This window comes from Prevotella heparinolytica (assembly GCF_004342845.1).
Lineage (GTDB): Bacteria > Bacteroidota > Bacteroidia > Bacteroidales > Bacteroidaceae > Bacteroides > Bacteroides heparinolyticus.
In genome coordinates, this window is the sequence record NZ_SLXB01000026.1 from 1 (window position 1) to 57,671 (window position 57,671).

47 protein-coding genes (1 of these 47 running past the window's edge) are annotated in these 57,671 nt (G+C 44.6%); 22 read left to right on the forward strand and 25 right to left on the reverse strand.

Annotated features, from left to right (window positions below):
* Positions 1-263: 263 nt before the first annotated feature.
* The 11 genes from EV202_RS12020 to lysS all read right to left on the reverse strand — a co-directional run bounded on the left by EV202_RS12020 (position 264) and on the right by lysS (position 12,671).
* Positions 264-1,001, reverse strand: a complete 738-nt coding sequence (locus tag EV202_RS12020) for an HAD-IA family hydrolase (protein ID WP_131927226.1) — start codon at positions 999-1,001, stop codon at positions 264-266.
* A 191-nt stretch (positions 1,002-1,192) separates the two neighbouring features.
* The gene (locus tag EV202_RS15090) at positions 1,193-1,360 is read right to left on the reverse strand and encodes a hypothetical protein (protein ID WP_164996195.1); all 168 of its coding nucleotides are present in this window, start codon (positions 1,358-1,360) and stop codon (positions 1,193-1,195) included.
* A gap of 323 nt (positions 1,361-1,683) precedes the next feature.
* Entirely contained in the window at positions 1,684-3,048 is a 1,365-nt protein-coding gene (locus EV202_RS12025) for a hypothetical protein (protein WP_131927227.1), read from the reverse strand.
* A 144-nt stretch (positions 3,049-3,192) separates the two neighbouring features.
* A complete protein-coding gene (locus EV202_RS12030; RefSeq protein WP_129588714.1) occupies positions 3,193-3,885 on the reverse strand; it encodes a porin family protein in 693 nt (230 codons plus the stop codon).
* Between the two features lie 28 nt (positions 3,886-3,913).
* A complete protein-coding gene (locus tag EV202_RS12035; RefSeq protein ID WP_131927228.1) occupies positions 3,914-4,759 on the reverse strand; it encodes a Cbp1 family collagen-binding glycoprotein adhesin in 846 nt (281 codons plus the stop codon).
* Positions 4,760-4,807: 48 nt separating this feature from the next.
* On the reverse strand, positions 4,808-5,335 hold the full coding sequence (locus EV202_RS12040) for a hypothetical protein (protein WP_106068070.1): 528 nt from the start codon (positions 5,333-5,335) through the stop codon (positions 4,808-4,810).
* A gap of 56 nt (positions 5,336-5,391) precedes the next feature.
* The gene (locus tag EV202_RS12045; RefSeq protein ID WP_129588715.1) at positions 5,392-6,663 is read right to left on the reverse strand and encodes a hypothetical protein; all 1,272 of its coding nucleotides are present in this window, start codon (positions 6,661-6,663) and stop codon (positions 5,392-5,394) included.
* A 472-nt stretch (positions 6,664-7,135) separates the two neighbouring features.
* Positions 7,136-8,341 carry a helix-turn-helix domain-containing protein gene (locus tag EV202_RS12050; RefSeq protein WP_131927229.1) on the reverse strand — a complete coding sequence of 402 codons (1,206 nt, stop codon included), beginning with the start codon at positions 8,339-8,341 and terminating at the stop codon, positions 7,136-7,138.
* A 122-nt stretch (positions 8,342-8,463) separates the two neighbouring features.
* Positions 8,464-9,801, reverse strand: a complete 1,338-nt coding sequence (locus tag EV202_RS12055) for a glucose-6-phosphate isomerase (RefSeq protein WP_131927230.1) — start codon at positions 9,799-9,801, stop codon at positions 8,464-8,466.
* 60 nt (positions 9,802-9,861) lie between these two features.
* The gene (locus EV202_RS12060; protein WP_131752448.1) at positions 9,862-10,857 is read right to left on the reverse strand and encodes an NAD(P)H-dependent glycerol-3-phosphate dehydrogenase; all 996 of its coding nucleotides are present in this window, start codon (positions 10,855-10,857) and stop codon (positions 9,862-9,864) included.
* Positions 10,858-10,940: 83 nt separating this feature from the next.
* Positions 10,941-12,671, reverse strand: a complete 1,731-nt coding sequence (gene lysS / locus EV202_RS12065) for a lysine--tRNA ligase (RefSeq protein WP_131927231.1) — start codon at positions 12,669-12,671, stop codon at positions 10,941-10,943.
* A 588-nt stretch (positions 12,672-13,259) separates the two neighbouring features.
* On the opposite strand from lysS, the gene EV202_RS12070 reads away from it, so the two are divergent.
* The 3 genes from EV202_RS12070 to dnaA all read left to right on the forward strand — a co-directional run bounded on the left by EV202_RS12070 (position 13,260) and on the right by dnaA (position 17,158).
* Complete coding sequence (locus tag EV202_RS12070; RefSeq protein WP_131927232.1) at positions 13,260-14,510, forward strand: N-acetylmuramoyl-L-alanine amidase family protein; 1,251 nt, start codon at positions 13,260-13,262, stop codon at positions 14,508-14,510.
* 13 nt (positions 14,511-14,523) lie between these two features.
* Positions 14,524-15,417 (forward strand): MlaD family protein, encoded by an 894-nt coding sequence (locus tag EV202_RS12075; protein WP_131927233.1) that lies wholly within the window; start codon positions 14,524-14,526, stop codon positions 15,415-15,417.
* Positions 15,418-15,769: 352 nt separating this feature from the next.
* Positions 15,770-17,158, forward strand: coding sequence for a chromosomal replication initiator protein DnaA (dnaA, locus tag EV202_RS12080; RefSeq protein ID WP_131927234.1), 1,389 nt, complete (start codon positions 15,770-15,772; stop codon positions 17,156-17,158).
* A 48-nt stretch (positions 17,159-17,206) separates the two neighbouring features.
* Here the strand turns inward: dnaA and EV202_RS12085 are convergent, their stop codons facing one another.
* Positions 17,207-17,941 (reverse strand): NADPH-dependent oxidoreductase, encoded by a 735-nt coding sequence (locus EV202_RS12085; protein WP_131927235.1) that lies wholly within the window; start codon positions 17,939-17,941, stop codon positions 17,207-17,209.
* Positions 17,942-18,287: 346 nt separating this feature from the next.
* On the opposite strand from EV202_RS12085, the gene EV202_RS12090 reads away from it, so the two are divergent.
* The 7 genes from EV202_RS12090 (at position 18,288) to EV202_RS12115 (ending at position 28,478) form a co-directional block, all read left to right on the forward strand.
* Complete coding sequence (locus EV202_RS12090; protein WP_131927236.1) at positions 18,288-20,825, forward strand: adenosylcobalamin-dependent ribonucleoside-diphosphate reductase; 2,538 nt, start codon at positions 18,288-18,290, stop codon at positions 20,823-20,825.
* A 184-nt stretch (positions 20,826-21,009) separates the two neighbouring features.
* Positions 21,010-23,706 carry a 4-alpha-glucanotransferase gene (locus EV202_RS12095; RefSeq protein ID WP_131927237.1) on the forward strand — a complete coding sequence of 899 codons (2,697 nt, stop codon included), beginning with the start codon at positions 21,010-21,012 and terminating at the stop codon, positions 23,704-23,706.
* 136 nt (positions 23,707-23,842) lie between these two features.
* Positions 23,843-24,208 carry a dihydroneopterin aldolase gene (gene folB, locus EV202_RS12100; protein WP_106070371.1) on the forward strand — a complete coding sequence of 122 codons (366 nt, stop codon included), beginning with the start codon at positions 23,843-23,845 and terminating at the stop codon, positions 24,206-24,208.
* Positions 24,209-24,241: 33 nt separating this feature from the next.
* Positions 24,242-25,930: a tetratricopeptide repeat protein gene (locus EV202_RS12105; protein WP_131927238.1), complete on the forward strand. Its 1,689-nt coding sequence runs from the start codon at positions 24,242-24,244 to the stop codon at positions 25,928-25,930.
* Positions 25,931-26,069: 139 nt separating this feature from the next.
* Positions 26,070-26,234 carry a hypothetical protein gene (locus tag EV202_RS15095; RefSeq protein ID WP_165899426.1) on the forward strand — a complete coding sequence of 55 codons (165 nt, stop codon included), beginning with the start codon at positions 26,070-26,072 and terminating at the stop codon, positions 26,232-26,234.
* Complete coding sequence (locus tag EV202_RS12110; protein WP_106068089.1) at positions 26,231-27,841, forward strand: hypothetical protein; 1,611 nt, start codon at positions 26,231-26,233, stop codon at positions 27,839-27,841. The genes EV202_RS15095 and EV202_RS12110 overlap by 4 nt, the downstream gene beginning before the upstream one ends.
* Positions 27,842-27,914: 73 nt before the next feature.
* The gene (locus tag EV202_RS12115) at positions 27,915-28,478 is read left to right on the forward strand and encodes a DUF5025 domain-containing protein (RefSeq protein WP_164996196.1); all 564 of its coding nucleotides are present in this window, start codon (positions 27,915-27,917) and stop codon (positions 28,476-28,478) included.
* Positions 28,479-28,864: 386 nt separating this feature from the next.
* Here EV202_RS12115 and EV202_RS12120 read toward each other — a convergent pair whose 3' ends face one another.
* From EV202_RS12120 to mtaB, 4 genes are read right to left on the reverse strand one after another with little or no spacing between them, the layout of a single operon-like run.
* A complete protein-coding gene (locus EV202_RS12120; RefSeq protein WP_106068091.1) occupies positions 28,865-29,383 on the reverse strand; it encodes a methylglyoxal synthase in 519 nt (172 codons plus the stop codon).
* Between the two features lie 32 nt (positions 29,384-29,415).
* Positions 29,416-30,432 carry a glycosyltransferase family 2 protein gene (locus EV202_RS12125; protein ID WP_106070372.1) on the reverse strand — a complete coding sequence of 339 codons (1,017 nt, stop codon included), beginning with the start codon at positions 30,430-30,432 and terminating at the stop codon, positions 29,416-29,418.
* Positions 30,425-31,324: a lysophospholipid acyltransferase family protein gene (locus tag EV202_RS12130; RefSeq protein ID WP_131927239.1), complete on the reverse strand. Its 900-nt coding sequence runs from the start codon at positions 31,322-31,324 to the stop codon at positions 30,425-30,427. Before EV202_RS12130 ends, EV202_RS12125 begins: the two co-directional genes overlap by 8 nt.
* Positions 31,321-32,652, reverse strand: coding sequence for a tRNA (N(6)-L-threonylcarbamoyladenosine(37)-C(2))-methylthiotransferase MtaB (mtaB, locus tag EV202_RS12135; protein ID WP_131927240.1), 1,332 nt, complete (start codon positions 32,650-32,652; stop codon positions 31,321-31,323). The genes EV202_RS12130 and mtaB overlap by 4 nt, the downstream gene beginning before the upstream one ends.
* 84 nt (positions 32,653-32,736) lie before the next feature.
* Between mtaB and EV202_RS12140 the strand changes: the two genes are divergently transcribed.
* Both EV202_RS12140 and EV202_RS12145 read left to right on the forward strand, forming a co-directional pair.
* Positions 32,737-34,410 (forward strand): long-chain fatty acid--CoA ligase, encoded by a 1,674-nt coding sequence (locus EV202_RS12140; RefSeq protein WP_131927241.1) that lies wholly within the window; start codon positions 32,737-32,739, stop codon positions 34,408-34,410.
* Positions 34,411-34,570: 160 nt separating this feature from the next.
* The gene (locus tag EV202_RS12145; RefSeq protein ID WP_106042196.1) at positions 34,571-34,777 is read left to right on the forward strand and encodes a hypothetical protein; all 207 of its coding nucleotides are present in this window, start codon (positions 34,571-34,573) and stop codon (positions 34,775-34,777) included.
* Between the two features lie 721 nt (positions 34,778-35,498).
* Here EV202_RS12145 and rplI read toward each other — a convergent pair.
* From rplI to rpsF, 3 genes are read right to left on the reverse strand one after another with little or no spacing between them, the layout of a single operon-like run.
* Entirely contained in the window at positions 35,499-35,948 is a 450-nt protein-coding gene (rplI, locus tag EV202_RS12150; RefSeq protein WP_106068096.1) for a 50S ribosomal protein L9, read from the reverse strand.
* 16 nt (positions 35,949-35,964) lie between these two features.
* The gene (gene rpsR / locus EV202_RS12155) at positions 35,965-36,237 is read right to left on the reverse strand and encodes a 30S ribosomal protein S18 (RefSeq protein WP_004288442.1); all 273 of its coding nucleotides are present in this window, start codon (positions 36,235-36,237) and stop codon (positions 35,965-35,967) included.
* A 2-nt stretch (positions 36,238-36,239) separates the two neighbouring features.
* On the reverse strand, positions 36,240-36,584 hold the full coding sequence (rpsF, locus tag EV202_RS12160) for a 30S ribosomal protein S6 (RefSeq protein ID WP_106068097.1): 345 nt from the start codon (positions 36,582-36,584) through the stop codon (positions 36,240-36,242).
* A 145-nt stretch (positions 36,585-36,729) separates the two neighbouring features.
* Between rpsF and EV202_RS12165 the strand changes: the two genes are divergently transcribed.
* Together EV202_RS12165 and EV202_RS15100 are read left to right on the forward strand one after the other, a co-directional pair.
* The gene (locus EV202_RS12165; RefSeq protein ID WP_106068098.1) at positions 36,730-37,176 is read left to right on the forward strand and encodes a MarR family winged helix-turn-helix transcriptional regulator; all 447 of its coding nucleotides are present in this window, start codon (positions 36,730-36,732) and stop codon (positions 37,174-37,176) included.
* 202 nt (positions 37,177-37,378) lie between these two features.
* Positions 37,379-37,555 carry a hypothetical protein gene (locus EV202_RS15100; RefSeq protein WP_164996197.1) on the forward strand — a complete coding sequence of 59 codons (177 nt, stop codon included), beginning with the start codon at positions 37,379-37,381 and terminating at the stop codon, positions 37,553-37,555.
* A gap of 78 nt (positions 37,556-37,633) precedes the next feature.
* Here the strand turns inward: EV202_RS15100 and rprY are convergent, their stop codons facing one another.
* From rprY to EV202_RS12190, 5 genes are all read right to left on the reverse strand, one after another.
* Entirely contained in the window at positions 37,634-38,335 is a 702-nt protein-coding gene (rprY, locus tag EV202_RS12170; protein WP_106068100.1) for a response regulator transcription factor RprY, read from the reverse strand.
* Positions 38,336-38,340: 5 nt separating this feature from the next.
* Entirely contained in the window at positions 38,341-39,882 is a 1,542-nt protein-coding gene (locus tag EV202_RS12175) for a sensor histidine kinase (protein WP_106068101.1), read from the reverse strand.
* A gap of 389 nt (positions 39,883-40,271) precedes the next feature.
* Complete coding sequence (locus tag EV202_RS12180; RefSeq protein ID WP_131927242.1) at positions 40,272-42,428, reverse strand: elongation factor G; 2,157 nt, start codon at positions 42,426-42,428, stop codon at positions 40,272-40,274.
* Between the two features lie 523 nt (positions 42,429-42,951).
* Positions 42,952-44,166 (reverse strand): mannonate dehydratase, encoded by a 1,215-nt coding sequence (uxuA, locus tag EV202_RS12185; protein ID WP_106068103.1) that lies wholly within the window; start codon positions 44,164-44,166, stop codon positions 42,952-42,954.
* A gap of 187 nt (positions 44,167-44,353) precedes the next feature.
* Positions 44,354-45,259 (reverse strand): IS982 family transposase, encoded by a 906-nt coding sequence (locus EV202_RS12190; protein WP_131927243.1) that lies wholly within the window; start codon positions 45,257-45,259, stop codon positions 44,354-44,356.
* 135 nt (positions 45,260-45,394) lie between these two features.
* Between EV202_RS12190 and EV202_RS12195 the strand changes: the two genes are divergently transcribed.
* The 8 genes from EV202_RS12195 (at position 45,395) to EV202_RS12230 (ending at position 57,247) form a co-directional block, all read left to right on the forward strand.
* Positions 45,395-45,931 (forward strand): RNA polymerase sigma factor, encoded by a 537-nt coding sequence (locus EV202_RS12195; RefSeq protein ID WP_131927244.1) that lies wholly within the window; start codon positions 45,395-45,397, stop codon positions 45,929-45,931.
* Between the two features lie 67 nt (positions 45,932-45,998).
* Positions 45,999-47,138 carry a FecR family protein gene (locus EV202_RS12200; protein WP_106068105.1) on the forward strand — a complete coding sequence of 380 codons (1,140 nt, stop codon included), beginning with the start codon at positions 45,999-46,001 and terminating at the stop codon, positions 47,136-47,138.
* Positions 47,139-47,382: 244 nt separating this feature from the next.
* Positions 47,383-50,658, forward strand: a complete 3,276-nt coding sequence (locus tag EV202_RS12205; RefSeq protein ID WP_234878294.1) for a SusC/RagA family TonB-linked outer membrane protein — start codon at positions 47,383-47,385, stop codon at positions 50,656-50,658.
* Positions 50,659-50,669: 11 nt separating this feature from the next.
* Entirely contained in the window at positions 50,670-52,103 is a 1,434-nt protein-coding gene (locus EV202_RS12210; protein ID WP_131927246.1) for a RagB/SusD family nutrient uptake outer membrane protein, read from the forward strand.
* Positions 52,104-52,121: 18 nt separating this feature from the next.
* Positions 52,122-52,799, forward strand: coding sequence for a DUF4843 domain-containing protein (locus EV202_RS12215; RefSeq protein ID WP_131927247.1), 678 nt, complete (start codon positions 52,122-52,124; stop codon positions 52,797-52,799).
* A 24-nt stretch (positions 52,800-52,823) separates the two neighbouring features.
* A complete protein-coding gene (locus EV202_RS12220) occupies positions 52,824-54,371 on the forward strand; it encodes a PKD-like family lipoprotein (RefSeq protein WP_165899427.1) in 1,548 nt (515 codons plus the stop codon).
* Positions 54,372-54,384: 13 nt separating this feature from the next.
* Positions 54,385-55,713, forward strand: coding sequence for a TlpA family protein disulfide reductase (locus EV202_RS12225; protein WP_165899428.1), 1,329 nt, complete (start codon positions 54,385-54,387; stop codon positions 55,711-55,713).
* Between the two features lie 172 nt (positions 55,714-55,885).
* Positions 55,886-57,247, forward strand: a complete 1,362-nt coding sequence (locus EV202_RS12230) for an MATE family efflux transporter (RefSeq protein ID WP_131927250.1) — start codon at positions 55,886-55,888, stop codon at positions 57,245-57,247.
* A 49-nt stretch (positions 57,248-57,296) separates the two neighbouring features.
* Here EV202_RS12230 and EV202_RS12235 read toward each other — a convergent pair.
* On the reverse strand, positions 57,297-57,671 hold part of the coding region annotated (locus tag EV202_RS12235) for a heparin lyase I family protein (RefSeq protein ID WP_207903446.1) (this coding region is incomplete at its 5' end). 372 nt of the annotated region lie beyond the right edge of the window; 375 of 747 annotated nt are visible.

Consider the following 57,671-nt stretch of genomic DNA (forward strand, 5'->3'; position numbering starts at 1 on the left):
TCACGCCGATGGTACTGCGTAACAGTGGGAGAGTAGGTAGCCGCCGTCTTTTTTTGAAGTGGCCCCTCCATCCGGGAACGGATGGAGGGGCTTTCCGCTTTTATTCCTTTTGGATAGTCCGGTGACAGGGAGAGCCTGGGAATTCAGGTTCCTTATAGCTTCCTTTACTGGTGCATGGGTGCTGAATTGGGGATAAAAACAATATATGGAAGAAGATTTTATTCTAAACACTACATAATCAGGAAAGCATTTAGCTATCTTAGTTACGATTGCTTTTTTAATGCAATGTTCAGTTTTTCCCAATTGTCGTAAAGTGCCTGCATGGAGGGAAACAATACGTTGGCTCCGGCATCCAGCAGTACTTGTGCGTCTAACGGGCCGGTATTGACTGCTATTGTAAATATGCCTGCCGCCACTCCTGCCTCTACTCCGATGGGAGCATTTTCTATAACAATGGCTTCATCGGCTTTTATGCCTGCTTTCTGCAATCCCATCAAGTAAGGTTCCGGATGAGGTTTACCATATTTTACGTCATAGGCAGTCACCATATGTTCACGCCGGAATATGCCGGGGAAACTCTGATTGAGCCGATTCAGCAGGGAGTGTTGTCCGGAGCCGGTGACAAGTACCGGAATAAGGCCTGCTGCTTTTACTTTTTGCAGTATTTCCCATGCACCGGGCATAGGCAACGGTTCGGGATGAGTGCCGAACTCAACGCTTTTCTCCGCATAGATGCGCTTAATCAGTTCAGCCGGTGCGTCTGTGCCGTGTTGCCGACGGTAGACGATGTTAATTGTTCCGGCGCCTGTGCGTCCTTCGTGCATATATGCCTCTTCGCGGCTTAGATGCAAGCCGTGGCGTTCCATCACTTTATGCCAAGCATCTGTATGGTAGGGCATGGAGTTGAATAATACGCCGTCCATGTCGAAAAGAACGGCCTTGAGTTGGATATGAGGAAGTCCGGAAGTTTCCGTAAAGCGGAAAGTGGCGTTTTCAATCATTTTCTATACCTGTTGTTTAGCGGAGGCAAAGATAGGTATAATTCTCTTGATTGATGATAACAAATACAGAATCTACGGATATATGCGGTCTTTATGGTTCGAGACAGCAAATTCCCACATGATTCTGTACTCTGAAAGTCGCCATGGAGGTGTTTCGCAACACCCCCTGACGAGAAAAAAGAACAACCAAACTATTCCATTGTACGGATGGGCAAGTCCGCCACTCCGTTGTATGTGGCGTGTGTGCTTGCCAATCTTATTTTCGGCCCCGGAATCAAGGAACAGTAATTCAGTACATGACGTATTCTTGCTCTTTGTTGGGGGGTGAATTCTTGTATGTAACCAATCTCATAGTCCATGATGTTTAGTGACGTAAAGACTTTATCCCTTTCGCAGTCGTATCGTTGTGCCAACTCCTCGACGGCGCACCACTGCGGAGCTTAGGTCACAGAGCACATTCCACATTACTGCTGACGCTTATTTCTAACGTCGCCCCTTCGCAACTGATGCCGGAGAAAGAGGTGTCGGACAATTCCAACAACTCTTTCTCACCTTGTTTGCAATCAAAGAGAACAAGACATGCAATGACGGCTGAAACTAAGAACAGGGGTTTCGTGATTCTGCTCCTTTAATGATTTATATTTTCTATTTGAATCATATTTTCAAATGGAACAGGCTTTTATCAGGAAAACCCTTGCCCATTTTTATAGGGATATAACACTACAGTCTCTCCATCGCTGTTGGTCAGATGAAATGCTCCTTCTTTAATAGAAAATTTAAGGACTACGGTCTCAGTTTTCCCATCTTCATCGGTGCCAGTGATACTTAGCGTATCTCCTGATAGTTTCCATTTTATCTGAATCTCTCTTTCTTTCTTAAACCCTCCTTCATAAGAATCATCAAGGATGTATTCTGTGATCGTTCCGGTATGGTTCGCTTTAAATACCAGAATGGCAACTCCGCCCTCGTCATAGCTTATCCATTTACCTATCTGTATAAGATACTGTTCCGGCCCATTGCCGGAGGAAGCTATCTCCTTGATGCGTTCTGCAAAATCTTCCAGATCTGAATCCAACAGTTCATATTTAGAGCCTAAGCGATCCTGAATGAGTTCATTGACCGATTTGTTGAGTTCCGCAACCTGTTCTTGTGTCCAGTCGCCGAGGATGTCGAGAAAGTCTTTCTCGGCATCAAGCAGATCTGAATTGTAAGTCTCTGCAAGAGTCGATTTTAGAACTGTGGTCAACAGCTTGAAGTTTGTATTACATGCTTTTGACAGTTTTGCGCCGTCAAGATTGCCGTCGGCAAAGGAAATCAGCAGTTCTCCATTGTCATTGACGAAGTTATAGGCACTTTCTCCCCATTGAATGAGGTCGTCGGATGTGGCGATGACGAGCCCTACTCCGGCCTGAATAAGCTTCGGCGCAGCCGTAATCGCCAAGTCAATGGGGCGTATGTGGCATTGGTCGCAATAGTTTTGAAAGGCTTCGCAATAGGGCTTATGTTCACTCCCATGTCCGGAAAGTCCACCGGTGTAGTATATGTCCTTGAAGATGGCCGGCGCATAGCGGTCCAGCTTTCCGGTAGAGAAATCCGCCCAAAAATCTTTGACGTTGTAATTCTTGGGCAGATGGTCAGGGTCTATGGCGCCAAACAGTTCGCGCCTCACCTTGCTGTCTTTTATATTGATGCCCGCTTTTTTGATGACTCCCAAAGCTGCGTATCTCGGCAGGGCGGTGGACGACTCCATTGCTTTGTAGAAGTCGTAGCCTGCTTTTACTTGGGCGATTGTTCCGCGCGTCTTTGTCTGACTCTTGCCAAGTGCCGTCAGTAGTTCGTATATCTTATCCGGGTCGTTGTATGAGGCATCCGGATTGGCAAGGCCAAAAATCATGCGCATGCGCAACTCCTCGTACACCGAATAGAACGACTTGCCGTTTACAGACGTATCCGTAAACTCATAATCGGCCTCAGTGTCGTTTTTCTCGCAAGAGGTGAAGACACACGCCGAGCATATCAGGATGAAAAATAATAAATACCTTTTCATAAGTGTACAGATGATAATGATTCTACGTTTCTTAATATAGCTTCTTCTAAGCAACAATCTTTTCTTCGGAAAGCCGGTTGAGGGTTCATGGCTGTTTCCTGATTCTTTGCCTTGAACCCTCTCTTGCTCTATATCCGGCAGATGTCAGAAGATGATTCCGAAAGTCAAGTCGAACGAGTTCACTTTTGTATGTGCGGTGATTTCATTCAAATCCATCGAATAACTGATACCACCTATGAACTTGTCGTTGAAACGGGCGCGTAGTCCGAAATGGAGGCCGAACTGCACACGCTTCCACGGCTCCTGTCCCGCCTTTTTCATCTCTTCCTTTGAGAAAACATCTACTTTGTCAAATTTTCCTATGATATTTCCCCGCAAATAGACTCCCGCATAGGGGTCGAGGTTGATATTGTCGGCAATCGGAAAAGTATAGATGGCGCTGACGGGTATCTTGGCGGATAACATGCTGAACTTGTCTTGAAAGAAATATTGGGCTATGACTCCCGGTTCGATGTAGAAGGGTGTATTGCCCATGTTGATGGCTTTGAGATAGCCGGCGGAGAGTCCTGTGAATCCGCTGCTGGCACTCATTCCTTCGGCACTGATTTTCCAACTGGATGCGTTGTACTGCACGATGAAGCTGCTGAATCCCTCGTAATCGGACGAGCTGTAACTTTTCTGCTGCTTCTGCGGCTGTGCTTTCTGTTGGCTTTGCGATTGCGTCTGCTTGTTCTGCTTTTTCGCTTTCAGTTGGTCGAGTGTAATCACTTGTTGTGCCGACATTGATGCGCAAACTACTGCGAATGCTGCCATCATTAAGAATCTGAATCGTTTCATAATAAATAGGATTTAAAAGTTATTGATACTAATTGGTTTGAATAATCAGGTACTTCGTGTTGCTCCAGAAAGCCTCCGGGTCTAAGATGTGGATTTCTGAAGCATCCTTGCTTGTGCGTACAATCTCGTAGGAAGACGAGGGCATGGTGGAGAGTACTTTCGGCTTGCCTGCCGGAATCTCCATTCCGCCAAAGGTACGTGTGTCTACTTCCGTGAAGAGTTCGTGCGGCAGGTCGTCATAGTTTATTTTCGATCCCTTCAGGATACCGTTTTCTTTCAGAATCTTCTTCGATCCCATCACGACAAAGCCTTTGCCTATCTTCGCACTGCTCAGTAGCTTCTCCTGCTCTTGCAACTTTTTGTTGAGCGTTTGGTTGTCCTGATTCAGCGAGCTTACCTTTCCACGCAGTTGGGCGATGTTCACGTTCTTCTGGTTCAAGTCGTTCTTCAGCTGGGTTATCATTTGGTCTTTCTCTTCAATCTGTCGGTTCAGATAGTCTATAAGCGTTTCCAGCTTCTTCATGTCCACACCTTTCGCTTCCAGCATTTCGGCCATCTTCTTTATCTTCTCGCGCTGCTCCATGAGCGTGTTGGCAAAGGATTCGAGGTTCTTCTTCAACTGTTCTTTGTCTACCAATGTCCCTTCCGGCCCTTTGTTTGAAAAGAAGAGCCTGCCCTCTTGTTTTGCAATGGTGTCGAGCCCTTCGGAGAGGGTAGACACAAACGAGGTCATCTGCTCCATGATGCTTTGGTTTTGGGCGTTCATGGCTTCCAAAGAGTCCACTTGCTTTCTCAATTTGTCGGTTGCTCCGCCACAAGCCGCCATGCCCGTCAGGGCGATGAGGGCTGTGGCTAAATACAGTAATTTTCTCATTGTATAATTTTTGGGTTGTTTTCTTGACGTTATTACGTGCTTCCTCTTTTACAGTGGATTGGCCGTGATCTCCATTTTAATGGTACACCGCACAGTGAAACTGGCAGTTACGGCACCGGATTTGGTTTCGGCTCTGCCACGTACAACAATCTTCTTGTTTTTCAGCAGGTTATTGCCTATCCTATCGAGTGTGCTTTGATCGGCCACATTGATGGTTGTTCCTTTCTGTTTCATTTCGGGCACGTCCACATCATTTCCTTTATACACGGTGCTGCCGTCTACTTTCAGTTCCAAGTCATACACGGCATTGTTGCCGTTGTAGGCGGGCACGCTCACAACGAGGCTCGTAACCTTGATTTTCTCCAAGTAGTCCATGTACTCTTTCAGCTCCTCGGCGTCGCTGAGTTTTACCTCCAACTGGTCTTCGCCCGACGTGTCGTTGTTTAACCTGACGGGAATGTTAATAGCCACTTCGGATTGAAATTCCACATCGGCCAATCCTTTTACCTTGTCGCATCCGCTGAATATGGCTAATGCTGCAAGCATGGCGAATAGTTTGATTGTTGCTGTTTTCATACTGAATCTTATTTATGATTGTTTGTAAAGCAGTAATTCTTCTATCTGTTAATTTATCAGAAGGTATAAGTCACGATGTATTGCTTTCCGTTGGAACTGGTGATTGTTACTTTGTCGAATACCTCCTCTGCCCCACCCGGTATGTAGAATGTGGCTTGGCCGTTGGAATTGCTGGCTTTGGTTTCCTCCTTCGAATAGCCATCGGTGCCGATGATATGGAAGTGTATGTTGCATCCGGCTATGGCAGGCATCAGTGTGGCGGTTACAGTTACGCTTTGTCCGGGCGACGGATTGGTCGGAGAGGCTGCTCCGTTTACGAACTTGATGTCGTCGCAACTGTTGGCTGCAAACGGTTTGTCCATTCTGCAAATCTCCGGTTTGGTATCGCTGTTGTTCACCTCCGAAGTCTTTACCAATTGTATGTCGAGCGTACGCTCGTTGCCGGCTTGGGGATATTTGAAGTTTTTAATTACTACGGGAGCGTATCCGCCATCTACGTGAAGCGATACTGTTGCACCTTCGGGAATCATGTGGGTAGGCAGATGTCCTCCTACGGTGGTTTTTCCCGTTGTCATATAATATGTACCTTCGCTGCTTTTGGTCTTGCTTTTTCCCCACCAACTACACATCCACGCTACTCCGGCTCCTACCACTGCCCCTACGGCGGTAGTGGCGGCTACTGTGACGACAACGGGGGCTGCGGCCACCGATAGAGCAGCACCGGTGATTAAGGCAGCACCGGTTCCGATAACTGCTCCTGTTCCTATATTTGCAGCCTTTTTAAGTTGCTCTTTTTGGAGCTTGTTCATGCCTGTGTGATATTCTTCAAGTGCATCTACTTCATCTACTTTTTTCTTTTCCTCATATTTTTTCTCTATCTTCTTGACCTCTTCCTTTGTTTCTTTAATCACATCTCCCACAGACTTCGCCAATCCCACGCTGAGACCGTTGTCTGTGCCCGGAATGAAGTCGTATACGCTGCAACTGAATTCGGCTCTTGTCTCCACTGTATGCGATTTGGTGAATGCTTCCCAATGGCTTTGCAGTTCGTTCTGTCTTTCCAGAGCCGCTACAAGCTGTTCGCCTGCTTTAATATATTCTTCCACTATTTTGCTTGCCTCTGCTACGGCAAGCTTTTGGAAGTTGGCCGATTCAAAGGCTTGAGTCTTGACGATATAGTCTTCAAGACTTCTGTTCATATCCACAATTTGAGTGTCGAATGCTTTCACATTTCCTTCGTATGTACTCAAATCTTCAGAGTCGCTCTTTTCGCAGGCCATAAAATGAAGCAGAGTAAAAGAGAGTATTCCCAATAAGGAGGTTAGCATGTATCTCCTTTTGACCGAATGCAAAAGAGACCGGTACTTCTGCACACCTTTTCTTCTTTTTTTGTACAATTTGCAGTTCTCTGTTTTCATAATTAATAAGTCTTAAGTTGTCCTACTCTGTCTTAGCTTTTCGGCTTCGCTACTCATGTTCTTGTGATTTTTACACAAAAAAAATTAAAATAGGCTTTGAGGGAACTAACAAAACGTACAAATCGACTAACAAAACGTACAAAGGTTCGTTTTAAGGGCATATTTTGAGGCTGTCGGAGGGAGGAGGGACAAAATTGTTAAATAATTCCCATATCAGAGTATGTCTGAGTCCACACATTAGTAAATCCAAGCTCACACTTTAGTAGGTCTGAACCCGCACTTTAGTTGGGTTAAGCCCGCACTTTAGGCTTGCTACCCTCACACTTTAGGGAAGGTAAGCCCACGCTTTAGGAGAGCTAAGCCCGCACGTCAGGAAACCGCATCATTTGCAATGCTGTTTGTTCCATTGCTTGGGTGTGACACCCGTGTGTTTTTTAAAGATTCGGTAGAAAGATACTTCGTTTGTAAAACCTGACATCTCAAAGATTTCGAGTATGGAATATTCCGGGTCTTTCGAGGTGAGCAGCGATTTGGCATACTCCACCCGGTAGCTGTTGATGAAATCGGAGAAAGAGGTGTTAAGCTCCTTGTTGAGGTAATTGGAGATGTATGTCCGGTTGCTGCCTGTCAGTTTGGCAACGTCGGTGATGAGCAATCCTTTTTGACGGAAGAGCTGTCGGCTTTCTACGACCCGGCACATTGTTTCTCCGAGAAGAAGATATTCCGGATTGGTGTCTTTGGCAGTGAGGCCGTTCCTGCCATTGTTGATGACATTTTCGGCAACAGTTGTTGATTCGTCTTTTTCCGCCGTCGTTTGTTCGTCGCGGCAGAGGTCGATGGCGGTGAACTTCTGTTTGAAACCCACGTATGCCACAGAGAAAATCATGGTGCTGAAAATCACAGAAGGGATGATGACCATCCATGACTCCTGAATGAAGAAATCGCGTCCTATGTAGTTGGCTATGGCCGACAGAATGGTGAAGATTATGAATATGATCAGCAGTGAGCGTATCGGAGTCAGCGTTTTCTCCTCGGTATTGGCATAGAAGTTATTGACCTGCTTGTTGAATGCGGTGAGTCTTTTGGAACCGAAGTAGCATACCGGAATCAGTTGGATGGCATAAACTGTCTTCATGACGAGTAGCCTGAGGTATTGAGCTTGGGCGATGGCGGAATGCGTGACCTCTGATGCATCATGTTTGTAAAAATAGCTTTCTACGAAAGGAATCCGCTCATTGCCCATCATGATGTAGAGCACGGCGGCCGCCAGGCTGATAAGCAGGGCGGGGAGCAATACCCAATAATCCCGGATGCGCAGGGGTGTAGCGTCCGTAAGTTTGCGGATGTATAAGTAGTATAGCGGATAGCCTGCCAGTGTACAGAAAGTGTAGATGCTTTCGACGATGGAAAAAAGTTGGACATTTTTGTTGAAGTAAGCTGCATGCGAGAAGTAGAGCATGGCACAGACCAACATGAAACGGGTCAATAATCTCTTGGCGGGGTCTGCCGCACGATATTCCTTCAAGAAGATTACCGACCAAAAAAGGCACACTCCGAAAGGGAGGGTGGAGAATATGGCGTTTATCATTGTCTCTATTTTTTGATGAAACAAAGATAAATGTTTATGTATTAAATAAAAAATAAAACGTAAAAAAAGTTACATCACGAAAGCCATGATGTAACTTTTTTGTGTGATTCCGGATTCCCGGATTACAGTCTTGCCTGAATGGCTTTGGATTCCTCTTCGTACCCCGGTTTGTTGAGCAGGGCGAACATATTCTTCTTGTAGGCCTCTACGCCCGGTTGGTCGAACGGGTTGACTCCCAGAATGTAGCCGCTGATGCCGCATGCCTTCTCGAAGAAGTAGAGCAAACCGCCGATGCTCTCTTCGTTCAAAGCGGGAATGACGATGCGTATGTTGGGCACACCGCCATCGACGTGGGCAAGCTGTGTTCCCAGTTCCGCCATTTTGTTCACTTCGTCCACACGTTTGCCGGCGAGGAAGTTCAGACCATCGAGGTTCTGTGCATCGGTGGGAACTTCTAATTTATGGTTTGTTTTTTCTACCGAAATCACCGTCTCGTAGATGGTGCGTTCGCCCTCCTGAATCCATTGTCCCATGGAATGCAGGTCGGTAGAGAAGTCTACGGCGGCAGGGAAGATGCCTTTGTTTTCTTTACCTTCGGACTCTCCGTAAAGTTGTTTCCACCATTCGCTCACGTAGTGCAGCTTGGGGTTGAAGTTTACGAGAATTTCAATTTTTTTACCGTTCCGGTAGAGTTCGTTGCGGGTAGCGGCATAGATGGCGGTAGGGTTTTGGGCAAACGGAACATCTTTGCCGCAAGCCTTTTCCATGGCTGTTGCACCGGCCACCAGCTTGTCGATGTCGAAACCTGCCACTGCGATGGGCAGCAGACCTACCGGAGTCAAAACAGAGAAGCGTCCGCCTACGTTGTCGGGGATGATGAAAGATTTATAACCCTCGTTGTCGGCCGTCACACGGGCTGCTCCTTTCTTGGCGTCTGTGATGGCTACGATTACTTTCTTTGCCATGTCCTTGCCTCGCCGGTCTTCGCATAACTTCTTCAGGAGGCGGAAAGCCAGAGCTGTTTCGGTGGTGGTTCCTGATTTGGAGATGTTGATAATGCCGAATTTCTTGTCTGCCAAGTATCGGGTAAGTTCGTACAGATAATCTTCACCGATGTTGTGTCCTGCATACAGGATGACCGGCGCCGTTTTCTTGTCGTGCAACCAAGTGAAGCTGTCCGACAGGGCTTCTATTACCGCACGTGCACCGAGGTAGCTTCCGCCGATGCCGGCAACGACCACTACCTCGCAGTTATCGCGCAAGGTTTTTGCGGTGGCTTTCAGGTCGGCCAGATGCTCTTTGGTGATGGAAGAGGGGAGATGCAACCAGCCCAAGAAGTCGTTGCCTTTGCCCGTACCTTTCTCTAAAGCTTCCTGTGCAGCTTTTGCTTGAGTTTCATAGGCGAAGACTTTTTCTTTGGAAATGAATCCGAGAGTCTTTTCGATGTTTAAATTGATCATAATATTCCAAGTTTTAAGTTCTGTATTCTGTAACGATTATTGTGGTTATTCTTGGTTGTCTTACCGGAAGGAGTCGGTGAGCAGCTTGATTTCAATCATCGGCGAGATGCGTTCGTACAGAATGTTGTACACGGCATCGACGATGGGCATGTTGACATGATAATGCTTGTTGATTTCCTTGATGCATTTTGTGCCATAGTATCCTTCGGCAATCATTTCCATCTCTATCTGTGCGCTTTTCACGGAGTATCCTTTGCCAATCATCGTGCCGAACGTGCGGTTGCGGCTGAAGTTGGAGTAGCCCGTCACTAACAGGTCGCCCAGATAGGCGGAGTCGTTCACGTTCCGGTTCAACGGATGCGCGGTTTGCAGAAACCTGTTCATCTCCTGTACGGCGTTGGACATGAGCACCGCCTGAAAATTGTCGCCATACTTCAGGCCACTGCATATTCCGGCAGCAATGGCATATACGTTTTTCAGCACCGAACTGTATTCGATGCCGGCAACGTCGTTGCTGACGGAGGTCTTGATGAACGAGCTGGCCAGTTTGCGGGCAATGACACACGCCTTGTCGGTGTCGGGGCAGGCAATGGTGAGATACGACAGGCGTTCCAGAGCCACTTCCTCGGCATGGCAAGGACCTGCCAGCACGGCGATGTTCTCGGCCGGTACGCCGTATTCTTTGGTAAAATATTCGGATACAATCATGTTGTCATCGGGCACAATGCCTTTGATGGCCGTCATGATGAACTTATCCTTGATTTTGGTTTTCAGTTTTTTCAGGTGGACTTTCAGATAAGGAGAGGGGGTGACGAAGATGAGCGTATCGGATTCTCTCACAATGTCGTTGATGTTGGAGCTGAAATTGATGCGCTTGATGTCGAATTTGACGCCCGTCAGGTAGGCCGGATTGTGTCCGAGCCGTTTGAAGTCGGCAATACGGTCGTCGCGCCGCATGTACCAGTTTATCGACTCTGCTTGCGACAGAACCATTTTGGCAATGGCTGTTGCCCAACTTCCTCCGCCCATGATGGCTATCTTACCGGGTAGTTTCATGATAATTAATAATGAAAAAAGAAAAATGAAAAGCGGAAAGGAGGTCGGATGCCTTCCCTTTCTCACTTTTCATTATTAATTTTTTAATCTTTAATCGCATTTATCCAGTCGGTAACGTCGTTTACCGTCGGGTTTGCCAGTTCCAGTTTATACTTCTTGTTGATGCCGCAAATGTCCATGTGGAGTTTTTGCGGGTTCACGTCTTTCATGTCGCTTACCAAGTTGTATCCGGCTTTTTGGATGAGGGCCACCCACGCTTCGGGAATGCCCAGAGCCGTGAATTTGGCGGCAGCGTCTTTCGGCGTTGTCTTTTCGGGACGCATCTGCGGGAAGAAGAGCACTTCCTGAATGAATGCCTTTCCGGTCATCAGCATGGTCAGACGGTCGATGCCGATGCCGATGCCCGATGTGGGAGGCATGCCGTATTGCAGGGCTTTGAGGAAGTCCTGATCGATGAACATGGCTTCGTCGTCTCCCTTTTCGCTCAGTTGCAACTGGTCTTTGAAGCGTTCTTCCTGATCGATGGGGTCGTTCAGCTCGCTGTATGCGTTGGCCAACTCCTTGCCGTTTACCATCAGCTCGAAACGCTCGGTCAGCCCCGGCTTGCTGCGGTGCATCTTGGTGAGCGGACTCATCTCTACGGGATAGTCGGTGATGAAGGTAGGTTGTATGAAGCTGCCTTCGCAGAATTCGCCGAAGATTTCGTCGATCAGCTTGCCCTTGCCCATGGTGTCGTCAATCTCCATTTTCAGTTCCTTGCACACCGCCCGGATTTCGTCTTCGCTCTTTCCTTCGAGGTCGTGGCCCGTCTTTTCCTTGATGGCTTCCAGAATGGGCAGACGGCGGTAAGGAGCTTTGAAGCTGATGGTCTTGCCGTCTATCTCGGTCTCCGTACTTCCGTTTACGGCGATGCAGATGCGTTCCAACAGTTTCTCGGTGAAGCTCATCATCCAGTTGTAGTCTTTATATTGTACGTACAGCTCCATGCAGGTGAACTCCGGATTATGGTTTTTGTCCATGCCTTCGTTGCGGAAATTCTTTCCTATCTCATATACGCCCTCGAAGCCGCCTACAATGAGGCGTTTCAGGTACAGTTCGGTGGCGATGCGCAGATAAAGGTCGATGTCCAGCGAGTTGTGGTGCGTGATGAAAGGGCGTGCGCTGGCTCCGCCGGGGATGGATTGCAGAATCGGCGTTTCCACTTCGGTGTATCCGGCTTCGTCCAAGGCGGCACGCATGGTCTTGATGATGGCGGCGCGCTTCAGGAAAGTCTCTTTTACGCCGTCGTTCACGATGAGGTCTACATACCGTTGGCGGTAGCGCAGTTCGGGGTCGTCGAAAGAGTCGTATGCCACGCCGTCCTTGTATTTGACGATGGGCAACGGCTTGATGCTTTTGGAGAGTACGGTCAGCTTCCGGGCATGGATGCTGATTTCGCCCATCTGGGTGCGGAATACAAAACCCTCGATGCCGATGAAGTCGCCCAAATCGAGCAAGCGTTTGAACACGGTGTTGTACATCTCCTTGTCTTCGTCCGGGCAGATGTCATCGCGGGTGATGTACACCTGTATACGTCCTTTCGAGTCCTGCAATTCGATGAACGAGGCCTTGCCCATCACGCGGCGGCTCATCATACGTCCGGCCACGGATACCTGCCGGGGTTCGGCGTCGTCTTTGAATTCGTCTTTAATATCGGTGGAGAAAGCATTGGTTACATACTCTGCCGCGGGATAAGGCTCGATACCCATTGCGCGAAGTTCATTCATGCTGTTGCGACGAATGATTTCCTGTTCACTTAGTTCTAATACGTTCATTTCGCTATATTTCACTCAATTCGGGTACAAAAGTAAGAAACATTTTTCAGATATGCGAACCTTTTTCCAAATAATACTTATAAGCAGAGAAGATGCCCGAGGGCCGGAAAACTGTGCGTGCGGCATGAGCTTCGCAAGAATCATGGGGCAGGGGATTCGGTGGCCGGAACAAATTCGACAAGGTTTCTGAAAACAGGAATTGCCGGGATTGCTTATGATGAGTGCGGCAAATGTGCGTTTTTTTCTTTTTATGTTACAAATAGGATGAAAAAAAGTTTATCTCCCGAAGCCATTTCATTTCAGTCCTTGAGTGAATGGGAATCAGTCGGCGACTGAAACGGTTTCACTCAGGGACTGAAATGGTTTCAGTCGCCGACTGATTGTACCCCCTCTCAGAATGCCTTCCGGGTGGGGTGAGAGGGGGAAATGAAAAGTCAGGAAATCTTGTTGTTCTGTGGTAAAAAAAAGAGACTAATCATTCGATTGAAAATAACTCCGGATTATTGAAAAAATATTCAGATAGGCAGAACTTAGGGGTAAATGATGAGTTTTCTATAAAATTCCACTACATTTGCAAAGTTTTTTAATATGGCATTATATAGACGTTACATATTATATATAGGTATATGCTTGGGCTTGCTTGTCTTTCCCTGCTGTATAGTAGGCGTTGAAGCCAAAGATTTTGTTGTCGTTATCGACGCTGGCCACGGCGGACACGATCCGGGAGCCGTGGGCAAGATATCCAATGAGAAAACCATCAACCTGAATGTGGCATTGAGGTTGGGAAGGCTGATTAAAAAGAACTGTCCCGACGTGAAAGTGATTTATACGCGCGAAAAAGACGTGTTTATTCCGCTCGACCGCCGGGCGGAGATAGCCAACAATGCCAAAGCAGACTTGTTCATCTCCATACATACCAATGCGTTGTCCAATAACCGGACCATTCAAGGGGCTTCCACTTGGACGTTGGGTCTGGCAAAATCGGATGCCAATCTGGAGGTAGCCAAACGCGAAAACTCCGTTATTCTATACGAGAACGATTACAAGACACGCTATGCGGGGTTCAATCCCAACTCCGCCGAATCGTACATCATTTTCGAGTTCATGCAAGACAAATATATGTCGCAAAGCGTACACTTGGCGGCTCTTGTGCAAAAACAGCTCCGCAACACCTGTAAACGCGTGGACCGTGGGGTGCATCAAGCCGGCTTCCTCGTATTGAAAGCCAGTGCCATGCCCGGCATTCTGGTAGAACTCGGCTTTATCTCCACTCCGGCGGAAGAGCGTTACCTGAATACGGAGGAAGGCATCACATCCCTTGCCAACGGCATCTTTCGCGCATTCCTTACCTACAAGCGCGAACAGGAAATCCGGCTGAAGGGAAGCAGTAATACGGTTTTGCCGGAAGAGACGGAGGCGGTGGTTGATTCCGCACAAGATACTGCCGCCGACATTGTTCAAGCAGAACCGGAAAAAACGGTTGCTGCCTCCGCCGGCGTCGCCCGCTCCACCGGTGAATCTACAAAAAAAGCGGAAAAAAACACTTCTGCTGAAACAGAACAGAGTGGTATTGTGTTTAAAATACAGATACTTACCTCTTCACGACCTCTGGCAGGAAACGACAAAAGATTCAAGGGGCTGAAAGGTGTGGAGTCTTACCGCGAAGGCGGAATCTATAAATATACCTATGGAGCGTCGTCCGACTATAATCAAGTACTGCGTAATAAGCGCGGCATTGCCGATAAATTTAAGGATGCGTTTATCATAGCTTTCAAGGATGGAGAGAAAATGAACATCAATACAGCCATCAGCGAGTTCAAGAAAAGCAGAAATAAATAAAACAAGATACATAATGAAGTATATTACAAAAGAAGTCAGAATAGGAATAGCCGGTATAGCTGCGCTCTGCATATTGGTATATGGCATTAATTATCTGAAAGGCATCAACATGTTCAAGCCTTCCAGCTATTTCTATGTGGAATTTCAGAATGTGAACGGACTGACGAAATCCAGTCCGGTTTTTGCAGATGGTTTCCGTGTAGGTATTGTACGCGATTTGTATTATGATTATACACGGCCCGGAAAAGTGGTTGCTGAGATAGACGTCAATCCGGAACTGCGCATACCCAAAGGCAGTACGGCGGAATTGGCAGCCGAGATGCTCGGTGGCGTGAAGATGACACTGCTGCTTGCCAATAATCCGCGCGAAAAATATCAAATAGGAGATACGATTCCCGGCCTGTTGAACAACGGCGTGATGGAAAAAGTAGCCTCCATGATGCCGCAAGTAGAAAAGATGTTGCCTAAATTGGATTCTATCCTTGCCTCTTTGAATGTGATATTGGCCGACCCCTCCATACCTGCAACTCTGCACAATATGCAGCATCTGACGGCCGATATGGCTGTTACAAGCCGGCAGCTGAGGACGCTTATGCATAATGACATCCCGCAACTGACCGGTAAACTGAATAGCATAGGGGATAACTTTGTTCTCATATCAAACAACCTGAAAGAAATAGACTATGCTGCTGCCATGCAAAAAGTAGATGCTACTTTGCAGGATGTAAAAAAGATTACAGATAAGATGACAAGAAAGGATAATACCGTCGGGCTTCTGCTGAACGATTCTTCTCTATACAATAATTTAAATGTCACTACCGCCAATGCGGCAAGCTTGCTCGAAGATTTAAAAACGCATCCGAAACGCTATGTCCATTTCTCTTTGTTCGGAAGAAAAAATAAGTAAGAGAATGGCTTTATATAGATTTTGTCTAAATAATGCCCGCTAAGCAAAACATAAGAAAAAACTCATCTACTCTATACGAAAAGCAGGAAAACGGCTTTCTGCTTATATCGGCCGACTAAAATGAATACCCGGGATTTATTCGATTAATTTCCTGTATACCAGGATGTTGCATTTATGCAATACGCCGGTTTTGAGGGCGTGCTTATAAGAAAAAGATAAGTTGCTGAAAGTAAACAGCTTATTATTATCTGTGGAAAACGCAAGAAAAAACAGATTTGTTTTTTTCAAATAAGATTGCCAATTTTGCAATTGTAGAAGTTATGCTTAATCAATAAATGTAGTTATAGCCGTTATGAGTGAAATAAATCATGTCGGGCTGTGGAATCGTTGTCTTGAAATTATAAGAGACAATGTGCCGGAGCAGGCATATAAAACATGGTTTCTTCCCATCATCCCATTGAAATATGAGGACAAGACACTGGTAGTGCAGGTGCCCAGCCAGTTCTTTTATGAGTATCTGGAGGATAAGTATGTGGACTTATTGCGAAAGACGCTCTATAAGATTATTGGTGAAGGGACGAGGCTGATGTATAATATAATGGTTGACAAGAGTTCGCGGAAAACCGTGGATTATGAATCGACCCGGCGCACCATTATTCCTCAAAAAACAGTGGTGGATAAGGTGATTCCGCAAGTCCCTGTTCCGGAACTGGATCCGCACTTAAACCCGGAGTATAACTTTGAAACATTTATTGAGGGTTACAGCAACAAACTGTCACGCAGTGTGGCAGAAGCGGTTGCGCTCAATCCTGCTAAAACGATCTTTAATCCGTTGTTCTTGTATGGAGCTTCAGGGGTGGGAAAGACTCACCTGGCTAATGCCATCGGTACCAAGATAAAAGAACTGTATCCGGAAAAGCGCGTATTGTATGTATCTGCCCATCTGTTTCAGGTGCAGTATACTGACTCTGTGCGCAACAACACGACCAATGATTTCATTAACTTCTACCAGACCATTGACGTTTTGATCATTGACGATATACAGGAATTTGCTGGCGTGACCAAAACGCAGAATACTTTCTTCCATATCTTCAACCACCTGCATCAGAACGGCAAGCAGCTTATTCTGACTTCCGACCGTGCGCCTGTGCTGCTGCAAGGCATGGAGGAACGCTTGATTACGCGTTTTAAATGGGGCATGGTGGCGGAACTTGAAAAACCTACCGTAGAGCTTCGAAAGAATATTCTGAAAAATAAGATACACCGCGACGGCCTGCTGTTTCCGCAGGAGGTTATTGACTATATTGCTGAGAACGTAGGCGACAGTGTGCGCGATTTGGAAGGTATTGTCATATCTATCATGGCTCATTCCACCATCTATAATAAAGAGATTGATCTGGAACTGGCGCAGCGCATTGTTCGCAAGGTGGTGAACAGCGAAAATAAATCCGTAACGGTAGATGATATTATCAATGTCGTATGCAAGCATTTCGGCATAGATACGGCAGTTATTCATACGAAATCCAGAAAACGTGAAGTGGTGCAGGCAAGGCAGGTAGCCATGTATCTGGCTAAAAACCATACGGATTTTTCTACTGCTAAAATCGGGTCGCTCATCGGGCAGAAGGATCATGCGACCGTATTGCATGCTTGTAAGACCATCAAGGAACTGAAAGAGGTGGATAAAACGTTCCGGGCGGAAATAGACGATATTCAGTCGGCGTTGAAGAAGCGGAATTGAAAGTGAAAGAGATTTCGGATAAAATAAAGAAAAAAAGTAAGCAGGGCTTCAAAAACCCTGCTTTTTCATTGTCTCCCATAAAATTTTCGACATGGCTTCGTTGTCTCTCTTTGTATAACGCACATCGGTAAAGACCTGAGCCAGCGTTTCCTTGTTGTTCTCCTGCACAAACTGCCGATTTTCGGGAAGCGATTCTTTATGAGCATACAACCGGTTGATGTCTTCGGCAGTATAGTCATGATAGACCTCTTCGTGCACGATTGCTTCCAAAGGCAGGCGGTCTGCTTGTGCCGGCAATTCGGCAGGCCATCCCACTGTGACGGTGGTAATCGGAAAGACCAGTTCGGGTAATTCCAATGCTTCGACAATCATCTGAGGATTATACGTTGTAGTGCCCAAATAGCAGATGCCCAGCCCTTTCTCTTCGGCAGCCACACAAAATGTTTGTGCCACTAACAGTGCGTCGATAGCTCCTGTCACAAACCATTCGAAGTTGTCATATCCCGGTTCGGCATTGCGCTGCCGGCACCACTTGCTGAAACGGCGTAAATCAATGCAGAATGTAAGTACCACCGGTGCCGTTTGTACCATGGGTTGATTAAAATGGGCGGGAGCCAGCTTTGCTTTACGCTCTGCATCGTGCGTTACAATCACACTGTAAACCTGCATGTTTCCGACCGTAGAAGCCCGGAAAGAGGTTTCGAGCAAATCATTTAACAAATCAGCAGAAATATCTTTCTGTTGGTATTTTCGGATTGTTCTCCGTTGTTTCATGTTTTCCATTCTCTTCTCTCTTTTTCTGCAAAGATAATGTAAACGGAGGATAAAATGTATTGGTGCTTCTAAAATATTTGCCCTCTCTTATATGAAATTGATGAGCTTTGTGTTTTGAGAGGTGCTCTGGGTTTTCCTTTTGGGAAAACTTTTTCCCTGTTTTGTTTTTGCTAATATGTTGTTGATAAGTATTTTATCTGTTTGTTTTGGAAAACTTGCATTCTTGATATAAAAAGTGATATTTTTATTTTGTAAGATGGAAAAACATTCATAGATTTGCAAACACATTTGTTAACGATAAGTACGACTTCTACAAATTTACTTATTTACAACTAAATCTTAGAGAAACAGCATCGTGGAAAAGAAAATTTATTCTTATGACGAGGCCTACAAAGAATCGTTACGATACTTTCAAGGCGACGAGTTGGCTGCCAGAGTTTGGGTAAACAAATACGCAGTCAAAGATTCTTTCGGTAATATTTACGAAAAGTCTCCGGAAGACATGCATTGGAGAATAGCCAATGAAGTGGCTCGCATAGAAGCGAAGTATCCCAATCCACTGAGTTCGGAGGAACTTTTTAATTTGCTCGACCGTTTTAAATACATTGTCCCTCAAGGAAGTCCGATGACAGGAATCGGCAACAACTATCAGGTTGCCTCCCTTTCCAACTGTTTTGTTATCGGTGTGGACGGTGAGGCCGACTCCTATGGAGCCATCTTCAAAATCGACGAAGAGCAGGTTCAGTTGATGAAACGTCGCGGCGGTGTAGGGCACGATTTGTCGCACATCCGTCCGAAAGGCTCTCCGGTGAAGAACTCGGCATTGACGTCTACCGGTCTGGTTCCTTTTATGGAACGCTATTCCAACTCAACGCGCGAAGTGGCACAGGACGGCCGGCGCGGTGCTTTGATGCTGAGTGTATCCATCAAGCACCCCGACTCGGAAGCATTTATCGATGCCAAAATGACCGAAGGCAAGGTGACCGGCGCCAATGTGTCGGTGAAGCTGACCGACGACTTCATGCAAGCTGCTGTTGACAACCAACCGTATATCCAGCAATATCCGATCGATGCTACCGAACCGATAGTGAAGAAAAATATCGATGCGTCTGCCTTGTGGAAGAAGATCGTGCATAACGCATGGAAATCCGCAGAGCCGGGCGTGCTCTTTTGGGATACTATTCTGAGAGAGTCGGTTCCTGATTGTTATGCCGATTTGGGCTATCGTACGGTGTCTACCAATCCTTGCGGTGAAATCCCGTTATGTCCGTATGACTCGTGCCGGCTGCTTGCCATCAACCTTTATTCTTATGTGGTCAATCCGTTCAAGCCCAATGCTTATTTTGACTTTGAGCTCTTCAAGAAACATGTAGAGCTGGCTCAGCGCATTATGGATGACATTATCGACCTTGAGCTGGAAAAGATTGAGCGCATCATGCAGAAGATAGATGGCGATCCCGAAGGAAATGACGTGAAGCAAACCGAACGTACGCTTTGGCAGAAAATATACAAGAAGAGTGGTCAAGGACGTCGTACGGGTGTAGGCATCACTGCCGAGGGTGACATGCTTGCAGCCTTGGGCTTGCGCTATGGCACAGAGGAGGCTACTGAGTTCTCTGAGAAAGTGCACAAGACCGTGGCGCTTAGCGCTTACCGTTCGTCTGTCCGGATGGCAAAGGAAAGAGGTGCCTTTGATATTTATGATACGGAGCGTGAGAAAAACAACCCGTTCATCAACCGTCTGCGTGAGGCCGATCCTGAGATGTACGAGGAGATGAAGAAATACGGGCGTCGTAACATCGCTTGCCTTACCATTGCTCCGACCGGGACGACCAGTTTGATGACACAGACTACTTCGGGCATTGAACCCGTGTTCTTGCCTGTATATAAACGCCGTCGCAAGGTGAACCCGAACGACACGAATGTACATGTGGATTTTATCGATGAAACCGGTGACGCTTTTGAAGAGTATATCGTTTTCCACCCGAAATTCGTAACTTGGATGGAGGCACAAGGTTACAACCCGGCCCGGCGTTATACGCAGGAGGAGGTTGACGCTTTGGTGGAGAAATCTCCTTACTATAAAGCAACTTCCAACGATGTGGACTGGCTGATGAAGGTAAAGATGCAGGGACGTATCCAGAAATGGGTGGATCACTCCATCAGTGTGACCATCAATTTGCCTAACGATGTGGATGAGGAATTAGTGAACAGATTGTATGTAGAAGCATGGAAATCCGGTTGCAAGGGCTGTACGGTTTATCGTGACGGCTCGCGTTCGGGTGTGCTCATCTCTACCAAGAAGGATAAGAAAGCCGATCTGCCTCCATGCAAGCCGCCTACGGTTGTTGAAACGCGTCCCAGAATATTGGATGCTGATGTTGTACGTTTTCAGAACAATAAAGAAAAGTGGGTGGCGTTCGTCGGATTACTGGACAATCATCCTTACGAAATATTTACCGGTGTGCTGGATGACGATGAAGGCATCATTCTGCCGAAGAATGTAGTCTCCGGGCATATCATCAAGAATGTGGATGAGAACGGAAACAAGCGCTACGACTTCCAGTTTGAAAACAAGCGCGGATATAAAGTGACCATCGAAGGATTGTCCGAGAAGTTCAACAAAGAATATTGGAACTATGCCAAGCTGATTTCCGGAGTGTTGCGTTATCGCATGCCCATCGAGCAGGTTATCAAACTGGTAGGTTCGTTGCAACTGGACAGCGAAAACATCAATACATGGAAGAATGGTGTGGAGCGTGCCTTGAAGAAATACATTCAGGATGGAACGGAAGCCAAGGGCAAGAAGTGTCCGAACTGTGGCAACGAAACATTGGTTTATCAGGAAGGTTGTCTCATCTGTAAGACGTGCGGTGCTTCCCGTTGCGGATGATGGTTTGAATGTGTTGAGGTGTTTTTGTGCCGGTTTTTCTTACCGACCGTTCATCGGTACCGGAACACAAACGTTTGCATAGGATTTTGAGAGGCTTAGGTCGCAGTAGCTGCATGATTATGAGTAATATTCCCTATACTTGCATAATCATTGCAGCTACTGCTATTTCTAAATCTAATATAATATGACACTATCATTTAATATTGAGTATCGTACCAACTGGGGCGAAGAAGTCAGAGTTCTGGGTTCTATTCCGGAATTAGGTGGCAATCGGTTTGATGAGGCATTCTCTCTGCATACAGTAGACGGTATCCATTGGACGGCGGAACTCGACATCCGGGTTCCGGAAGATAAAACAATCAGGTACAGCTACCATATCTGCAAGGATGGTAAGCCGGTACGTTCCGAATGGAATAGTCTGCCACGTATCCTGCATGTGGCAGACAATCCGAAGAAGACGTACCGTATAGAAGAGAGTTGGAAGAACTTGCCGGAGCAACAGTATTTTTACACCTCCGCATTCACCGAATCTTTATTGGCGCACCATGACCGCAGTGCTGCTCCTCGTTCTTATAAGAAAGGCTTGTTGATAAAGGCCTATGCTCCTTGCATAGATAGTGACCACTGTCTGGCACTTTGTGGAAACCAAAAAACATTGGGTGATTGGAATCCTGACAAGGCGGTTTTTATGAGTGACATTGACTTTCCCGAATGGCAAATCGAGTTGGATGCCGGCAAGATAAGTTTCCCTCTGGAATATAAGTTCGTTTTATACAATAAGAAAGAAGGTCGTGTAGTGGCTTGGGAGGATAATCCTAATCGCTATGTGGCTAATCCGCAGATGGAAGCCAATGAAACATTGGTTATCGGCGATCGTTACGTGTATTTCAATCTTCCTGCCTGGAAAGGTTCGGGGGTGGCCGTGCCCGTATTCTCCCTTCGTTCGGAAAAGAGCTTTGGTGTAGGCGACTTCGGTGATTTGAAGCGTATGATTGATTGGGCGGTAGCCACTCACCAGAAGGCTGTACAGATTTTGCCCATCAACGACACCACCATGACGCATACTTGGACAGACTCTTATCCTTATAACAGCATCTCTATCTATGCTTTCCATCCCATGTACGCCGACTTGAAACAACTGGGAAAGTTGAAAGATAAAGAGCAGATGGCCGAATTCGAAAAACGCCGGAAAGAGTTGAATGCCCTGCCCACTGTAGACTACGAGGCGGTCAATAAAACGAAATGGGACTATTTCCGTCTCATATTCAAGCAGGAGGGAGAAAAAGTATTGGCTTCGGATACCTTCCGCAACTTTTATGAGGCTAATAAGGAATGGCTTCGTCCGTATGCTGTTTTCAGTTATCTGCGCGATGCTTACAAGACTCCTAACTTCCGTGAGTGGCCTCGTTATAGCACTTATGATGCTGCAGAGATAGAGACATTGTGCCGGCCTGAAGCTGCCGACTATCCGCACATCGCTATCTATTATTATATACAGTTTAATTTGCACCTGCAATTGCTTGCTGCCACCGAACATGCGCGTGCCAATGGGGTGGTGCTGAAAGGCGATATTCCCATCGGCATCAGCCGCAACAGTGTGGAGGCATGGAAAGAGCCTCATTACTTCAACCTGAACGGTCAAGCCGGTGCGCCGCCCGATGATTTCTCGGTGAACGGACAGAACTGGGGATTCCCTACCTATAATTGGGATGTAATGGAGAAAGACGGTTATGCATGGTGGATGAAACGCTTCAGTAAAATGGCGGAATACTTCGATGCTTATCGCATAGACCATATCCTTGGTTTCTTCCGTATCTGGGAGATACCGATGCATGCCGTGCACGGCTTGTTGGGGCAGTTTGTTCCTGCCTTGGGCATGACGCGCGAGGAGATAGAAAGTTACGGATTGGCCTTCCGCGAAGACCTCTTCTTGAAACCCTATATCCACGAGTACTTTCTTGAACAAATGTTCGGCCCCCATGCCGATTATGTGAAACAGACATTTATTGAACCGACGGATGTTTGGGAAATCTATCGGATGCGTCCTGAGTTCGATACCCAGCGTAAAGTAGAAGCTTACTTTGTCGGGAAAACGGATGTTGACAGTATTTGGATTCGCGATGGACTATACGCCCTTATCAGCAATGTATTGTTTGTGCCCGACCGTACAGACCCGTATAAATACCATCCCCGTATCGCTGTGCAGCACGATTACGTCTATCGTGCACTGAACGACTGGGAGAAAGAAGCCTTCAATCGTTTGTACGACCAATATTACTACCATCGTCACAATGACTTCTGGGGACAACAGGCCATGAAGAAACTGCCGCAGCTGACACAATCTACCCGCATGCTGGTATGCGGTGAAGATTTGGGCATGATTCCCGACTGTGTGGCATGGGTAATGAATGAATTGCGTATTCTCTCTTTAGAGATACAGCGCATGCCGAAAGACCCGACGCAGGAATTCGGACACCCCGATTGGTATCCTTACCGTTCGGTGTGCACAGTCTCCACACACGACATGTCAACCCTGCGCGGTTGGTGGGAGGAAGATTTCCAGCAGACGCAGCGATACTACAACTCCATGCTCGGACATTATGGCAGTGCGCCCTCTGTGGCTACGCCGGAGCTTTGCGAGGAAGTGATACGCAAGCACCTCGAAAGCAACTCCATTCTCTGCATTCTCTCCCTGCAAGACTGGATGTCGATGGACGGAAAGTGGCGCAATCCCAATGCGGGCGAAGAGCGAATCAACGTGCCTGCCAATCCGCGGCACTACTGGCGCTGGCGTATGCATCTGACGTTGGAACAACTGATGAAAGCCGAAAGCCTCAATGAAAAGATCAGAGGGCTGATTGGGCAGACGGGCAGATTTTGAATGTGAAGAGATACGAAGGCACGGAAACGCAGAGGGGGAGAAGCCCTGTGTTTCCGTGCCTCGCTATATTCAAACAGTAAATATTTGTCTATCCCGTGAAATATCCGTAAGTTTGTGGCAAAGCAACTATCTTCGTATGTCCGGTTATATTTTTCTCGACAATCTCCTTTTCTTTGCCCATCACGGAGTAGGCGAACAAGAAACACTTTCGGGCAATGAGTTCATCGTAAACTTACGGCTGAAAGTAGACATTACGCAGGCCATGCACACGGACGATGTGGCCGATACCGTCAGCTACGCCGATGTGTACGAAGCCGTGAAAGCGGAAATGGCAGTACCTTCCCGGCTGTTAGAGCACGTCTGCGGACGAATTACCGACCGCTTGTTTCGCAACTTCCCGTTGATAGAAGAAATCCACTTGAAACTTGCCAAGCGCAATCCTCCCATGGGGGCGGATATTGAAGCGGCAGGTATAGAACTGACCCTTCAACGCTCTCTATAACTTTTATACCTTACATCCTATACGCATACACAGATGATGATAAACAGAATATACTCGGTGCTGCTTTTGTGCTTGTTTGTTTGCTGCGCCTGCTCGTCCGATAGGCAACAAGTGGAAAAACTCTTCGCACAGGCCGACTCACTATTGAATATACAACCCGACAGTGCGCTGCGACTGCTGCAAGTACTGCCTGCATCGCAAGAACTATCCCGGAGCGAGAGTGCGCGTTATGCGTTGTTGTTGGCGCAAGCCACAGACAAATGCGAGAAGCCGCTTTTTCCTTGTGACTCGCTGCTGGACATTGCTTTGGACTATTATGACAACGATGAAAAGGAATGCGCACTTGCTTTGCTCTACAAAGGAAGGTTGGAAGTAGAGATGGATCAAAGTGAAAGAGCCGTCGACTTCTTCCTGAAAGGGCTGAAAGTCATTGCCAAATTTCCCGAAGAAGCAGAAACCCATAGGCATCTGCTTAGTTCGTTGGGCAATGAATACTATAATGCGAATCTCTATGAAAGAGCCGGTCGTGCCTATCGGGATCTATATAAATATTGTACGGCATACAAAGATAAAGCGATAGCGCTGAACAGCCTTGCTTCTTACTATTCTGCCATAGAGAAAGACGATTCTTCACTTGTGCTTAAGCATAAAGCCTTGAAATATGCCCGAATGGCGAAAGATTCCACCATCATTGCCATGTCGGCACACAACCTAAGCGTAGATTATTATTGGAGAGATTTACCGGATACTGCATTGCATTATGCACAGATAGCTTTACAGTGGTATTTTGGCGGTAAAATGCAGAGTCATTATTACGCTCATATAGGAAGAGTCTTTTGGGATAAAGAAAGAACGGATTCTGCCATATACTACATCAATAAGAGTTTGGAAGAAAGTACAAATATCAGAAGAAGAGCCGCTGCATTATTAGACTTATCCAACATCGAAGAAGGGCAGGGAGACTATAAGACTGCCATAGCCTATCTGCAAGAGCATGTCTCGTTGATAGACTCTTTATATGCCTCAGACCGTTCCACTGAAATACAAAAGCTTATTCATAAATATGACATACAAACCAAGATACATGCCGAAAAAGAAAGAAGCGGGAATCTATTGAGGAATATGATCACAGGCTTTGTTCTTGTTTGCTTGCTTATCATACTCTTTTTTCGCGCACGCATCAATAAAAGGAAAAGGATGCAGCGTGTTTATGGGGAAAGGTTGGCACAAACCCGGAAGGAACTTTCCATTCTGCAAAACTCTATCGAAGAGAGTCAGCACATCATTACGCTGTTGCAGCGTGAACAAAGTGGCTTGATGCAGGAAAAGGAACAGAACCAAAAAGAGATAGAAGAGCGCGAAGCGCGCATCACAAAGCTACAAGGCGAGAAAATAAACTTGCGCAACTGGCTGTTCAAGCAAAGCGCTATATATAAGAAGATAATGAAGCTCTCTGAACAAAAAGTCTCGGATAAGAAAGAACTGAGCGTTTTATCGGGCGATGAGCTGGAAAAACTGACGGAAACCATCTTCGATATTTATGCCGACTATATAGCGGAGCAAAAGAGCCGGTATGGCAAGTTGACCAAAGAAGACTTGTTGTATCTGTGCTTGGATAAAATGGGATTTTCCTCCCAAGCCATATCCCTCTGCTTTGGGAATATAGATACACATGCGCTGGCTCAAAGAAAATATCGCATAAAAGAGAAAATGCAGAACTGAAAACACGATATTGTGATTATTGAGAAAGTGATTCTTTTGTAAATCAGCATGTTGCGATTTTGAAGTGTGATTTTATTTTGGCTGTTATCCCAATTCCTTCTTTTAATTTTGCCTCCGAAACCAATTAATAAAAACAGAAATGAAGGCAAAGATATTCATCTTTCTTTTAGCGCTACTGATTGTGGCACCGATGAATGCGGTAGTAAACCTGCAAAAACGAAAGCCACATGTTAAAAAACATTTGGAGGAAGTACGTGCTGTCACTCGTTCTCCCATCAATTATACCATAGATGTAAAAAGATGAAAAAGATGATTTTTATTTTTGCAAGCATGTTCTTTATGCTTGCATGTACGCAGGAGGAAAGTCTTCGTCCTGCCGATGAGAATGTGGCGTCTCAAACGTCGGAGTTGACTACAGCCGAAGCGCAAGTCAGGTTTGCGAAACTATTGTCGCAGGCGGCTTCAGGAAGTGTAGAAGTGCGTCGGTTTCTGAAGGCAGAAGCCACGAAGCAGTTCGACAACGATTACGATGTGTTTTATCCGCTTGTGAAGAACAAGATTGTTGCCGATGGTAAAAGCTTCAGGAACATTCTGCTTTCTTACACCACAGACCCGAAAGAACTAATAGAAATTGAGCGGTCGCAATTATTGCTGAATATCTTGATTCCGGATTTGACGCTTTTCTGGGACTTCAATGCAGAGAAGTGGGATGTGAACGATGCCGAAATAGTGGTGATGTGCCGGGATGACGAGAGCGACACCATGTATGAGAATGGAGAGAACATAGGCCGAATGGAGAAAGGGGAAATTCCCGGATTTCCTTGCTTGGTGGTGAAGAATAATGAGCGTATGAGGGTGAAAAGTGTAAATACCCGCTCGGGAGAAGCAACCTACGAGTTTGCAAGCGATGCGTTCGATGGCAGCAAGCGGACGGAAAGGCCGGTGACACGTCATTGGGAGAAAGATATGCCATTGGAAAAAACGGAAGATTTGTCTAAGGGAGTCAGCCCAAGCATCTTTAAAGCGGATATTGTACAAGCATGGAAAGAATTCAGAGGTATGACTCAAGCCTATCAAAGGGATTATATTTATTATGGTATTACCAGAGAAAACAAACCCGGCAATTTGAACAGAGCCATCAGAGAAGAACTGTTTCGGTTCAGGGTTCAGCCGGAGGCGTTCAGCAGAATTGCAGACCAAGAAAATAAAGACCCTAAATTAGAGACTACTTCGGAGAGAAAAAGATTTCTGACCAACCAAGAAATAATAAAGAGGGTATGGAATGACGGGAAATTTGAATTCCATTTCAAGTCATGTGTTGGTTCTGAGATTGAAGGTCAAGGAATGGGACATGTACTTACATTCTCCGTAGCTCCAAAAGATTTGTTTTCCATAGAGAAAGTACATGTTCATCACCGGAACAGCACTGCTTTCAGGCGTTCTAAGAACACTTACTCCGTGGATCCGGATAATTTGAGGTCTAAATGGTATTACCCCAAAAGCCATCATGCTGAAGATAACTATGTTTTTACACTACCTTGGGATTTATATACCAAGTCATTGGCAATACATATATTCGTAGAAGAACGTGATGATGCCCAAATAATAAAAGAAAAAACGACTGTTTTGAATGAGTTTTCCAGTAAGATGGACTTCTCTTTGGATGCAGGGACAGAGATTTCCGGGGTGAAGCTTGCTGCTAAATTAGGCTATGGCATTTCAACAACAAGGACTAACACTTCGGAAGCGGAGACCACCACAACATTAAATTCCGATGATCTGGGTACGCTTTCTTTCTTCTATTATGACCCTGTCATCAGGGGTGAACGTAATGGATTATACGATCTATATAGCGTATTTAACGGTACGGTAGCAGCAACTTTATTGCCAAGAGATATTCATAGATATTGATAAATGTGTATTTTTGCATATCAGTTGGAACGATAGCTATAAGTTATCTTACTTACAATAAATAATAATGGATATGAAGAATATTTCAATCATTCTCGCATGCTTGTCCTTTGGTATTCTCGTGTTTTCCTCCTGCCATGAGGACGAAGAAATCAACCCAAAAGATCTTGCCACATGGGGATATTTCGAAGGAACTATCAATGGGAAAGCCGTCTCCTTTGAAAATGAGGGTTGGGAAGATCGTATAGAGAAAAAGAATTGCAAAGAATATATTGAGGGAAGATACCCGAGAGTCAAAGGGAGTTGCATCGGTATCAATAAACTTGGAGAGTTAGGGAAAGAAGACGAGTTAGGAGTAGCCATCATGCTTATGAATCCGAAAGTAGGGGCACGTCATATTATAAATCACCCGTCAGCCTATTTTTACGATTATGACTATGACGGTGTGTTGGGGCGTAATTCCGATCAAATGTACTGTCTCACTCCTCGTCCCGACAAACCCGTGAAAGTGGATATCACGTCGGTGGAATATGATGGAGAGGGCTGGCCCCGTATCATTGAAGGCGAAATAGACGGTGTGCTCTACTTCAGGGATCAAGACTCGCTTACCATCAAAGGTAAGTTCGGGGTGAAATGATAGAGGCATACAAAAGTATTGCTGTCTGCTGAAACTTAAGGGCAAGCGATTTTATCATCTGCAATGTTCATAAACGAGCGTTGCAGATGTTTTTTTTGCAAAGTCTCTATATTCAAGGTGCAGAACTCAAGGGATAAACTTCTTGAATACATGGAATAAAGTTGTTTGTAGCGAACGGTAAACTTGTTCGCAGTTAAGATGAATCTCTGTTCGCACCGTGCGAACATAAAAACGCAAGTTGCGGACAAACGTTCGCAGCGTGCGAACAAATATCCGCACACTGCAAACAGAGATTAAAGTTTAAGGATGAAGCAAGTTCGGTAAGTAAAAGTGCATAGAAAAATCAGGTGGAAGAGGAGGGGGAAGTGCGCATCCTCTCCGTGCAACTACTTTTTCCGTTTTCGCTTCTTTGCCTGCTCCACCGCTTCGGCAACCACGGGCTTGTTCTCGAACCGCTTGGTATAGCCGGTGTAGTCGGGAACGGTACGCTCGTAGGTAGGATCGAGAAACAGAGGACTGGAAATGATATGGTCGGCCGTGCTGCGGTTACAGCAGAAAACGATGTTTTCCACACCTGCCAGACGGGTCAAAGCCTTTACATCCGTGTCGTGCGGTTGAAGCGTCATCGGGTCGGTGAAAAAGAAAAGATAGTCAATCTCGCCCTCTACAATACGCGAACCCATCTGCTGGTCGCCACCCAAAGGCCCGGATTTGAGAATGGTGAAATCCCACTCCACATCGGGGTGCTTCTCTTTAAGTGCGGCAAGGATGAGGCTGCCGGTGGTTCCCGTACAATAGAACTTGTGCCCCATCAGTAGCTCGGAGTTCCAGAGCGCCCACTCTATGAGGTCTTTCTTCATGGCGTCGTGCGCCACCAATCCAATCTTTCTTACTAATTTCTCCATAAATCAATGCCTTTGATAATTATTTTTCTTCTTTATAATTGAGAGAAGCGTTTCTTTCCATATACATAAAACTGTGCCAAGATACTGATTTTTGTCCGTTCGGGTATGACCGGAAGGATGGTTTTTGCCATGTTCTCTTCGCGGGAGGCTGTGAACGACCGACGCAGGGAGGCATAGGAACGACGTGCGCGGAGCACAGCCAAAGCGTTGGGTATCTGGCCTTTCATGAGAAAACTTAATGCCGCTATATAATCGAGCACTGCGCGTGTGCGCATCACGGGCTTTAATTCCTCGTGGGGCAGATTCTTATATAACATGACAAGATTGTTACGAAAATTGAGAAACGTCTTGCGAGGATTCTCTTTCTTCAAGGTGGCGCCGCCCACGTGGTAAACCACACTCCGGGGTACGCACACCAGCTGTCGCCCCCGTGAGCGAAGGCGCCAACATAAATCTATCTCTTCCATGTGAGCAAAGAAACGACCATCCAAACCGCCCGCCTGCCAATAATCTTCCAACCGGATGAACAAGGCGGCACCCGTGGCCCAAAAGATGGGCAGAACCGTATCGTATTGAGCATTGTCGGTCTCAACCACTCCCATGATGCGCCCCCGGCAATAAGGATAACCGTAGCGGTCGATAAATCCTCCGGCTGCGCCGGCATACTCGAATTTATCTTTCTGCCGCCAACTGCGTATCTTGGGTTGGCAAGCCGCCACCTCCGGATGGGCATCCATGTATGCGACAAGCGGAGCAAGCCAATGCTCGGTTACTTCTATATCTGAATTGAGTAAAACGACGTATTCTGCCGCAACCTGTTTTAAGGCGAGGTTATATCCGTCGGCAAAGCCATGATTCTCTTCCAGCAGAATCAGGCGGACAGAGGGGAACTCATGCCGAAGCATCTCTATCGAGTTGTCCGTAGACCTGTTGTCGGCCACATATACTGCGGTGTCGTACGCTTGAGAGAAGCGCACGACGGAGGGAAGAAAGGAACGGAGCATCTCGCACCCGTTCCAGTTTAATATGACAATTGCTGTTTTATCCATGTCGTATCACATCTTCACGTTTCAGTTTCCAGCGCTTGTGCGACCAGAACCAATAAGCCGGCTCACGGCAGATGGTCTGCTCCAGGCGGCGGGCAAAGCATTCGGTGATTTCGCCGTCGGCCATTTCTTTCGGGGTCTCGGTGATCAGGTCGAAGGAAACCTTGCAGTGTCCTCGTCCGGTCTTTTGCAACTCGGCATAGAAGACCGGGAAATCCATCATTTTGGCTATCCGCTCGGCACCGTCCATGAATACGGTGTCCTGATGAAGAAACGTGGTCCAGTAGTGGGCCTCGCTGCGGTTGGGCGATTGGTCTGTTATCAGCCCCAATGCCATGCGCTTGTTTTCGCGGCGGAGCTTGATGATTTCTCTTGCGGTGGAATGTTTGGGGATGTTGTGTCCTCCGAAGCGTGAGCGAATCGGCTTGAACATCCCGTCCATGTACTTGTTGCGCAAAGGCTTATACACCTGTCCGGCAATGTCGTTTGGGTGCATGATGGCGGCCATGCCTATCAGCCACTCGAAATTGGCATAATGGGGAATCATGACGACGATGCCGCCGTGTTTTTCTATCATCTCAAGAAAGATGTCTGTTTTTTCGTAAACCATCCTCCGTTTTAAGTCGTCGAAGGACATGCGCAATGTCTTTATTTCTTCCAGCATGTAGTCGCAGATGTAATGATAAAAGCGGCGTTCTATCTCACGCAACTCCTGTTGTGACTTCTCCGGAAAAGAACGGCTGAGGTTGCGACGGACCACCTTCTTGCGGTAGCGCACGATGTGGCGCATCAGAAAGTACATCCCGTCGGACAGCACATAAAGCATTCGGAAAGGCAGTAGCGCCACAAGCCACATGCCGGCGTAGGTCAGCCAATAGAGTATTCTCGATTTCATATTTTTCTGTCGATTAGAACAGTTCCTTGCAGGGCAGTGCCATCTTCATTGAAATCTCCCAAAAGCACCGGCACTACTTGATTGTCGAGCGAAGCATCGTAAGGCACCTCTACACGGATGTAGTTCGGCGTGAAGCCATGCATCGGCAATCCCGGTTTGGGACGTTCCGGCAATACGGGCATTTTCTGTCCGATGAAGCGCGCATAGAAAGCTCGTGTCTTCTCGTCCGAAAGCGTCAATAGCCGTTGGCTCCGGGCATGCTTTTCTTCGGGCGTCACAATGTGGTCGATATGTAAAGCCTGCGTTCCCGGTCTTTCCGAATAGCTGAACACATGGAGTTGGGTCATATCCATTTCTTCGATGAATCGGTAGGCTTGTTCGAAAAACTCTTCTGTTTCTCCACGGGTACCGACAATCACGTCTACTCCGATGAAAGCATCGGGCATTATCTCTTTTATCTTCTTTATCTTCGAGGCGAACAAAGCGGTGTCGTAACGGCGGCGCATCATTTTCAGCACTTCGTCACTGCCCGATTGCAGGGGGATATGGAAATGAGGCATGAACCGTTGCGAGCGGGATACGTATTCTATGATCTCATCCGTCAGGAGGTTCGGTTCGATGGACGAAATGCGGTAACGCTCGATGCTTTTCACTTGGTCTAAAGCTTTCACAAGGTCAAAGAAGTTCTCTCCGGTGCTCCTGCCGAAATCTCCGATGTTGACACCTGTCAGTACGATTTCCTTTCCGCCTTCGGCTGCTGCTTGTCGAGCTTGTTCCACCATAGAGGCTATGGAACCGTTGCGGCTCCTGCCTCGGGCAAAGGGGATGGTACAGTAGGAACAGTAATAGTCGCACCCATCCTGCACTTTCAGGAAGAAACGGGTACGGTCGCCGCGCGAGCACGATGGGGCAAAGGAACGGATATCTTTCAAGGCAGAAGTGTATGCCTCGCCGGTTTCATGCTTTTGCAGGTTGCCCAAATAGTGGAGCAGGTCTTTCTTTTGTTCGGCACCGAGCACAACGTCCACTCCTTCTATTTTTGCCACCGTCTCGGGTTTCAACTGGGCGTAGCAACCGGTCACTACGACAAAGGCTTCCGGATGTTGTTTCACCAATTTGTGAATGGCCTGACGGCATTTTTTGTCTGCCACTTCCGTCACCGAACAGGTGTTTACCACACAAATATCCGCTTTCTCTCCTTTGCGTGCCGTGCGCACGCCTGCTTCTCGCAGCACCTTGCCGATGGTGGAGGTTTCCGAGAAGTTCAGTTTGCATCCCAGCGTATAGTAAACGGCTGTCTTATTTTGGAATATATTGGTATCTATCATGAACTTAAAACACTTTTACGTGACAAAGATATGTATAATTAATCTATTTTTCCTATTTTTGCGCACTCAACAATAGAATGTGCAATGATACAGGAAAATTTTATCAAACTATATGAGCATAGTTTTCGTGAGAATTGGGAGCTTCCCTGCTATACCGATTATGGAGAGAACGAAAGCTATACTTATGGCGAAGTGGCCCAAGAGATAGCAAAGCTGCATTTGATCTTCAAACATTGCCAATTGCGCCGTGGCGACAAAATTGCCGTCATAGGCAAGAACAATGCCCGCTGGTGCATTGCCTATATGGCTGCCGTCACTTATGGAGGCATCGTGGTTCCTATCTTGCAGGATTTCAACCCAAACGACGTACACCATATCGTGAATCATTCGGAGTCTGTGTTCCTTTTCACCAGCGACAGCATTTGGGAGCATCTCGAAGAAGATTCGCTCACGGGATTGCGCGGTGTGTTCTCATTGAGTGATTTTCGTTGTCTGTATCAACGTGACGGGGAAACCATCCAGCGTTTCCTCAAGCATCTGGCCGATGAAATGTCGGCTGCTTATCCGGAGGGTTTCCGAAAAGAGAATGTGGTGTATACGGAGCTTTCCAACGACAAGGTCATGTTGCTGAACTATACGTCGGGCACCACCGGATTCAGCAAGGGAGTAATGCTCACCGGCAATAATCTGGCAGGTAATGTCACTTTCGGCATACGCACCGGATTGCTGAAAAAAGGGGATAAGGTGCTTTCTTTCCTGCCTTTGGCGCATGCTTACGGCTGCGCTTTCGATTTCCTCACCGCCACGGCTGTCGGCACACACGTCACCCTGTTGGGAAAAGTGCCTTCTCCCAAAATCTTGATGAAGGCATTTGAGGAGGTAAAACCAAACTTGATTATCACCGTTCCTCTTGTCATTGAAAAAATCTATAAGAACGTCATTCAGCCCATCATCAGCAAAAAGGTCATGAAGTGGGCGCTCAATATTCCTTTGCTCGACGGACAGATATACGGGCAAATACGTAAAAAACTGATTGACGCGCTGGGCGGGCGGTTCAAGGAGGTGATTATAGGAGGTGCGGCCATGAATCCGGAAGTGGAGGAGTTTTTTCACCGTATCAAGTTCCCATTCACCATAGGTTATGGTATGACCGAATGCGCTCCTCTTATCAGTTATGCCCCGTGGAATGAGTTTGTGTTGACTTCTTCCGGGCGAGTGCTTGATATCATGGAAGCTCGTATCCATAAAGAGAACCCGGATGATAAGCTGGGTGAAATTCAGGTGCGCGGTGAAAATGTCATGGTGGGCTATTATAAGAATCCGGAGGCTACCAAGGAAGTCTTTACTGAGGACGGATGGTTGCGTACCGGCGACTTGGGTACATTGGACGAGAACAACAATTTGTATATTCGCGGACGCAGCAAGACGATGATTCTCTCTTCCTGCGGACAGAATATCTTTCCCGAAGAAATAGAGGCTCGTCTTAATAACCTGCCTTTTGTACTTGAAAGTCTTGTCATTGAACGAAATAAGAAACTGGTGGCATTGGTTTATGCCGACTATGAAGCGTTGGATTCGTTGGGACTGAATCAGCCTGAACATCTTAAGACCATCATGGATGAGAATCTCAAGAACCTGAATAATAGTGTGGCTTCTTATGAAAAAGTCAGCCAGATCCAGCTCTATCCGACGGAATTCGAGAAAACGCCTAAAAGAAGCATCAAGAGGTATTTATACAACACTATTGCAGAAGAATAATGTGTTGTATAACATGTTGGTAATCTACTTTTTAGGCTTGCCTCGAAAAAAAATATAAAAAAAGTTGAGGTTTCGAGAACAACGTATTCAAAAAGTACATAACTTTGCACCGTTTTAATAAAGCAAATGATTGTATTACGTTTTTAAAAAGCAAAGAAAAATGAAAAAATTAGTTTTGATGGCAGCAGCTATCGTAGCAGTATCTTTCGCATCTTGTGGTAACAAAGCAGCTAACGCAGAACAAGCAGCAGCTGATTCAATCCGTATCGCTGACTCAATCGCAGCTGTAGAAGCAGCCGCAGCTGAAGCAGCAGCCGCAGCCGCTGATACTGTAGCCGTAGATAGCGCAGCAGTTGTAGCTGAATAATTAGCACAACCCTATCTTAGAGAGAATTGAAAGTCTGACGTGCGAAAGCACTCAGACTTTTTTTATGCCCTTTTGGCTGCATTTATTCCTTTCTCCTCCAAAAGTTTATCCGGCTCAATCCGAAAAGCCATTGTTTGGTTATTCCCTTTTAATTTATTCTTCCATATGCGTAAGTTCAGGCCTGTGCAAGTCTTGGGCTTACGATAGTACAAAACGATGGCTTATGCATGTGCAAGTGTGAGGCGATACCTGTGTCAAGAGTACAACGTTGAATCCCTTTGGGTTATGGAAAGGAAAGTTTGCTCGCTAAATCTTCAGGTTGTTTGCAGTCTTTGTGTAACTAAAGGGGCTGAAAACAAAACTCTACATCTGAGTAATCTTATGCCCTCACTTTAAGAGGTCTGCCCTCACACTTTAGCAGATGTAAGCCCGCACTTTAGAGACGGTTTTCCCACACTTTAGGGGATATAAGCCCACACTTCGGAGGACATAAGCCCACACTTTGAGGAAGGTATGTTCAAGAGGAAGCCTCGATAGCCTTCCTTGATAGCCCTTGTGTCATTGAGGTTTTGTTCCTACTTGTGTTATGACATATCTATACAAGCATTGTTCCTTATTCCTGCTGGTATACATCGCTCATTGTCTATCGTGATTGATTGGATAAAATAAAGCCCGATTTCTCAGGGAAACCGGGCCTTATTATATTTATATAGATTATTGTTTATGCCTCTTCAGCAAGCACTTCGAAAGGAATCTCTACAGAAACTTCCTTGTGCAACTTGACAACAGCCTTATAGTTGCCAATTTCTTTCACAGCATCTTTGATGATGATGATCTTGCGGTCGATGTTGTGACCCAATTTTGCCAACTCTTCAGCAATCTGGATGTTGCCTACAGAACCAAAAATAGTGCCTGTGGAGCTTACCTTGGTAGCAATCTTCAAAGAAACGCCTTCCAGCTTAGCAGCCAATTCTTCAGCATCCTTTTTGATTTTTTCCAACTTGTGGGCACGTTGCTTCAACTCTTCTGCCAACATTTTCTTTGCAGCCGGAGAAGCGATGATGGCCTTTCCGGTAGGGATGAGGTAGTTACGACCATAACCGGACTTTACGGTTACGATATCGTTCTTATAACCCAAGTTTACGATGTCTTCTTTCAATATAATTTCCATACTTTCCTCCTCCTAATTATTTCATCATGTCAGTTACATAAGGTAGCAATGCCAAGTGGCGTGCTCTTTTCACGGCTTGAGCCACACGACGCTGGAACTTCAGTGAAGTACCGGTGATGCGACGCGGAAGAATCTTACCTTGTTCATTCAAGAATTTCTTCAAGAATTCAGGATCTTTGTAGTCAATGTACTTAATACCGCTCTTTTTGAAACGGCAATACTTCTTCTTCTTAACGTCTACTGAGGGCGGAGTTAAATATCTGATTTCTGATTGAACTTGTTGTGCCATGATTAATCCTCCTTTTTAGTTGATTTAACACTTCTTCTCTTCGCAGCATATTCAGCAGCATATTTATCTTGCTTGAAAGTCAAGAAACGAATTACGCGCTCGTCACGACGGAAGTTGATTTCCAGTTTCTCAATGACAGTAGGAGCTGCCTTGAATTCAATCAGCTGGTAGAAACCGGTTGACTTCTTCTGGATGGGATATGCCAGCTTTTTCAGTCCCCAGTTTTCTTCATTTACAATCTCAGCACCTTCATCTGTAAGAATGCCTTTGAATTTCTCTACCGCTTCCTTCATCTGAACATCAGACAAAACGGGAGTTAAAATGAAAACGGTTTCGTATTGATTCATACTCGTTTTTAATTAAATAAATAAATTATTTGTTTATGCGGGTGCAAAGGTAGACATTTTATTTTGAACTGCAAAAATAAGCCGACTTATTTTGTTTTATCTGTTGCTTACATTATCTTTGCAAAGTTGTTTAAGCAATAATTTCATGATAGAGCAATTTAATTTCGACATCCGGCTTATCTTTGCCATTTTGAACGGCAAGGTGTCGGCCGCCATCAATCGTAAGCTGTCTCGCAATTTTCGGCAGAATGGTCTGGAAATCACACCGGAACAATGGACCGTACTCCTCTTTTTGTGGGAAAAGGATGGGGTCACTCAGCAGGAATTGTGCAATGCGACTTTTAAGGACAAACCCAGTATGACCCGTCTCATTGACAACATGGAACGTCAACATCTCGTTGTGCGCATATCGGATAAAAAAGACCGGCGTACTAATCTTATTCATTTGACCAAAGGGGGCAGGGAGCTTGAGGAACGTGCTCGTGTCATTGCCAATCAGACTCTAAAAGAAGCTTTGCAAGGTATTGGGGTGGAGGACCTTAGAGTGAGCCAGGAAGTGTTGAGGACAATTTTCTTCAATACAAAAGACTGAGAATAAACGGTTGGCGATTAGTACTTGGTGTCAAGCCGATGTAATGGATAGAAGGTTGCGGAGGGGTATTTTTCAACCATCATTCTTCATTCTTTATTAAAATATGGTTTTTTTGCAGAAATAATTTCGCTTGTTAAAGAATTATGCTTTTCTTTGTGACAAGAATACGAAAGAATATAATAATCTATTAAAATACACACGCATGAAAGGCTTATTAAAAAATCTGGGATTGATATTGGTCTTGATAGGAGCACTTATCTTAGTGGCATGTTCCTTTACGGGCAATGTAAACAACAACGCCATCTTGGGCGGTTCTGTTGTTTTAGTTGTTGTAGGGTTGATTTCCTACATTGCCATCAACAAGAGGCTGGCTGATTGATATCAAAAAAGAAAAAGAATAAAAAGGCGGTTTGCATATGCACAACCGCCTTTTTTATTCAGAGAAGTGTGATCTTTATCAGCCTTCCACTTCCGGAGTGATCAGTTTATATCCTTTTCCATGAATGTTGATGATTTCGATGGATTCGTCTTCTTTCAGATGTTTACGCAGTTTGGTGATGTATACGTCCATGCTGCGTGCGTTGAAATAGTTGTCGTCAATCCAGATTGTCTTCAGTGCAAAGTCGCGCTGCAAAATTTCATTGGCATGTGCGCAAAGCAGTCCCAGCAGTTCCGATTCTTTGGTCGTCAGTTTGGTCTGTTTTTCAGGAGTAGCCAGAATCTGTTTCTGAGTGTCAAACGTAAACTTACCGATCTTATAGATATTGCTTTCTTTGTTTTTCTTTCCACGAACACGTCTCAGGATCGCTTCAATTCTGAATGTCAACTCTTCCATGCTGAAAGGTTTGGTGATATAATCGTCCGCACCAATCTTGAAGCCTTCCAAAATATCTTCTTTCAAAGTCTTTGCCGTAAGGAAGATGATAGGGATTTCGGCATTGGCGGCACGAACTTCCTGTGCCAGCGTGAAACCGTCTTTCTTAGGCATCATCACATCGAATACGCACAAGTCGTATTTATTTTTCAGGAAAGCTTTATATCCTGCTTCCCCGTCCGGATATAACTCGGCGGCATAACCTTTCGCCTGTAAATATTCTCTCAAAAGCATGCCAAGATTTTCATCATCTTCGCACAGCAAAATGCGCAGTTTCTCGTCCATATCAATTAATTTTTTAATGAAGGTAATGCTATAATAAATTTAGTTCCTACGTTCAGTTCGCTTTCTGCCCGGATGGTTCCCTTATGATCCAGAATAATCTTCTTTACATAAGCCAATCCCAACCCGAAACCTTTCACGTCGTGCAGATTACCTGTATGCACGCGATAGAACTTATCGAATATCTTTTTCAAATTCTCTTTCTTGATGCCGATGCCATTGTCTTGAATGGAAATCATCAGTTTACCCGCTTCGTTCCATGTTCGTACAACCAACTGGAGGTCTGCATCCGGACGTTTATACTTCACGGCATTGTCCATGAGGTTGAAAATTACATTGGTAATATGCATCTCATCGGCGAAGATGGTCGAATCCGTGGCGTCCAGCTCCGATTCAATTTGTCCATTATATCGTTCTACTTTCAGGGTGAAAGTATTGATTACCCCGGTTATCAGTTCGTTGGCGTCCAGTTCTTTCATCTTCAGTGTGGCCTTCTGCCGATCGAACATGGACATTTGAAGAACTTTCTCTACCTGGAATCTCAAGCGTTTCGTTTCGTCGTTGATGACACCCGATATGTGTTGGAACATGGCGGGAGATTTACCCACAGCCGGATCCTTCAACATCTGGGCAGCCAGCGAAATGGTCGAGATCGGTGTTTTGAACTCGTGAGTCATATTGTTGATAAAATCATTTTTCATCTCTGTCAGTTTCTTCTGGCGGAAAACGATGTAAATCGTGAAAATGAATGTTATCAGCAGCACGATCGTGAATATCAACGACGGTATCATGAAACTGACCGAATCGAAGATATAATCGCGTTTGCCCGGAAAATGTATCTTGACGATACTCATGCGTGCAGGAGGGTCGTTCAAGAACAGCGGTTGTGAATAAGAACTTTCGCTTCCTTCATCACTGTAATCCGAACAGCGGTAGACTTCTCTGCCATCACGGTCTATCACCCTGAAGTGGTAATCCAAATCACCGATGCCATTGTCCATCAAGCCTGCTTTGAGGTATTGATCCAGACTCTTGAAATTGACACGTTCCTCAATCGGTTTGTCACTGGCACGGTAAATCATCTGCCAAACAACTTCATCTACCAATGCCCGTTGATAGAGATAACGATTCTTTATCATTTCCACCTGCGAGCGGGATGTCTGTGGAATAGTCTTTGTTCCATGCTTGCGCGAGATCATCGCTCGGGGCGGTTCGGGCGGTTCGTTACTGAATGTTTTTAGCTCGATGGTAGAACGTACGGAACCATCCGGTGAGGTCATCATAAAACGTTGGGTTTGCACTGTTCCGGTGCCTTGCGACTGCTCCCAGGCTCTTTTTTCGGCTTCGGAGATGTCTTCGCGCAACCAACGGTCAACCTCTGCCGACTCCACGTCTTTGGAGGCAGCCATCAATGCGCGTTTTACCGATTCATCAAACTGCTCGTTGCGCATCTTTACCATCTCCTCTATGTAGCTGATCTGCAGATACAATAGACTGAGGAAGGAAAGACCCATCACGGCGCCCAATATCCATATAGTTGACTTTTTCATAGTCACAAAATTAACACTCTCTAATTAACACTCATGGTGAATTAACCTGATTTAACCGGAAGTTCTTGTAAATTAACCGATGCAGCTTTTTTAGTTTCTATTATCTACATTAAAACAAAAACAGAGGCCTTTGGTTTGCAAATTTAATAAAAAATTAAGTGTTTAATTTGCATTTCTTTGTATTTTTGAGCTGAACTCAGAAAAAAGTCGGGAAAAAGAAAGAACGCTATATCTGTTCTAAAAAGCATTAGGCACGGAATTTACGGTTTAACACGGCTTTTTGTGAATGAAAACGTGAAATACCGAACAATTCCGTGCCTAAGAGAATAGTAAAGGTGTTTTAACACCTCGTTGCTAAATATTCTATATAAACAATTGAAAAGAAGTATTTACTCTTCTGTTTGTTTGGCTTCAAACTCTTTGATAAGCTTATCCTGCACGTCACTCGGAACAAGTTCATAGCTGGCAAACTTCATGATAAACGAAGCCCGTCCGCCGGTCAATGAACTGAGAGCAGTAGAATAAGAAGACATCTCTTTCAAGGGCACTTTGGCGCTCAGTTTTTCGTAGCCGGCTTCGCTGCTCATACCCATGATCATGGCACGGCGTCCTTGCAAGTCGCCCATCACGTCGCCCATCTTGTCCGACGGAACAAAAACTTCTACATCATAGATAGGCTCCAAAATCTTCGGCCCGGCATTTTTAAACGCTTCGCTGAAGGCGTTACGTCCTGCCAGCATGAAGGAGATTTCGTTAGAGTCAACCGGGTGCATCTTGCCGTCATACACGATGACGCGTACATCGCGGGCATAAGAACCGGTCAACGGGCCTTGCTCCATGCGGGACATGATTCCTTTCAGAATGGCCGGCATGAAACGGCTATCAATGGAACCGCCCACAATGCTGTTGACAAATACCAGTTTGCCACCCCATTCCAGTGGCACTTCTTCTGTTCCTTTCACGTTCATTTTGAACTCCTGTCCGCCGAATCTATAGGTATCCGGCATCGGCATTCCTTCGTAGTAAGGTTCTACAATAAGATGAACTTCACCGAACTGACCCGCACCGCCCGACTGCTTCTTATGGCGATAGTCGGCTCGGGCAGCCTTTGTAATGGTTTCACGATAGGGGATTCTGGGCTCTTCAAACTTGATCTGCAATTTTTCGTTGTTCTCAAGACGCCACTTCAAAGTACGCAGGTGGAATTCGCCTTGTCCGTGTACGATGGTCTGGCGCAATTCCTTGGACTGGTCGATAATCCAAGTGGGGTCTTCTTCGTGCATGCGGTTCAGGATAACCATCATCTTTTCCGTATCCGCCTCGTTTGCCGGTTTAATGACACGTGAATATTTGGAGTTAGGATATTTAATGAAGTTGAAGCGGTTTTCAGAACCTTTGCCGTTCAGTGTGTTGCCGGTATGTACATCTTTCAGTTTCACTGTGCAACCTATGTCGCCCGCTACCATCTCTTCCACCTTGATGCGGTTGGCACCGGCGCATGCATAGATTTGTGCGATGCGTTCTTTGGAGCCACGGTCAGCGTTTGTCAAGTCATCGCCTTCGTGCACTTTGCCGCTCATTACCTTGAAGTACTGAACATCACCGATGTGGGGTTCGACGGCTGTTTTAAAGAAGTATAGAGAGGTAGGCCCGTTCGGATCCGGTTTCACCACCTCACCGCGTGTATTGTGTACCGATGGCATTTCGTCTACAAAGGGTACTACATTTCCCAAAAACTCCATCAAACGGCGCACGCCCATGTCTTTTCCTGCACACACGCAGAACACGGGGAACATGCCGCGTGAAGCCAAGCCTTTGCGTATGCCTTCGCGCATTTCGTCTTCCGTCAAGGATTCTTGTTCAAAGAATTTCTCCATTAAGCCTTCATCGTGTTCGGCAGCAGCTTCCACCAAGGCCTTGTGCATTTCCGTAGCTTTATCCATTTCTTCTGCCGGAATGTCTTCAATGGTAGGAGCTCCTCCTTCGGGCCCCCACGAGTATTTTTTCATCAAAAGCACGTCTATCAGCGAATTGAAATTAGGACCGGTGGACAGGGGATATTGTACGGGAACGACTTTAGAACCATAGATGTTCTTCAGCTGTTCCAACACCATGTCATAGTCGCACTTTTCGTTATCAAGCTGGTTTACTAAGAAGATGACCGGTTTTCCCAGCTTCTCCGTATAGCGGAAATGGTTTTGAGTACCAACCTCCGGACCGTATTGCCCGTTGAGCAACAAAATGGCGGTATCCGTCACATTGAGCGCTGTCATGGCTGCGCCCACAAAGTCATCACTACCCGGACAGTCGATGATGTTCAGTTTCTTACCGTTCCATTCCACATGGAAAACGGTGGAAAACACGGAATAGCCATATTCCTGTTCCACCGGGAAGTAATCGCTGACCGTATTCTTTGCAGTAATTCTGCCACGACGTTTTATAATACCACTCTCAAAGAGCAGCGCTTCTGTGAGAGTGGTTTTACCCGAGCCATCATTGCCGAGGAGGGCAATGTTCTTAATTTCATTCGTCTGATATACTTTCATGATGTATTAAGATTTTAAGTGAATAACCTGACATAAAAATATGCCGTTAATTTTTTGTGAGGCGCAAATTAGGCATTAATAAAAGAAAAAGCAACAAAGCAAAGCATGTTATAAAACACACCCGGTTTTTGTCTGCACGTAGTGAACATGGGATAGCTTCGTCTTTTGAGACATATTTACCTATTAAACAGCCATACCGTCAAACTAAAGAGCCATATCAGGCTCTGTTTTTTCGAGTAATGATATGGCTCTTCCTATTTATAATATGACCGGGACGTTCGCTTGTAAAAAAATATGTATGGATGCGATAGGGGTGAATCGTATCTCGGTGTCGAAAGTCTCGTTCCTCGGTGTCGAAGAGGGTGTTCCTCGGTGTCGAACGATGCGTTCCTCGGTGCCGAACGATGCGTTATCTCGAAGAAGAAAAAATGTAGGACATTATCCGCTGATAATCAGCTTGGTACAAATTCATTCTCGGGAAGAGACGCATCAAACGTCGGTTGTCATCTTTTTTCTATGTCAATCAAGCGGGAAACCAGTTTGGACACACCGTCTTTTGCTTATTTCCCGTTTTTAATTCATCGTCTACCACAGCCATCATTCCTTCTACTTGGGCCAATGCCTGCATACGGCCGTGAAACGAATAACCTGCATTGTATCCCTTGTCTTCATCGCCCAGCATCATACGTCCGTGATCCACGCGCATGGGAAGTCGGGGATTTTCTTTCTCGAAAATACGGATTAAATCAATGATATGGCCCCTGCCTTCGAGGTGGGAACTTTCGATAAAACTTCCGCCCGGCATGGCTTTCGTGCTGCGCAGATGCACGAAATGAATGCGCTTGGCGAACTTTTGTGCCAGCTTGCGGGTATCGTTTTGTTCGCCTGCACTCAAAGAGCCGGCACAAAAAGTCAGTCCGTTATGGGGATTATCCACGGCATTCAGCAGCCAGTCGATGTCCTGTTCGTCCGTTACAATGCGAGGTAAACTCAATACTTGAAAAGGAGGATCGTCGGGATGTACGCACATATTTATTCCATATTCCTCGCACACCGGCATGATGGCCGACAGGAAATAGCGCATGTTTTCGCGCAATGCGGTGCGGTCAATCCCCTCATAAAGAGCCAGCAGACGCTTGAAGATGGCTACCGGATTCTTGTCGCCCTCCTTGATGTTTCCATTTACAAATCCTTGTGTCTTTACAATGATGGCATCTACCAATTCGTCTTTCTCCGCTTCTGTTATCACTTTGTCCAGCTCTTCCACTTTTGCCAGTTCTTCCGGAGAATAATCGACTTCGGCGCCTTTCCGTTCCAATATCTTCAGATCGAAATAGGCAAAACGGATTTTGTCGAAATAGAGAGACGAAGTGCCGTCATCCCAAGGATGTTGAAGGTCTGTGCGAATCCAATCAATCACCGGCATAAAATTGTAACAAACTGTCTTTATCCCTGCCTTTCCCAGATTGGCAAGGCTGACTTTGTAGTTTTCTATCAGTACATTGCGTTCGGTTCCTGCATACTTTATTGGCTCGCTGACCGGAAGGCTTTCCACTACAGACCAGCGCAAACCGTAGGATTCGATATGCGCCTTCAGCTCTTCAATAGCTTCCGATGTCCAGACTTCTCCGTTTGGAACCTCATGCAAAGCTGTGACAATACCTTCTACGCCTATCTGACGCAACATGGCAAGTGTGATTTTATCTTTCTTGCCGAACCATCTCCAAGTTTTTTCCATTTCTATAATTCGTTGTCTATACGATACTGCTTGTTTTGTGATTTGCAGATATGATTCAAAAATAACAAAAAGAATCTGTATCGCTGCTGTTTTAAAGCAGAAAAAAATAGTAGGCAGAGATTTATTGGATAATTGTTTTTTTGTATATTTGTTATTCTGTAACTTATTTAACGTGAGTTCGACGAAATTAAAACAATGAAGTCTGTATGTCATAAGTTCTTTGTACCTTGATGCAAGGTTTCTTCGGAAAGCAACAATATGCAGCCAGTGCACTCAGTAGATTGACCATGAAATTGTCAAAGCAGCGGTGTCTTGAGTGTTCTACCTGAGCAATGTTCTTGAGTTCATCATTGACAGTCTCGATGATGGCTCTCTTTCTGATAAGCAGACTGTCCGAGATGGATGTCAACGCACCTTTCATGTTGCTCTTGAGTTTAGTAATGAGTTGTATGCCATCCACGAAGAGTTTCTCAAAAAGAGACTTCCCTATATAACCTTTGTCACCGACCAACTTCCCGTATATAAACTCCACAAAGTTCCTGTATTCCAACGGCTTGCGGTCATCAACGTCTCCCGGTGTAATCATGAAATTGAGCAGTTCCCCCTTCTCGTTGCAGATTAGATGAAGCTTGAAACCGAAGAACCAACCCATCGAGCATTTTCCCCTTTGGGCTATGCCCTTGAATACCTTGTGGATATGAATGCGTTGGTTCCTGCAAACGCGCAAAGGGGTGCTGTCCACAAAACTGATGCCGTTACATTTACCTAAAAGAACCTTCTTGATGAATAATGCCAATGGAAGAGCCACTTCCCGCTCAAGTTCTACGAAACGGTTGTAAGAGACAACTTTAGGAAACAGGTGGCGAAGATGCTTACATACTTTCTCAAGAAAGAAGTGCTTGAGACACCGATAGCCGGAGTCATGAAAGAGAATCATGATAAGCATTACCTCTGCCTTTGACATCGTAGAAGCGCGGTGATAACTACGGTGGGGATTGCTTTTTATAGTATATTTTGCCATCATAGCATCAAAAAACTTGCAAAAGTCATCTGCCATACAGAATAATTCGGTAACTTTGTCCTCGGTGATCATAGCGATTATTGTTTGTATTTCTTTGATTTTTATCACTATAAAGATACAGCAATTTTCGCTAATCACCAATTATTCAGGCAATTATAATTTGTCGAACTCACGTTATTTACTTTATTCAGATACCCGAAGGTCGGTATGGAGGAAGAAAAAGAGAACAATCGGTCAGATGCTTTGAAAGATAAATTTGAGACGCTTTTCAAAGAGAATTATTCTTGTCTTTATTATTATGCTCTTCATTTTATTCCTGATAGTGAGATTTGTAAAGATTTAGTAAGTGATACATTCCATTTTATATGGGAAAATATTGAAACCTTACGTATGGAAACAGCAAAGGTTTATATGTATACTCATCTTCAACGGCTTTGCATTGATTATCTTCGTCGTTTAGGTATGGCAGTTAGCAAAACAGACTCTTATCTTGCTATGCTTCGAGAGTGGAATGAGAATGATTGGAGAGAAAGTGAAGAACGTATTCAGAATATTATGTGTCTGATAAAGCAGATGCCCACACTTACCCGGACAGTAATGGAGCAATGTTATATATATAAAAAGAAATACGTAGAGGTAGCTGAATTTACAGGCCTTTCAGAGAGTGGTGTGCGTAAGCATGTGATGAAAGGATTGAATATTATCAGACGATATTTTTCCGTTAAATATAAAAAACGACAGTGACTGAGTCGTTGCTCAGTTCGTAATAGATAATGTTATAAATATCTTATATTGTGAGGAAGTAAGCTTTATGAATAACTCAAATAGTAAAGATGATAAATTGGGTAAAGAAGTATATCAAGCGCCTGAAGAGAATTTGCATTACGAATGTGAGCAAGCATTATTGCGCTGTCATTTCAAGTTGCCTTCTGTCAATGATGAATGGAAGAAGTTCCAACATTCGGTACCGTCGAATCTATTGACCGACAAACGTAAAAAGCGCCTTTTTACCTATTATATTATAGGTGGAATCTCGGTAGCCGCAATGATATTGGGGGCGGTTTTTTTTGTTTTGCCGGAGCATAAAGCGCAGAGAGTGAAAGGTCGCGAAAAGATGGAACTATTGATAACTTCAAAATCTGAGGAACGGCAAGTTGTTTTGGAGGAGTCGGAAGACGCTGTTTCCGAAGAACGGACGGTGGTGATTGATAATACAGTTCCTCGTATAGAACAACAAGGTGCTGTTTTGTCGGAAAGAGAAGCCGATTATACTCATGTAAACGTCAAGAAAATCCGTCATAATATTGTTTCCATACCTCGGGGCAAAGTCTATAAGATACTTTTAAACGATGGAACGGAGGTTTGGCTTAATGCAGACAGTCGCTTCTCTTTTCCTTCCCGTTTTTCCGGTAAGAATCGTGTTGTGACACTTGACGGGGAAGCATATTTCAAAGTAGCGCCTGATGAGCATAAGCCTTTTATTATTGTCACTGATAAAATGACAACACAAGTATTAGGGACAGAGTTTAATATCAAAGCGTATAAAGAATCTGAAACACATGTGACGCTGGTGCGTGGTTCGGTATGCGTGCGATTGCCTCATAAAAAAGAGGAAGTAATTCTAACTCCGGGTGACGACATTGTTTGCACCGAGGATAACTACCAAGTGAGAAAAATAGATACAAGTTATTATAGCCAGTGGATGGAAGGTTACTTTTATTATGATGACGTATCCCTTACTGATATTTTACGTGATCTCGGGCGTTGGTATAATTTTTCTGTCGAGATAGAACAGAATCCTTCACTTATGAATCTGCGACTACACTTTATTGCAGAGCGAGGCGATAATATCGAACAGGTAATTGAGAATTTGAATGCTTATGAGTCTTTTTCTGTTATAAAAACAGAGAATAAGCTGACCGTGAAATGGAAAGATAATGAAATCCAATGAAGGAGTATCAAATATGATTTTGAAATAATGAGATAAATATTTGTCTTAGAGAACAAATGAAATGAATTATTCCGCATAAGCGAGAGATGATGTAAAATGTGGTTCTCAAGAGTAAGAAGGTAAAGATTTAAAATAAAGAGCGTTTAGTGGGACTAAACGCTTTCTTTTTTCGTATTTAAATAAAAGTCACCTTTAATTTAATCATAATTTTATGAAAAGTTATTGTTTTTTGAAAACCTTCCGTATGAAGTTTTTATTCTTCTTACTATTCTTTTTTACCGGGGGTATTGGGAGTGGAAGTGCGCTGGCGCAAAGTACTTCACAGAAAATAGATTTGGTATGTCAGAATGAGGCTATGCCGACTGTACTGAAAAAGTTGGAACAAGAGACTAAATTCAAATTCTTGTTTACTTATAATGAGATACAGCATTTTAAGGTAACGGTTGAGATTAAATCGAAAACAATTGATGAGGTGATGAAGGCTATTTTAGCCTCTTATCCGTTAACTTATAAGATTAACGGGATATATGTCACAGTTTCAGCTTTGCAGAAAGCGAAGCAGAAACGCATAAAAGGGCGTGTAGTGGATGTTGCCGGAGTCCCTTTGCCCGGTGTGACTATTCTTACCAATGACCTTTATGTGGCGGGAGTCAGTGATGTTGATGGGAATTTTGATATTTTAATTCCCGATAAAAAGGAAATAACGGAAGTGAAATTTTCTTATATTGGGATGAAAGCCGTATTTGTGCCTTTTACGGGAAAGCAACTCTTTATTTTCATGAAAGATGATACGCAGCTTGTAGATGAAGTAGTCGTCAATGGTATATTTGAGCGTAAAAAAGAGAGCTTCACGGGTGCCACTACTGTTATTAGAAAAGAAGAACTGATGCGGAACGGCAGTCAAAACTTGTTGCAAAATTTGAAGAATATAGATCCGTCTTTTAAGATTGTAGAGAATATGGACTTAGGTTCCAATCCAAATGCCATGCCCGAAATCCGAATGCGTGGTCAACAGTCAATGCCCGATTTGAAAGGAACGTATAATGGGAATCCTAACCAACCATTGTTTATATTGGATGGTTTTGAGGCCGATGTTACTGCTGTTTACGACTTGGATATGAATCGTGTAGAGACTATTGTCTTGTTGAAAGATGCTGCGGCAAAAGCAATTTACGGCTCTAAGGCTGCTAATGGGGTAGTGGTGATAGAAACACGTAAGCCTGAAGCCGGAAAACTGCGAATCACTTATAAGGGAGATTTGAATTTTACTATTCCTGATCTGACGGGATATAATCTTTGCAATGCACGTGAGAAGTTTGAAGTGGATAAAGCACATGGAACGTATTCCGACCCGTGGTTTTGGGAACAATATTTGAATAATATACAATCGGAGATAGCGCGTGGTGTAGATACCGATTGGTTGGCGCAACCTTTACGTATGGGAGTCGGACATCGACATTCTGTTTATCTGGAAGGCGGTGATGAACGTCTTCGATATGGCGTAAATCTACTTTATAATGATATCAAAGGTATTATGAAAGGTTCTGGGCGTAAAACGTTCACCGGAGGAAGTATGCTTTCCTACCGTTATAAGAATTTATTGTTTCGCAATCAATTCAACGCCACTTTGAATCATGCAGATGACTCTCCTTACGGCTCTTTTTCTGAATATGCAGAGTTGAACCCCTATTGGACACCATACGATAGGAATGGCAATTTGAAGCAAATAGCCGGTTCAACAGGCGGTGGAGGTTTGGTGGGGGTGACTAAAGGAAATCCGTTGTGGAATGCTACTATAGGTACAAGGAATTTCAGTAAATATACCAATCTGACTAATAATTTCTATATCGAGTGGCAGTTGCTCGAATCATTAAAATTGATGGGACGTCTGGGACTGTCGAAAACAATCAATAAGCGAGATGATTTTTATCCTGCCTCTCATACTTATTTTTTAGGGTATTCGGAAGAACGTTCTTTTGATAAAGGAAGTTATAGTAAATCTGACGGCGAGAGTAGTTCTGTATCTGTTGACGTAACGGCGAATTATTCGTTATTATTGAATAAAAATCAGTTGTTTTTCAATGCAGGTTGGAATATGCAGCAAAATCAATCGGAAACTACTCGTTTTAAAGTAATAGGTTTTCCCAATGATCGTATCAACTTCATTGCTTCCGGTTTGAAACCGGACCCGAATCAACCATTTTCCGGAAACGAAAGTATCGTTCGCTCAATTAGTTTGCTGTCGGCTTTGAACTATTCATACGATGACCGTTATTTGGCAGACCTCTCGTATCGTGCCAGTGCCTCTTCTCTTTTTGGAAAAGAAAACCGTTGGGGACATTTTTGGGCAATGGGCGCAGGTTGGAATTTGCATAAGGAACATTTTATGGAAGACGTTACATGGTTGAAGCAATTTAAAGTAAGGGCCTCTACGGGTTATACCGGAGCACAAAATTTCAGTTCGTATCAGGCATTGGCCACTTTTAGTTATTATCAGACGCAAGCTTATGATAATTGGATAGGAGCTTATCTGATGACTTTGCCTAACGACAACTTGAAATGGCAGAAAACCCAAGATTATAATATTGGGGTTGATGTTAACCTCTTTAATCGTTTGAGTATCCGTTACGATTATTATGTACAGAAGACCGAAGACCAGCTTTTGGCGCTTACAATTCCGCCTTCCATGGGATTTCGTAGTTATATGGAGAATTTGGGAAGTACCGAAAACAAAGGTATGGAGCTGAAGTTGAATGCGCATCTTTTATATAATCCGGCAGATAATCGTTACTTAAGCGCATTTTTCTCTATTGCCAATAACTCGAATAAGCTTAAAAAAATATCAAATGCCTTGAAAAACTACAATGATGAAGTAGATGGCAAAATTATAGCCGGACAAACGAATAGACCTCAGCTTCATTTTATTGAAGGAGAATCAATGAATGCTATTTGGGCTGTACGGTCATTGGGTATTGACCCGGCTACGGGAGATGAATTATATCGGACTAAAGATGGACAAACTACAACGGAATGGAAAGCTGAAAATCAAGTTGTGTGTGGAGATGCCATGCCGAAATGTACAGGCACTTTCGGATTGAACTTAGATTATAAAGGTATTTTCATGAATATGTCTTTCTATTATCAGTTGGGCGGACAAATATATAATCAGACATTGGTAAACCGTGTGGAAAATGCTTATGTCGGTCTGAACGTAGATAAGCGGATATATAATGCGGTTTGGAAGCAACCGGGTGATATCGTTGATTTTTCTTATAGTCCTTATAAGACAACCAAGCCAAGCTCCCGTTTTATTCAGGATTTGAATGAATTGCGTTTTTCTATCTTGAATGTCGGTTATGATTTTCGCCATACGACTTTTCTGAACCGGCTTAAACTCGCACAACTGAAGGTCAGTTTTTATATGAACGATATTTTTCGTGTATCTACCGTGAAAGTGGAAAGAGGATTAGACTATCCGTTTGCTCGCACTTATTCGGTTTCTTTACAGGCAACTTTTTAATATAGTAAGATATGATGGCAAAAATACAAAAAATAAGAGGAATACTTGGGATACTGTTCTTGTCTTTGCTGAGTATTTCGTGTCAGGACTGGTTAGATGTCAGTCCGAAGTCTGAAGTGAAATATGATGATTTGTTCAGCTACAAAAATGGATTTAAAGATCAGTTGACTGGAATTTATACAGCGCTTTGTGCCGATAATTTGTATGGTGCGAACCTTACTTTTGGTATGGCGGATGCCTTGGGACAGCAATATGTATGGAAGCAGGAGGCAGGTACTTACTATCACCTGCATCGGTTTGAATACGAGAATACTACCAGCCGTGGGGTAATCAACAATGTGTGGAGTAGTATGTATAATGCGATTGCCAATATTAATATCTTCTTGCAGGGCATTGATGAGCATCGGGGAGTTCTGTCGGAAGTAGAAGAAAATGTTTATGAAGGCGAAGCCTATGCTTTGCGTGCCTTCTTGCATTTCGATTTGCTCCGATGGTTCGGTAAGAGTTATGTGAGCGGTGCCGGTGAAAAAGCCATTCCGTATGTGAAGGGGGTATCAAAGGAGGTCACTCCATTATCTACAGTTTCAGAGTGCATTGATTTGGTGATTGAGGATTTGAAACGTGCATTGGATTTATTGGCGGTAGATCCCATAAAGACAGGTGATTCTGCTACGAATTTTTTGGGTACGCGTGATTTTCATTTCAATTATTATGCTACTTGCGCTTTGTTGGCTCGTGCCTATCTTTATAAAAATGATAAAAGTAATGCGTTGCGATGTGCTCATGAAGTGATTGAATCGAACAAGTATCCTTGGGTGGAAAGTACTAATGTCACTACCAATACACGTGAAACACGTGACGGGATTTTTAAGTCGGAGTGTATCTTCACTCTTAATAATACAAGGTTGAAGTCGTTGACAGAAAGATTCTTGAAAGAAGGAGAAAGCAATACCGTGGGTAATTTGCTTATCATGTCTCCGGAAGTATGTGCGGAAATATTTGAGACCAATTTGTATGGTTTTGATTGGCGGTATAATTATTATTTTGAAACATTGTCAAGCTATTATCTTGGCAGTACTAAGTTGTGGCAGTTTTCTTCTAATTATAACAATCGTCAGCCATTGCTCAGAATCAGTGAGATGTGGTTGATTGCGGCTGAATGTGCAGCTACGAAGAAAGATGCTGTGAACTGTATCAATACATTGCGCAGGCATAGAGGTTTTGATGAAGGGGGTATGCTGGCCGAAGAGGGGACGACCGATGTAATGTTGAAAACCATTATTGGAAAAGAATACCGAAAAGAGTTTATCGGTGAAGGGCAATGGTTCTTATATTGCAAACGTTTGGATATTGAAGAGATTCCTAATGTAACGGTTCCTTTCAGTAAGGGATTTTATATACTTCCGATGCCTGATCAGGAAAAGGAATATGGTAGTAGAAAATAAAAAGAAAGGAGACGATATATGAAAAGATTCGGTTATACGACAGGTTTATTGTTGCTATTGATGGTAAGTTGTACCCAAACCGGGTATTTGCGATATGACACAGATGTAGCCTCTTTGCGGTTTATTTATTCTCCGGCAGGGAAAGATAGTACGATCTACTCTTTTGGCTTACATCCGGGGATAGAAGAAGATATCGTAGAAGTTCCGTTCAAACTGATAGGTGTAAGTTCTTCCGGAGCAAGAGACGTTGCTGTGGAAGTAGTTAAAGAGAAGACAACGGCTACGGAAAATAATGATTTTGTGATTGAACCGTGCAGATTACCGGCAGATGCTATTACCGGTAGTGTAAAGATAAAAGTACGAAAAAATGCAAATTCGGATGCGGAGCGCAGGGTTGTTACTCTACATTTATGCGGCAACAATTACTTTTCTGAGGCTCCGGTCAATGAGTCGATGTTCCGGATTGTAATAACCAATGAATTGGCTGAACCTGTGGGATGGATTTTCAATGAATACAGTCGTGTAAAACATGAGTTTGTTATATTGCATACAGGGGTTACTACGAATTATGACCAATGGAGTACTTCGGAGCAAATCTATTGGAAAGGCGTACTGATAAAAGCACTTTATGAATATAATAAAGCACATCCGGGAGAACCTTTGACTGATGAAAACGGTTTGGTGGTAACATTCTAAGTATTAATGGTAAAGATGCGTGCAATGATGGAAAATATGTTAAAAAACGGCCTATGCCTTATCGGATTGATAATAGGTCTGGCTGCTTGTTATGATGATCACGGGAATTATAATTATTCCGAGTTACCCGGTATCACTCTTGAAGTAAAAGATACGGTATATGCCACCCAATTCAAGCCATTAGAATTGTCGGTGGAAATCAAACTGGATGGTGCAGAAGAAAGTGATTATGAATTTAGTTGGCGTCTTTGGTCGAACGAAATCGGAGGTGTCTGGAAACAAAAAACTATCTGCAAGACAAAAAAACTTTCTTATTCTGTGACCGAAATTCCAGGATCTTACTCGCTGGTACTTACTTGTCATAATAAGAAATCTGGAATAGATACCTACAAAAAGGTTCTTTTGGTTGTACAAGGAATTATTACCGAAGGATGGATGGTTTTGCAAGAGAAAGACGGAAAGACCGATTTCGATCTTATTATGAGTCCTTATTTTTCTAACCGAGTAGATAAAGATCAGATATTACATGACGTTTATAAGTCGATCAACGGAGAACAATTGGAAGGAAGGGGCGTTAAGATAGGTAGTTTCTTCTGTTTGGGACGCTATCAGCATGTAATGATTCTGACAGATAAGGGGGGAGCTCGCTTGGATGCCATTACCATGCAGAAAACGTATGATATCTCTACTTTGATGACGGATATGAGTGACTGGAAGCCGGAAAACTATATTTTCTATCATTATTATTGGAGCCCCGGACGATACGGTTATGACGCTCTCATTTCTAACGGACGTTTTTATGAATATAGCGTCATCAGTGCGATGGGCTTTACTACATATATTGAACCTATTTTGATAGATGGAATGACTTATAAGTCATCTTCTTATGCTCCTCGTTATTTTGATTATTATCTGGCTATTATCTATGATGAACTGGGTGGGCGTTTCTTATGTTTTCCTAAAAAAAACGGAGGTTCTACATGGGTGCTTCAAGAAATGCCGGATAATGCTTCAGGCTCGGTGTTCAACATAAAGAATATGCGTGCGAAACTGCGGTATATGGATACAGGTTTTAAGAACTATGAGTATGGATTGTTTGAAGATTGGGATACTCATACGAATACTTTGTGTGTATTTAACTTTGATAGGAGAACTAATGTGGATAAGGCGATGTATAGTGCGGCTAACTGTCCTGAGATACAGAATGCCAGTCATTTTGCCGTAGGAGACTTAGGACCGGTATTTTATTACGCTACAGACAGGGATATTTATCAATATGACTATACAGGTTCCAATACAGGCAAGAAGGTTTATTCTTTAGCTAACAGCGAGGAAAGGATTACAGGAATGAAAATCTTCAAACCTTGTGTCGATCGTTTCATTAAGTCACATCCTTACAATAATAAGATTCTGATAATTTCCACTTATAACGAAAGTTCAAAAGAAGGAAAAGTGTATATGTATTATATCAACGTAAGTAATGGTGCCATCGACACTTCTTCGGAGAAAACTTTTAGCGGATTCGGACAAATCTTGGATATGGAGTATAATTACCCCAAATATGGTTCTTGAAAAATATTTTCCAATGAAAAAACTGTTTATTATAAAAATAGGGCTTGTTTTTCTCTGTATTCAATGGGGAGGGCAAGTATTCTCCCAAGTGACTTTTTACTTTGAGTCATTCACGAAAGTGAAGATACAAGTCGCTTTCCGAGACTCATCATATCAAGCAGTGCTGGACGAATCGGGGTTGGGAACTATCCAAGTTCCCACCTCGCTAACTTCCGGATATGCCGTTTTGTATGGACCGCGCAGTGTCAATTACTTCTATCTTATTCCGGGTGGGCGGCAAAGCATAAATAAATATTCTGACGGGCATCTTGAATTTGAAGGAGATGGAAAAATTATTAATGAATATTTAAACGGGGGATTTCTGAGTATGCTAAATTTGAAATATGAGCAATCGGAGGAAGCCTTTTTAAAAGAATGGAAGTTGCTGCCGGATAGGTTCCAAACTCATCTGGACTCGCTTCCGCTACCTGAAGAATTTAAACGGTTGGAACGAAAACGATTGTATTATCAAGTTTGTAATATGTTACAGGCTTATCCGCTTTATCATGCGAGGAAACTGAATATAAATAAGTATTTTCCTAAAGAAAACTATTACCGGCAGGTGGAGAAAACAATGAGAGAGGATAAGGAAGCCTATGAGTTGTGGGAATATCGGCAAGTTTTTAAGAATGGTATCCGGATATTAGCAGAAAAATTTACCGAAAATAAACCATTGGAGCAGTTGCGTTATGCATTGCGTTACATACAAGACTCTGTGAGAGATTCCCGACTTTCTGATTATCTGGTTCATACGTTTATATACGGACATATCGGAAAATTCGGAGTGAAAGGAGTTGAAGAATTCCTGCCTGTTTATAAGGAGAAGGTGAATGATTTTGGCCGAAAAGCAGAGTTCGCTAAAATTTATCAGAAATACCTGCATTTGGCAAAAGGGGAAAAAGCTCCGGATTTTATGCTTCCGGATATTAATGGAAAACGGATTTCCCTTTCTTGCTTGTCGGGGAAATATGTCTATATAGATGTATGGGCTACATGGTGTATTCCCTGTCGTCGGGAACTTCCTTTATTGCAACAGTTGGAGGAAAGGTATAGAGGAAAGCTGATTCATTTTGTCGGTATCTCTATTGATGACGATGAAGCTGCTTGGAAAAGAAAGGTGAAAGCTGATAATCTTGGAATTATTCAGTTACATGCTGACAAGAATTCTACATTTCGCAATGATTATCATATTTCTTTAATACCTCGTTTTATCTTAATTGACCCCGAAGGAAAAATCGTGGATGTGAAGATGTCCAGACCTTCTGAGGCGAAAACAATAGAATTTTTGGATTCTTTGTTTTGACGTTAGTTTGAGGAAATATAAAAACGCTTGCTTGATGCACTAATGGATTAAATTAATAAGCGAAGTTTTCTGTTTGTTTCATTGTATTATGTCTTTATGACGGACAGATTGCTTGTGCGCTTCTGAGAATTTAAGTACCTTTGTCCCCCGAAAAAACAGAAAGGCGTATAGTATGGCAGGACAAAAAACACCCACAGCGTTGGGCACGGAAAGTATAGGCAGGTTATTGATGCAGTATGCCGTTCCGGCCATCATCGCCATGACAGCCTCCTCCTTATATAATATGGTGGACAGCATTTTCATCGGGCAAGGAGTGGGAACGATGGCTATTTCGGGCTTGGCGCTGACCTTTCCTCTGATGAATCTTTCGGCTGCTTTCGGTTCGCTGGTAGGTGTGGGAGCTTCCACGCTGATTTCCGTCAGGTTGGGACAGAAGGATTATGATACGGCACAGTGCGTGCTGGGCAATGTTTTTGTTCTGAACATCCTGTTGGGCATGGTCTTTATGATAGTGATGCTGGCTTTTCTCGAACCTATTCTTTATTTCTTCGGCGGAAGTGACCAGACGGTGGGCTATGCGAGGGAATACATGCAAATCATTCTTTTGGGCAACATCATTACCCACCTGTATCTTGGCTTGAATGCCGTTCTGCGTTCTTCGGGGCATCCGCAAAAGGCCATGTATGCCACCGTGGGTACGGTAATAATCAATACCATTTTGGATCCTCTGTTCATCTACGGTTTCGGTTGGGGAATACGCGGCGCGGCCATCGCCACTGTCTTGGCACAGCTCTTGGCGTTGGCTTGGCAATTCAAGCTGTTCGGCAACAAAGATGAACTGTTGCATTTCCATCGGGGCATATTCAGGTTGAAGCGTAAGATTGTTTTCGACTCGCTGGCCATCGGCATGTCTCCTTTCTTGATGAACCTTGCCGCCTGTTTCATCGTGATTCTTATCAATCAAGGGTTGAAAAGGCATGGTGGAGACTTGGCTATCGGCGCTTATGGCATTGTAAACCGTTTGGTGTTCATCGTCGTAATGATTGTGATGGGGTTGAACCAAGGCATGCAACCCATTGCCGGATATAATTTCGGGGCACGGCAGTACGAGCGTGTCAACAAAGTGCTGAAGTTGACGATAATCTATGCCACAGGCGTAACCTCTCTCGGCTTTCTGGTAGGCATGCTGGTGCCCGACGTGGTGGTCAGCATCTTTACGTCGGATGCCGAACTGATAGGACTTTCGGCAAACGGACTGAGGATTGTCGTCATGTTCTTTCCTATAATCGGCTTTCAGATGGTGACTTCCAATTTCTTCCAAAGCATAGGAATGGCAGGCAAGGCCATCTTTCTTTCCCTTACCCGCCAGATGTTGATTCTGCTTCCTTGCCTGCTCATCCTGCCGCAGTTTTTCGGGGTGGAAGGAGTGTGGTACAGCATGCCGGTTTCCGACCTGCTTGCAAGCCTGATAGCATTGATGATGTTGGTGATGCAGTTTCGCAAATTCAAGGTTGCCGCAGCGGAAGGGCGTTAGCATCTCAAGAGCCGTAAAGGCATTTCGGGAATAGCGTTAGACGGAACTTTTAATTGGGTTGGGAAGAGGCATTCCTTTCATGTTGCTCGTAGCCGGCAAGATTATAACAGACCGGAGTGGTGCTGTTTCCCACACGGTAGATGCCGAATTTGAAATAATACCCTTCTTCATCATTTCGTCCTATCAATATCTTTTCGTTGTTCACAATGTGGCGTTTGACTTCTTTTTCGGCCTGACGATAAGACATCTTAACGTCCAGAAGGCTGTTTCTCAGAATGGTTTCTTTCTCTTTGCCGTATAATGTCCAGTCTATATTTACCCGGAAAGTTACCCAGCAATCTTTTGGAAAGTGCTCGAAAGGCATTTTATAGGCTATTGTCGAGGCTTTGTAAGCAGACGTGACAGGCTTCATGATTTCCGCTTT

Bases quoted from the DNA above. Each gene is read 5' to 3' on its own strand.
- EV202_RS12020 (WP_131927226.1), bottom strand. From the start codon at position 1,001: ATGATTGAAAACGCCACTTTCCGCTTTACGGAAACTTCCGGACTTCCT.
- EV202_RS15090 (WP_164996195.1), bottom strand. From the start codon at position 1,360: ATGGACTATGAGATTGGTTACATACAAGAATTCACCCCCCAACAAAGA.
- EV202_RS12025 (WP_131927227.1), bottom strand. From the start codon at position 3,048: ATGAAAAGGTATTTATTATTTTTCATCCTGATATGCTCGGCGTGTGTC.
- EV202_RS12030 (WP_129588714.1), bottom strand. From the start codon at position 3,885: ATGAAACGATTCAGATTCTTAATGATGGCAGCATTCGCAGTAGTTTGC.
- EV202_RS12035 (WP_131927228.1), bottom strand. From the start codon at position 4,759: ATGAGAAAATTACTGTATTTAGCCACAGCCCTCATCGCCCTGACGGGC.
- EV202_RS12040 (WP_106068070.1), bottom strand. From the start codon at position 5,335: ATGAAAACAGCAACAATCAAACTATTCGCCATGCTTGCAGCATTAGCC.
- EV202_RS12045 (WP_129588715.1), bottom strand. From the start codon at position 6,663: ATGCTAACCTCCTTATTGGGAATACTCTCTTTTACTCTGCTTCATTTT.
- EV202_RS12050 (WP_131927229.1), bottom strand. From the start codon at position 8,341: ATGATAAACGCCATATTCTCCACCCTCCCTTTCGGAGTGTGCCTTTTT.
- EV202_RS12055 (WP_131927230.1), bottom strand. From the start codon at position 9,801: ATGATCAATTTAAACATCGAAAAGACTCTCGGATTCATTTCCAAAGAA.
- EV202_RS12060 (WP_131752448.1), bottom strand. From the start codon at position 10,857: ATGAAACTACCCGGTAAGATAGCCATCATGGGCGGAGGAAGTTGGGCA.
- lysS (WP_131927231.1), bottom strand. From the start codon at position 12,671: ATGAACGTATTAGAACTAAGTGAACAGGAAATCATTCGTCGCAACAGC.
- EV202_RS12070 (WP_131927232.1), top strand. From the start codon at position 13,260: ATGGCATTATATAGACGTTACATATTATATATAGGTATATGCTTGGGC.
- EV202_RS12075 (WP_131927233.1), top strand. From the start codon at position 14,524: ATGAAGTATATTACAAAAGAAGTCAGAATAGGAATAGCCGGTATAGCT.
- dnaA (WP_131927234.1), top strand. From the start codon at position 15,770: ATGAGTGAAATAAATCATGTCGGGCTGTGGAATCGTTGTCTTGAAATT.
- EV202_RS12085 (WP_131927235.1), bottom strand. From the start codon at position 17,941: ATGGAAAACATGAAACAACGGAGAACAATCCGAAAATACCAACAGAAA.
- EV202_RS12095 (WP_131927237.1), top strand. From the start codon at position 21,010: ATGACACTATCATTTAATATTGAGTATCGTACCAACTGGGGCGAAGAA.
- folB (WP_106070371.1), top strand. From the start codon at position 23,843: ATGTCCGGTTATATTTTTCTCGACAATCTCCTTTTCTTTGCCCATCAC.
- EV202_RS12105 (WP_131927238.1), top strand. From the start codon at position 24,242: ATGATGATAAACAGAATATACTCGGTGCTGCTTTTGTGCTTGTTTGTT.
- EV202_RS15095 (WP_165899426.1), top strand. From the start codon at position 26,070: ATGAAGGCAAAGATATTCATCTTTCTTTTAGCGCTACTGATTGTGGCA.
- EV202_RS12110 (WP_106068089.1), top strand. From the start codon at position 26,231: ATGAAAAAGATGATTTTTATTTTTGCAAGCATGTTCTTTATGCTTGCA.
- EV202_RS12115 (WP_164996196.1), top strand. From the start codon at position 27,915: ATGAAGAATATTTCAATCATTCTCGCATGCTTGTCCTTTGGTATTCTC.
- EV202_RS12120 (WP_106068091.1), bottom strand. From the start codon at position 29,383: ATGGAGAAATTAGTAAGAAAGATTGGATTGGTGGCGCACGACGCCATG.
- EV202_RS12125 (WP_106070372.1), bottom strand. From the start codon at position 30,432: ATGGATAAAACAGCAATTGTCATATTAAACTGGAACGGGTGCGAGATG.
- EV202_RS12130 (WP_131927239.1), bottom strand. From the start codon at position 31,324: ATGAAATCGAGAATACTCTATTGGCTGACCTACGCCGGCATGTGGCTT.
- mtaB (WP_131927240.1), bottom strand. From the start codon at position 32,652: ATGATAGATACCAATATATTCCAAAATAAGACAGCCGTTTACTATACG.
- EV202_RS12140 (WP_131927241.1), top strand. From the start codon at position 32,737: ATGATACAGGAAAATTTTATCAAACTATATGAGCATAGTTTTCGTGAG.
- EV202_RS12145 (WP_106042196.1), top strand. From the start codon at position 34,571: ATGAAAAAATTAGTTTTGATGGCAGCAGCTATCGTAGCAGTATCTTTC.
- rplI (WP_106068096.1), bottom strand. From the start codon at position 35,948: ATGGAAATTATATTGAAAGAAGACATCGTAAACTTGGGTTATAAGAAC.
- rpsR (WP_004288442.1), bottom strand. From the start codon at position 36,237: ATGGCACAACAAGTTCAATCAGAAATCAGATATTTAACTCCGCCCTCA.
- rpsF (WP_106068097.1), bottom strand. From the start codon at position 36,584: ATGAATCAATACGAAACCGTTTTCATTTTAACTCCCGTTTTGTCTGAT.
- EV202_RS12165 (WP_106068098.1), top strand. From the start codon at position 36,730: ATGATAGAGCAATTTAATTTCGACATCCGGCTTATCTTTGCCATTTTG.
- EV202_RS15100 (WP_164996197.1), top strand. From the start codon at position 37,379: ATGAAAGGCTTATTAAAAAATCTGGGATTGATATTGGTCTTGATAGGA.
- rprY (WP_106068100.1), bottom strand. From the start codon at position 38,335: ATGGACGAGAAACTGCGCATTTTGCTGTGCGAAGATGATGAAAATCTT.
- EV202_RS12175 (WP_106068101.1), bottom strand. From the start codon at position 39,882: ATGAAAAAGTCAACTATATGGATATTGGGCGCCGTGATGGGTCTTTCC.
- EV202_RS12180 (WP_131927242.1), bottom strand. From the start codon at position 42,428: ATGAAAGTATATCAGACGAATGAAATTAAGAACATTGCCCTCCTCGGC.
- uxuA (WP_106068103.1), bottom strand. From the start codon at position 44,166: ATGGAAAAAACTTGGAGATGGTTCGGCAAGAAAGATAAAATCACACTT.
- EV202_RS12190 (WP_131927243.1), bottom strand. From the start codon at position 45,259: ATGATCACCGAGGACAAAGTTACCGAATTATTCTGTATGGCAGATGAC.
- EV202_RS12195 (WP_131927244.1), top strand. From the start codon at position 45,395: ATGGAGGAAGAAAAAGAGAACAATCGGTCAGATGCTTTGAAAGATAAA.
- EV202_RS12200 (WP_106068105.1), top strand. From the start codon at position 45,999: ATGAATAACTCAAATAGTAAAGATGATAAATTGGGTAAAGAAGTATAT.
- EV202_RS12205 (WP_234878294.1), top strand. From the start codon at position 47,383: ATGAAGTTTTTATTCTTCTTACTATTCTTTTTTACCGGGGGTATTGGG.
- EV202_RS12210 (WP_131927246.1), top strand. From the start codon at position 50,670: ATGATGGCAAAAATACAAAAAATAAGAGGAATACTTGGGATACTGTTC.
- EV202_RS12215 (WP_131927247.1), top strand. From the start codon at position 52,122: ATGAAAAGATTCGGTTATACGACAGGTTTATTGTTGCTATTGATGGTA.
- EV202_RS12220 (WP_165899427.1), top strand. From the start codon at position 52,824: ATGATGGAAAATATGTTAAAAAACGGCCTATGCCTTATCGGATTGATA.
- EV202_RS12225 (WP_165899428.1), top strand. From the start codon at position 54,385: ATGAAAAAACTGTTTATTATAAAAATAGGGCTTGTTTTTCTCTGTATT.
- EV202_RS12230 (WP_131927250.1), top strand. From the start codon at position 55,886: ATGGCAGGACAAAAAACACCCACAGCGTTGGGCACGGAAAGTATAGGC.